General features: G+C 53.8%; 46 protein-coding genes and 2 pseudogenes (1 of these 48 running past the window's edge). 16 read left to right on the forward strand and 32 right to left on the reverse strand.

Going from position 1 to position 57671, the window contains the following annotated elements:
- Positions 1–499: 499 nt before the first annotated feature.
- Positions 500–793, forward strand: a complete 294-nt coding sequence (locus tag HDF08_RS17790) for an alkaline phosphatase family protein (RefSeq protein ID WP_179640042.1) — start codon at positions 500–502, stop codon at positions 791–793.
- Entirely contained in the window at positions 790–945 is a 156-nt protein-coding gene (locus tag HDF08_RS17795; protein WP_179640043.1) for a hypothetical protein, read from the forward strand. The genes HDF08_RS17790 and HDF08_RS17795 overlap by 4 nt, the downstream gene beginning before the upstream one ends.
- Before the next feature lie 303 nt (positions 946–1248).
- Here the strand turns inward: HDF08_RS17795 and HDF08_RS17800 are convergent, their stop codons facing one another.
- On the reverse strand, positions 1249–1650 hold the full coding sequence (locus tag HDF08_RS17800) for an FAD-dependent monooxygenase (RefSeq protein ID WP_179640044.1): 402 nt from the start codon (positions 1648–1650) through the stop codon (positions 1249–1251).
- 2275 nt (positions 1651–3925) lie between these two features.
- Between HDF08_RS17800 and HDF08_RS17805 the strand changes: the two genes are divergently transcribed.
- Complete coding sequence (locus HDF08_RS17805; protein ID WP_218884844.1) at positions 3926–5734, forward strand: DUF7380 domain-containing protein; 1809 nt, start codon at positions 3926–3928, stop codon at positions 5732–5734.
- Here the strand turns inward: HDF08_RS17805 and ku are convergent.
- On the reverse strand, positions 5731–6648 hold the full coding sequence (ku, locus tag HDF08_RS17810) for a non-homologous end joining protein Ku (protein ID WP_179640046.1): 918 nt from the start codon (positions 6646–6648) through the stop codon (positions 5731–5733). The genes HDF08_RS17805 and ku overlap by 4 nt on opposite strands.
- A gap of 58 nt (positions 6649–6706) precedes the next feature.
- On the opposite strand from ku, the gene HDF08_RS17815 reads away from it, so the two are divergent.
- The 5 genes and pseudogenes from HDF08_RS17815 to HDF08_RS22270 all read left to right on the forward strand — a co-directional run.
- Positions 6707–6988: a hypothetical protein gene (locus HDF08_RS17815; RefSeq protein ID WP_179640047.1), complete on the forward strand. Its 282-nt coding sequence runs from the start codon at positions 6707–6709 to the stop codon at positions 6986–6988.
- Position 6989: 1 nt separating this feature from the next.
- Positions 6990–7259, forward strand: a complete 270-nt coding sequence (locus HDF08_RS17820) for a hypothetical protein (RefSeq protein ID WP_179640048.1) — start codon at positions 6990–6992, stop codon at positions 7257–7259.
- 217 nt (positions 7260–7476) lie between these two features.
- Entirely contained in the window at positions 7477–7686 is a 210-nt protein-coding gene (locus tag HDF08_RS17825; RefSeq protein ID WP_179640049.1) for a hypothetical protein, read from the forward strand.
- Between the two features lie 437 nt (positions 7687–8123).
- Entirely contained in the window at positions 8124–8291 is a 168-nt protein-coding gene (locus HDF08_RS21485) for a hypothetical protein (RefSeq protein WP_218884846.1), read from the forward strand.
- 25 nt (positions 8292–8316) lie between these two features.
- Positions 8317–8502, forward strand: a pseudogene (locus tag HDF08_RS22270) (SOS response-associated peptidase family protein); the annotation flags it as partial.
- 200 nt (positions 8503–8702) lie between these two features.
- On the opposite strand, the gene HDF08_RS17835 reads toward HDF08_RS22270, so the two are convergent.
- From HDF08_RS17835 to HDF08_RS17860, 5 genes are all read right to left on the reverse strand, one after another.
- Positions 8703–9236, reverse strand: a complete 534-nt coding sequence (locus HDF08_RS17835) for a DinB family protein (protein WP_179640050.1) — start codon at positions 9234–9236, stop codon at positions 8703–8705.
- 467 nt (positions 9237–9703) lie between these two features.
- Entirely contained in the window at positions 9704–12976 is a 3273-nt protein-coding gene (locus HDF08_RS17840) for an Ig-like domain repeat protein (protein ID WP_179640051.1), read from the reverse strand.
- 757 nt (positions 12977–13733) lie between these two features.
- Positions 13734–15599: an AI-2E family transporter gene (locus HDF08_RS17850; protein ID WP_179640052.1), complete on the reverse strand. Its 1866-nt coding sequence runs from the start codon at positions 15597–15599 to the stop codon at positions 13734–13736.
- A 195-nt stretch (positions 15600–15794) separates the two neighbouring features.
- Positions 15795–16055, reverse strand: coding sequence for a GlsB/YeaQ/YmgE family stress response membrane protein (locus HDF08_RS17855; RefSeq protein WP_179640053.1), 261 nt, complete (start codon positions 16053–16055; stop codon positions 15795–15797).
- 78 nt (positions 16056–16133) lie between these two features.
- On the reverse strand, positions 16134–16328 hold the full coding sequence (locus HDF08_RS17860; protein ID WP_179640054.1) for a hypothetical protein: 195 nt from the start codon (positions 16326–16328) through the stop codon (positions 16134–16136).
- Positions 16329–16709: 381 nt separating this feature from the next.
- On the opposite strand from HDF08_RS17860, the gene HDF08_RS22275 reads away from it, so the two are divergent.
- Entirely contained in the window at positions 16710–17348 is a 639-nt protein-coding gene (locus HDF08_RS22275) for a Crp/Fnr family transcriptional regulator (protein ID WP_353070361.1), read from the forward strand.
- Between the two features lie 663 nt (positions 17349–18011).
- On the opposite strand, the gene HDF08_RS17870 is transcribed toward HDF08_RS22275, so the two are convergent.
- The 8 genes from HDF08_RS17870 to HDF08_RS17905 form a co-directional block, all read right to left on the reverse strand.
- Positions 18012–18671 carry a general stress protein gene (locus tag HDF08_RS17870; RefSeq protein ID WP_257031258.1) on the reverse strand — a complete coding sequence of 220 codons (660 nt, stop codon included), beginning with the start codon at positions 18669–18671 and terminating at the stop codon, positions 18012–18014.
- A gap of 55 nt (positions 18672–18726) precedes the next feature.
- Positions 18727–19128: a BON domain-containing protein gene (locus tag HDF08_RS17875; protein ID WP_218884847.1), complete on the reverse strand. Its 402-nt coding sequence runs from the start codon at positions 19126–19128 to the stop codon at positions 18727–18729.
- A 1937-nt stretch (positions 19129–21065) separates the two neighbouring features.
- Positions 21066–21497 (reverse strand): hypothetical protein, encoded by a 432-nt coding sequence (locus HDF08_RS17880; protein ID WP_179640056.1) that lies wholly within the window; start codon positions 21495–21497, stop codon positions 21066–21068.
- Between the two features lie 265 nt (positions 21498–21762).
- On the reverse strand, positions 21763–22236 hold the full coding sequence (locus HDF08_RS17885; RefSeq protein ID WP_179640057.1) for a hypothetical protein: 474 nt from the start codon (positions 22234–22236) through the stop codon (positions 21763–21765).
- Positions 22233–24140, reverse strand: coding sequence for a glycoside hydrolase family 15 protein (locus tag HDF08_RS17890; protein WP_179640058.1), 1908 nt, complete (start codon positions 24138–24140; stop codon positions 22233–22235). The genes HDF08_RS17885 and HDF08_RS17890 overlap by 4 nt, the downstream gene beginning before the upstream one ends.
- On the reverse strand, positions 24131–25708 hold the full coding sequence (locus tag HDF08_RS17895) for a GMC family oxidoreductase (protein ID WP_179640059.1): 1578 nt from the start codon (positions 25706–25708) through the stop codon (positions 24131–24133). The genes HDF08_RS17890 and HDF08_RS17895 overlap by 10 nt, the downstream gene beginning before the upstream one ends.
- A complete protein-coding gene (locus tag HDF08_RS17900; RefSeq protein ID WP_179640060.1) occupies positions 25698–26357 on the reverse strand; it encodes a gluconate 2-dehydrogenase subunit 3 family protein in 660 nt (219 codons plus the stop codon). Before HDF08_RS17900 ends, HDF08_RS17895 begins: the two co-directional genes overlap by 11 nt.
- Positions 26357–27199, reverse strand: a complete 843-nt coding sequence (locus tag HDF08_RS17905; protein WP_179640061.1) for an alpha/beta fold hydrolase — start codon at positions 27197–27199, stop codon at positions 26357–26359. Before HDF08_RS17905 ends, HDF08_RS17900 begins: the two co-directional genes overlap by 1 nt.
- A 382-nt stretch (positions 27200–27581) precedes the next feature.
- On the opposite strand from HDF08_RS17905, the gene HDF08_RS17910 reads away from it, so the two are divergent.
- From HDF08_RS17910 to HDF08_RS22280, 3 genes are all read left to right on the forward strand, one after another.
- Positions 27582–28067 (forward strand): DUF1440 domain-containing protein, encoded by a 486-nt coding sequence (locus tag HDF08_RS17910; RefSeq protein WP_179640062.1) that lies wholly within the window; start codon positions 27582–27584, stop codon positions 28065–28067.
- 213 nt (positions 28068–28280) lie between these two features.
- Positions 28281–29288, forward strand: coding sequence for an SDR family oxidoreductase (locus HDF08_RS17915; RefSeq protein WP_179640063.1), 1008 nt, complete (start codon positions 28281–28283; stop codon positions 29286–29288).
- Between the two features lie 92 nt (positions 29289–29380).
- Complete coding sequence (locus tag HDF08_RS22280) at positions 29381–29743, forward strand: vitamin K epoxide reductase family protein (RefSeq protein WP_353070362.1); 363 nt, start codon at positions 29381–29383, stop codon at positions 29741–29743.
- Positions 29744–29755: 12 nt separating this feature from the next.
- Here the strand turns inward: HDF08_RS22280 and HDF08_RS17925 are convergent, their stop codons facing one another.
- The 5 genes and pseudogenes from HDF08_RS17925 to HDF08_RS22335 all read right to left on the reverse strand — a co-directional run bounded on the left by HDF08_RS17925 (position 29756) and on the right by HDF08_RS22335 (position 34060).
- On the reverse strand, positions 29756–30199 hold the full coding sequence (locus HDF08_RS17925; protein ID WP_179640065.1) for a hypothetical protein: 444 nt from the start codon (positions 30197–30199) through the stop codon (positions 29756–29758).
- Positions 30200–30447: 248 nt separating this feature from the next.
- Entirely contained in the window at positions 30448–30906 is a 459-nt protein-coding gene (locus HDF08_RS17930; RefSeq protein WP_179640066.1) for a recombinase family protein, read from the reverse strand.
- Between the two features lie 1513 nt (positions 30907–32419).
- Positions 32420–33316, reverse strand: coding sequence for a DUF5700 domain-containing putative Zn-dependent protease (locus HDF08_RS17935; protein ID WP_179640067.1), 897 nt, complete (start codon positions 33314–33316; stop codon positions 32420–32422).
- A 92-nt stretch (positions 33317–33408) separates the two neighbouring features.
- Positions 33409–33543: pseudogene (locus HDF08_RS21490) on the reverse strand (helix-turn-helix domain-containing protein); the annotation flags it as partial.
- Positions 33544–33610: 67 nt separating this feature from the next.
- Positions 33611–34060: a recombinase family protein gene (locus HDF08_RS22335; RefSeq protein ID WP_306459727.1), complete on the reverse strand. Its 450-nt coding sequence runs from the start codon at positions 34058–34060 to the stop codon at positions 33611–33613.
- A gap of 547 nt (positions 34061–34607) precedes the next feature.
- On the opposite strand from HDF08_RS22335, the gene HDF08_RS17945 reads away from it, so the two are divergent.
- Entirely contained in the window at positions 34608–34910 is a 303-nt protein-coding gene (locus tag HDF08_RS17945) for a hypothetical protein (RefSeq protein WP_179640068.1), read from the forward strand.
- Between the two features lie 109 nt (positions 34911–35019).
- On the opposite strand, the gene HDF08_RS17950 is transcribed toward HDF08_RS17945, so the two are convergent.
- A complete protein-coding gene (locus HDF08_RS17950; RefSeq protein ID WP_179640069.1) occupies positions 35020–35442 on the reverse strand; it encodes a hypothetical protein in 423 nt (140 codons plus the stop codon).
- A gap of 102 nt (positions 35443–35544) precedes the next feature.
- On the opposite strand from HDF08_RS17950, the gene HDF08_RS17955 reads away from it, so the two are divergent.
- Entirely contained in the window at positions 35545–36306 is a 762-nt protein-coding gene (locus tag HDF08_RS17955) for a GNAT family N-acetyltransferase (RefSeq protein WP_179640070.1), read from the forward strand.
- 735 nt (positions 36307–37041) lie between these two features.
- Here the strand turns inward: HDF08_RS17955 and HDF08_RS17960 are convergent.
- From HDF08_RS17960 to HDF08_RS18000, 9 genes are all read right to left on the reverse strand, one after another.
- Positions 37042–38217 (reverse strand): tetratricopeptide repeat protein, encoded by a 1176-nt coding sequence (locus HDF08_RS17960; RefSeq protein ID WP_179640071.1) that lies wholly within the window; start codon positions 38215–38217, stop codon positions 37042–37044.
- 160 nt (positions 38218–38377) lie between these two features.
- Positions 38378–40429 carry a beta-N-acetylhexosaminidase gene (locus HDF08_RS17965; RefSeq protein ID WP_179640072.1) on the reverse strand — a complete coding sequence of 684 codons (2052 nt, stop codon included), beginning with the start codon at positions 40427–40429 and terminating at the stop codon, positions 38378–38380.
- Positions 40430–40537: 108 nt separating this feature from the next.
- A complete protein-coding gene (locus HDF08_RS17970; RefSeq protein ID WP_257031259.1) occupies positions 40538–41419 on the reverse strand; it encodes a GntR family transcriptional regulator in 882 nt (293 codons plus the stop codon).
- A 9-nt stretch (positions 41420–41428) separates the two neighbouring features.
- Positions 41429–44959 (reverse strand): outer membrane beta-barrel protein, encoded by a 3531-nt coding sequence (locus tag HDF08_RS17975; protein ID WP_179640074.1) that lies wholly within the window; start codon positions 44957–44959, stop codon positions 41429–41431.
- Positions 44960–45105: 146 nt separating this feature from the next.
- On the reverse strand, positions 45106–47625 hold the full coding sequence (locus HDF08_RS17980; RefSeq protein ID WP_179640075.1) for a glycosyl hydrolase family 18 protein: 2520 nt from the start codon (positions 47623–47625) through the stop codon (positions 45106–45108).
- 509 nt (positions 47626–48134) lie between these two features.
- Positions 48135–49397: an ROK family transcriptional regulator gene (locus HDF08_RS17985; RefSeq protein WP_179640076.1), complete on the reverse strand. Its 1263-nt coding sequence runs from the start codon at positions 49395–49397 to the stop codon at positions 48135–48137.
- 248 nt (positions 49398–49645) lie between these two features.
- Positions 49646–50599: an alpha/beta hydrolase gene (locus HDF08_RS17990; RefSeq protein WP_179640077.1), complete on the reverse strand. Its 954-nt coding sequence runs from the start codon at positions 50597–50599 to the stop codon at positions 49646–49648.
- Positions 50600–50613: 14 nt separating this feature from the next.
- Complete coding sequence (locus HDF08_RS17995) at positions 50614–51546, reverse strand: carbohydrate kinase family protein (RefSeq protein WP_179640078.1); 933 nt, start codon at positions 51544–51546, stop codon at positions 50614–50616.
- Positions 51543–52904 (reverse strand): APC family permease, encoded by a 1362-nt coding sequence (locus tag HDF08_RS18000; protein WP_179640079.1) that lies wholly within the window; start codon positions 52902–52904, stop codon positions 51543–51545. The genes HDF08_RS17995 and HDF08_RS18000 overlap by 4 nt, the downstream gene beginning before the upstream one ends.
- A 133-nt stretch (positions 52905–53037) precedes the next feature.
- Between HDF08_RS18000 and HDF08_RS18005 the strand changes: the two genes are divergently transcribed.
- Both HDF08_RS18005 and HDF08_RS18010 read left to right on the forward strand, forming a co-directional pair.
- Positions 53038–53250: a hypothetical protein gene (locus HDF08_RS18005; RefSeq protein WP_179640080.1), complete on the forward strand. Its 213-nt coding sequence runs from the start codon at positions 53038–53040 to the stop codon at positions 53248–53250.
- Between the two features lie 117 nt (positions 53251–53367).
- Entirely contained in the window at positions 53368–53610 is a 243-nt protein-coding gene (locus HDF08_RS18010) for a hypothetical protein (RefSeq protein WP_179640081.1), read from the forward strand.
- Between the two features lie 19 nt (positions 53611–53629).
- On the opposite strand, the gene HDF08_RS18015 is transcribed toward HDF08_RS18010, so the two are convergent.
- Both HDF08_RS18015 and HDF08_RS18020 read right to left on the reverse strand, forming a co-directional pair.
- Entirely contained in the window at positions 53630–56311 is a 2682-nt protein-coding gene (locus HDF08_RS18015; RefSeq protein ID WP_257031260.1) for a glycoside hydrolase family 2 protein, read from the reverse strand.
- Between the two features lie 113 nt (positions 56312–56424).
- Positions 56425–57671, reverse strand: the 3' portion of a protein-coding gene (locus HDF08_RS18020; RefSeq protein ID WP_179640082.1) for an efflux transporter outer membrane subunit. Its footprint extends 265 nt past the window's final position; 1247 of the gene's 1512 nt are visible here — the last part of the coding sequence; its start codon lies off the right edge, out of view; its stop codon occupies positions 56425–56427.

The following is a 57671-nucleotide window of genomic DNA, read 5'->3' on the forward strand; positions in this document are numbered from 1 at the left end:
CTTCTCCAGGTTCGAGAAACTCGACGTGCTCTTCATCGGCTTCCTCAACTTCGCCCTCATCGTCGAAGCCCTCAGATAGCGTGAACACGCCCTAGGAAACCGCTTTTACGGGAATTATCGGCACCATCGCTGGTGATTGACTAGGTACTTTTTCGCGGGATGGAGGTCCGGCGACAAGCGCTCCGCTCGTCGGTCCTGTGTCGATCATTCTGAATCCAAGCGGTGATCCGCTTATCTTTGATATTGATAGCTATCGCGTACGAGTTGTTTCCGGAGTCGCTCCGAACAGCCTGTCACCACTGGCTGGCGCGGTGGCATTCAACGAAAACCCGTTTCTGTTGCCGAAACTGTCCAGATAACTGTAAAGGGTGCTTGCGGGTTGGTCGATTTCCGGGTCGCCGGAAACGAATGGGGAACAGTGCCCCTAGTCGTCAACGGAACCTTCGGCGCAAAGGCGAGCTTCCACACAAACGGAGGATATACGTAAGGCTCTCAGGTTTTGACGATCGGACGTCTAGGGAAAGAAGTCAACGCACCAACGGACGTCGAGCGAACCGGCGAGCTGATTGGGCAGATGATGGCTGCCCTTCCGCAGGACTACGATCTGGTTGTGACCGCCGACCACGGCTTCGAGCGTGTCGATCAAGTAGCCAACCTCAACGTCCTGCTCGATGAAAATGGGATCGAAGGCCAGGACCGCTCTCTGGGCGGCATCGCCACGACCGATGACCCACCGTCGCCGCCTTTCTGCGTAGCGAATCCGCTGCTGGCGAAAACGGGATTGGCCCAATGATTCCGCCTTCCGAACTAAGGCGATACGCGCCAGGGCTCGCCAGCTCTCTGCTGGCCGTCGAACCGGCCGAAGACTACATGTTCGGTTCTGGGGCTCCCGGCAACGATCGCCCTGCGGAGTCGCCGCGCCCGCCACGCCTCCGCCGTACCTGACTCTGCCTGCGGAGAAGGGCAATCATGGATTCTGGCCGACTCGCCGCGACTACAGCAGCGTATTCATCCTGTATGGCCTGGGCGTTGCACCCCGGAACCTCGGGCGCATCGAGATGATCTCAATCAAGGATCGTCTTGCTAATGTGCTCGGATTGGACTGCAAGTAAAGCGGGTTCGAGGTCCTGCTTGTGAACTGGCTTGACCGCCGGCTTCCGCTGTCGGGCCAACGCACTCATCCAGCAAGGAAGTGAGCCGACATAAAAACAATGGTCTCGTGAACACGTTTTTCTCCGGGACCGAGCGTCAGCCGATCGTGGCGAGATATTCCGAGACCGCCGAGATATCACCAGCATCGGAGATCAGTGCCATATAGCCGCCTGGACGGACCAGCACGAGGGTACGGTCGGCGGCGCAATAAGCGCTGGCAAGATGGCCTTCGGAGTCGACGATATCGTCAGAGCCGATCGGTTGTCCGACGACATGGAAATTTTTGAGGTCAAACGGAGAGGACTCGACCGCACCGGATGCGCCGAAGTGTAGTAAGGTGAATTGTCCGCCGCTCTTTAGATCGAACAGGCGGCGTTCGCCTTCCACCGTCATCAGCTTGGTCGCATCAGGGGCGCGATCGCCGGCACGGAGCGGCGCAGTATCTTGGTGGTCATCGCACGCCAAGGCAGGGCCGCGACGGATTATGCTGAGTTGCATCGTAGATTGTGCGCGCCCTGGATGCCAGTGTTCATCCCCTGTCCTTCTAGATTTTCTAGAAGCGCGAAGAACGCAAGGACCATCCATGTCCCCGTTTGAATCTGTTTTAGGCTGACCCCAAACGGATCATCCTAATGGCCCGCTGCGAGAAATTTTTGTAGCGGCCAGAAGTTTGTCGCATCTTTGTCGCAAATACCGCCGATTATGCCGGTTTTGCCGACTCAGCCGACTCAACCGACTCAGCCGACTCATAAGTGCTTTGCCGTCTATTATTTATCCGTGCTCTCATACCATGGCATGGAAGAGATCACCAAGATTGGATCCAGCAGACAAGTGGCTTGTGAAAGAACTTATCTATCGCGAGGGAGCGCAAGGGTGCTGAATCTTCTTGGCTTAATGGTGGCAAACCTGCGGATGGGGAAGTTCGGGATGTAATCAGTTCTAAGAGTTGATGCCTCGCGAGTGAATCGGACGCCATTACTTCCACAGCGACAGTGGGTCAGATACACGAATGCTACGAAAGACTGGGCCACGAAGCAGCGTCCGCGGTGAGAAGCAGTTGAAAGAAGCGCATCAAGCTTGGATAAATGGATGGACCATGGAGATGGAAAGCAAGGACAAACTAGACATCTAAAAAACGATCACTAAGCGTCTTGATTTGGTCATCTCAGGGAGCGATCCGATGCTGTGGTCTCGCGTTTCGGCCCAAATTTTTTTGATAAGTGGCCGTGTTCGATGGAGGTGCGCAGCGTAGACTTACCACGCACTCATCATATATTGAGGGAAACGAGCTAATGACGAACATGATTTCACTACATCAAGCCGGCGTTCGGTCAGCGCTGAAAATTACTGCAATCTTTATTTACTGCATGTCGCTCACAGGGTGCCTCGTTGCAGGAGTTTCCAGCAATGGCGGAGCGTTTATATGGCCCGGTGGGTTGGGATTGGTCGTAATAATCCTGGTTATAGTCTTTCTTCTCCGGCGTCGCTAGCAATAGGCTTCAGGAACTCGGATCGGCTGAACTGACCTTTCTTAGCTCTATCGAGGTTATCAAGTTCGATCTTAATTAACGCTGAAGTGCCCCGAAGAATCTTCCTGACTCTATCGATCGCAACTACCTTAGTAATCGTGGGCGCGCCATCGTCTTCTAACGTTTTTGATGATCTAAAGCACTCAGTCCGGACTGGATTCCGTCAAGGATTTCATCAAAAAGCTGTGACGCAGTTCTCAGCACAATAACGACCTACCTTTCTTTACAGGCAGCCCATCCGATTTCATCGGAGGCTCTTGTCGCACGGTATACGGATGACCCATGTTGCACACATGGACTTACTCATCATTTGGAAGTTCGCCTTCGGTCTCACGATTTTCGATAGTTTGATAGCACGTGCGGCAAATTGAATCGAAAGAAGAATCCAGATTAGATCGGTGAGTAAATCCCATCCGCTCGTTCATATCGATGACTTTGGGTATTTGCGTGGGCTACAAAATCTAGGCGATTCTGTCTTGTAAATTCTTCCCTCATGACGACCCGGGTAAGACTAGGACAGATATAACTATTCATTCTACATTTTAAATGCAGCTCATATACAGTGACACAGACTCAGTTTACCCACCTGTCCCCTCCTATTAGTCGCTCAACCATCGCTATTGAACGAACTTTTCGGCGTCCGGGGTTTGCCCCCATGCTTTTGTAATGATTGGCAACTACCGACGACCATACGCCTTCCGCTTAGGATTGATGGTCTGATTATAGAACGAAGCCAATCGTGATGGAAATATTGCTCCGGTTAGCTGTCGCGCGCGGAGTCTTCCCTATCAATGGACGCGCACTTTCGTGGTCGTCCAGACCACCTGCTTCAATTGATGTGGCTAGCGCGGCGGCCTGGCGAAACGTGATTGCGAGACCCTCGCCCGTGATCGCGTCGGCCGATCCAGAGGCGTTTCCGCACTAAAAACATCGAGCCATAACCCACCCGCTTCAAATGTCTTGTAGTAGAGACACCAGCTCGCCCCTTTTGATCGAAGTCACCGAGATCAAAACAATCGCAGAGATCGTATCCGGACAAATTTGGATCTGCGGTGTTACCGATAGGCAAGGCCACAGGGAATCACAGCACGAGCGGCAAGTTGTGCACCCTCTAGCAAAAAACGTTCCACCATTCGCCGCGTTAGTACTCTCTACCCGGTGGCATTTTGTACAATTTCATTGTGTCCAATGGATGCTCAACTGATGTATACCCTACTTGACATAGCCGTCGCGCAAGCGAAAGCTTGAGTGAATGGCATTTCGTGAGACCATCATCGCAAATGAAAATGCCGGGTTGGTTAGAGCTTATTTTGAGCACTTACGCAGCAAAGACTTCCCCCTTCATGGAGGTGCAACTCGGTGAAGCGATAAACAAAGGGTTTCTCGAAGCTACCTCCCATAGCGACGATGACCGTAAGGCCACGCTTGCCGAACACTCCGCTTTTATGTTCATGGAGCGGCTAGATGAAGATAGCCCATGGGGTACATACCTCGCGCCAATGATGGAAGGGACGAAGCAAGATGGAACACTAGTCCGAGTGCCAGATATTTCTAACCTAGATGCGGAGAGCGTCGAACATTGGGCACAAAGAGCGAGAGCGACCCAAAATCCACTGATGTGTGCTAGGTACGCGGACTGCGTATGGGATTTACAGAACGCGATTTCTGGGCAGAAAAGTCGTCACGAGTTTGCCCGCCTAGCATCATCTTCCTACATAGATGCCGTTGAGGCGAGGCTCTATTTTAGCGAGATCAACGGAGTTGAGTGGCTTGCGCGTGCTCTTGCTCTAGCAAAAAGCGTTCACGATGACGCGCTGCTGGGTCGGGCGGCCGCGGCTATGCTGACGTTTCGTGACGCGACCTTAAATCCAGCACACATTGGAGTATGGATCGCCCCGTTCGACTTTCTTTACGGAGAGAAATTCCTTAGCCCAGAGCAGGAAGCAAAGATTGTCGCAGATCTAGAGACGATGCTTGCTTCGGTGTCCTCAACAGTAAGTGGCCACTTCGATCCATTCGGAGCGCAAGCAGCAGCCGAGCGTCTTAGTAAGCATTACAAAACCGTTGAGGAGAAGCAACGTCTCGCTAAGGTCTTTGGATCGGCCTTTGAGGAACTGTCTAGAAATGCAGCCCCAATGTTAGCGATGGCGTGGCTCCAGCCCGTGATAGAGCGATACGAGCAGCTTGGTATGAAAGATGAAGCCGAAAAGCTATCTCTCTTCGCATCCCATAAGGGTGCAAACATTGCTGACGATATGAAGACCTACACAGTCGAGGCTCCATTCGATAAGAGCCAATTCGATGCAATGGTTGGACAACTGTTGGAAGGCGATCTCGAAGCAATGCTCCATCAAGCGGCCAGTCTGTTTCTTCCGGACGTGAACGGCGCAAAGGCGGCTTTGGAGAACCTGCGCGTGACAGCCCCTTTTCAAGCATTGATACAGGTCGTTATCTCGCGGCCCGATGGTCAACCTGTGGCTAGGATCGGTTCCGTCGATGAAGACTCCGAAGGACGGCTTCAGAAACAAATCGCCGATAACGTTATGTTTCTGCAACCATTGCTTACGCATACGTTGAAAGAAGTTTTGAACAAAGCTAATCCTACCGCAAATGAAGTAATGGATGTTTTATATGGGTCGCCGCTGTTTTCGGATCGGAGAAGGTTCTTGATCGCCGAAGGAGTTTCAGCCTACTTGGCTGGCGACCATATCAAGACGATTCATGTGCTTGTGCCACAAGTCGAGGACACGCTGCGAACCCTACTCGGCAAGCTCGAAGTACCAATATATAAATCCATAAAAGAGCAACCGGGAGTCGTAGACGTGAAGAGTATGGGCGAAGTTTTGAGAGACACGAGAATACGGGCTGCTCTTTCGGAAAACCTCTGGCGATATCTAGCGGTGCTCTACACAGATCGAAGGGGAATCAACCTAAGGAATAATGTTGCCCATGGCCTCGTTAGCCCGGAGGCGCTGAATCAGGCTACAGCCGATCTGGTGATTCACAGCTTACTCTCGCTGTCCTTGCTCCGAATCGGCGATAAAGATATCTAAGCAGTCTTTCGCTTCGTTGGAGCCTTCACCAGCCCGATTCCCTTCTTCGTCTCGGGCTTCGCACTTGCAACGGGTTTCTTCGTAGCTTTCCTAGAATGGGCTTCGTCACCGCCGATGCTCTTACGCAGCGCATCCATCAGATTTACGACGTTGCCACCAACAGGCTGCGCTCCTTCATCCTGCGGTACTGGCAAATGCTTCAATTTGGCTTCGACCAACTCCTTCACCGCGACCTCGTACCCATCCTCAAACTTAGAGATGTCGAGCTTCGAGGACCGCTTCGCAATCAGGCTCTCAGCGAGTTCCAGCGACTCTCCGTTTATCTCGGATGGCTTGATGTCACGGAAGTATTCCAGTGACGACCGAAGCTCGTTCGCAGAACGCAACGTGTAGGCCATCATGCCGCCCGTCTCACCCTCGCCGTCGGAACGCACCGCGACTATATTCTCTCGACCAGCGAATGACACCTTTCCAATCGCAACGCGCCCAGTCTTCTGGAGAGCCTTCCTGATGACCGTGAACGCTTCAACGCTGTCCTTCTCTGGCACAACGAAATACGGTTTCTCGATGAACTCAGGAAGCAACTCGTTGGCTTCCACGAACTGCGTAACCTCGATGGTGTGCTTCGATGGAACCTTCAAGTTCTCAAGTTCGCTCGGCTCGATGATGACGTACTGTCCTTTCTGGTACTCATAGCCCTTCACTATCTCATCTTTCTCGACGGGGACCGCTGGGCCATCGCTGTACTTCTCGACGGACGATTCGAGCACCTTCTGATGGCGCACACGCTCTCCGGTGCTCCGACTGATCTGGTGGAACGAGATGGCACTCTTCGATTCCGTTGCAGTGAAGAGTTGAACGCCGAATGAAACGAGGGAAACCTGTATACGACCGGACCAATATGGACGGGGCATGAGCACTCCTGTTTAACAATGGGATTCTCATTACACCGTACAAACTGCCTCAACTCCAGTGCTATTACCAAAGATTCTCGGCATCCACAGTGACTTTCGCCGTGTCTTCGCCTCCTCTATCTTCATGTTTGATCCCGATGCCCACACCCCTCGCCCGAATCGAAACCTGATTTATTACGGAGCCTGCATAATTGCCGGACTGCGACTGGCGCGGCAGAACCAAGTAAATGTGCGGGTGATTCCGATCGGCGTTGCAGTTGGGGAGTCGATCGAACTTGCTCACGATATTTATAGTCGGGTCTTCCGCCTCATGCCGAAGGCGATGGAGAAGGTGCATTGATATGCCCTACGTCTACATGCGCTTCACCTTCGATAAGCGGTGGACCGTTGACTTCACGAATCAGTTCACCCAGCAGCGAGTTCGCACGCTTCACTTCACTGACCCCGAGAAGGTCCGCGATATCGCCCAACGCGGGAAAGCACTTACAGATTTATCTAGCACGAATAACTTCGAACACGGCATCCGCAATGGTGTCGGTGCCGTCATCTTAGAATTGAGCGAGTTTCAATACGACAAGCTGATTGGGAAGGACTATGGGCGAACTTCGTAGCATCCGCACGACTGTAGACTTCATAGCCTGCCCAATCGGCCTCGCGCTGTGGGAGGAGTATCGACGGCGCAATGCCCACGGCGTTGCCGTGCCGCCCGAATGCCCCGAGGATCACCCAGACCAAGAGCTTGCGCCGTACTTCGATCATGTAAGCACTTGCGAAAACTGTAACGAGATATAAATCTTCGAGGTTCTTTCTGGGTGATAGCCTGCGCCCATGGCATACACGGAAGAAATCTCAGAGCTGCGTCATTCGGTAGTCGAGATCGAATCTCAAATCGAAAAAGCCGAGACAGACCTCGCCCAGAGTCGGGATAGCCAAGCCGACGGCACAAAGCACGATGACGAGATGACGAGTCTGGTGGACGGGCTGAAGGCCAAACGAGAAGAACTGGCCCACCACTTAGACAAGGTTCGTGGTGCGTAGTAACCCAGTCGTGAAGCGGTCTCTGCCTGCCTTGGATGATAGGCTGTTCGGTATGAGAGAGACTCTTTGCCCCGGTTACTTCAATCGGGACGTGCAGGAGATCATCGACAAAAATGGCGTCGAATTCTGCGCTTATTATTGTGCTCTCTGTGGCCATCAAGTGAAACCCGTTTTCAAAGACGGCGGGTGGATTCCGAGACGCCATGATATTTTGAGCGATCAGCTGGCCATCCGGGTGAATCAGCCACTGAACCGAAATTTCAGGTAGACAATCAATCCAACGAAGCGGTTACACAGACTGCCGACGATTAGCCTACAATTTCCTTTGACACGAGTCGAAGACTTTCCAACGAGGAAACCTGAATGGCTAAGAAAAAGGCGAAGAAGATGGCAGTGAAGGCGGTTGAAATGGCAGTCAGAAAAGCGGTTCATAAAGGGTGACGGGCAAGATCGTTGAACTCGCGGTGGAGAACGCTATCGTGCGCGTAGCCAGAGACCACAAAGCCGCCGCGAAGAAAGATCGCAAGAAAAAGGAGTCGAGTAAGTCGTCAAAGAAAGACGATTCCGCGAAACGATCCAAGCGTCAAGATATCACCGAAGACTGACTTGACCCTATGATGTGGCCGCTCCGGACTCAGACCGGACAAGCAATCAATTGCGGACGACTTCTACGCGAAGAGGGTGAACCCGAAGGTTGTCCTGGCCCCTGGGTACAACGTCGCGCCGAGCACCTTTCTCCCTGTAGTCAGACTCGATGAAGAAGGCGACCGCGAACTGACGCTCATGCGATGGGGTCTGATTCCCTTCTTCTCATAGGAATGATACGACAGGGTTCAAGTCGAAGAGCGCCAGAGCCGTGATCCGCCTAACGCCAACACTCCTTCTACACTTAGGATCTGAATGCTTATAAGGTGCTGTCGAGGGTGCTGAAAACTTGGCATACGCGGTTTGAATGCTCATTACCATCTTCGATCGCCATCGATGCTCATTTACCGGAAGCCTGGTTGGGTGCAGGCTTATTGAGAGAACGGTGAGACGTCGAGCGGCTGCAGGTGCACTGATGCGGCGCGGAGGCGCTGTAACTGAAAACGGTGATGCACTAGGTGAACGGATAAGAAGTTAAGCACTGCTTGCATACTCATCCACCCACCTACCGGATGATGGAAGAGCGCCATGCCATGAGGGCCGGCGAGGAGCCGATCGACATTTTGGGCAAGTTTGGCACGGACCTCTAGCCATTCCGCCGTGAGGATCGGCAGTTGGACATCTATGCCGGGGAGGACAACGCTGGCGGTGGAGGGAACCTTAACTTTGCGGTCGGAGCGGAAAAGGCCCTCGAGGAACCGGGTGCGCAGGTGGTCTATCAGGCCGATACGGTGCAGCTGATGCTCGTTGCTGTAGGTCACGAGGAGGATTTCGCGTTCGGTGCGGATGAGGTGGTCCACCATCTGGAGGGCTGACCATTCGTTGGAAGTGGGGCGGAAGGCGAGCCGCTCGGATGCCCAATGGCTGAGCTCGTCGATGAGCTCGCGCTTCTGCTGTTCGATCATAGCGAAGTTAGCCATGGGAAGTTGGGAACAGCATACCTCAGGAGATATGGCTCACGTGGTACGCTTTTGACCCGACGAAAACGGGGGAGAGGTATGTGGCGGCGGCTCCGAAGGAGAACTTTGGCCTAAAGATCGGTAGGCTTCAATTTGATCCCCTTTGCTGAAATCGCTCCGGGCCATGAAAAGGTAAAGGTCTCACTATGTTCAGTGACATCCTCCCCACCGGGTTCCACTGAGCAATCACTGCAGGCGTCCGTGTCGGTTCAATCGATGCGAGCCGCAGATTACTGGCAAGGGGATCGCGTAAATGAGATGTGCAATCTGTGACGTTGGACGAAATGCGAGAAGAATTGCTTGAACGCTTCCTATGCGGGTGAAGAGGAGACCGAGATGCGCTCTCCTTCGTCGGAAGTGAAGAGAATAGGGCACAATCTGATGGAAGTTCGGTTAAGCCGCACTCGTCCTGTCTATTGCACTGTCAATATCATTGGTTGCATGTGGACTAATCCTGTTGTGGTCGCGGCGGTCACCTGAACCGTGTAGTTGCCAGCCGTCGGTCCTGCGTTGGTGGCCGTCCCAATCGTCTGGTTGACTCCTGCTCCACATCCTGCGATAAGAAGCGTGAAGGCTGCCATGACAAAGGCTGCGCCAAACCTGCCCAATCTCCTGCGGAAAAATAGAAGGATGCCGGTGATTGGAAGGAGGAGATATGCAGTTGCAGTCGTGGAGGAGACTACTGTAATTGTCATGCTGCCGGTAGATGCGGCGGTGGGGTTCAGCGTGGCAGGCGAAAAGCTGCAGGCAGCACTGGCAGGAAGACCGGAGCAACTGAGTTTCAGCTGCTGGTTGAATCCGTTTTGCGGGGCGATGGTAAAGCCAATCTGTCCGGACGCTCCCGGTGCCAAAGTCATTGCAGTTTGACTCAGCTGCAGCGAAAAGTCCTGGGGGGCCGGTGGCGGAGGCGCGGAGGCAGTCACGCTGATAGTTAGCGGGGTGGAGACAGATGCGGCGTCGTTGGTATCTCCGCCGTAGGTGGCGACAATGGTTTGAGGGCCTGCGTTGAGGGTAGTGGTAATGCTGGCAATTCCATGAGAGAGAGAGACGGTACCGAGTGTGTCAGTGGAGTCGCTGAATGTGACGGTTCCAGTCGCGGGCGGGGCGGAGGTGTTTACTGTCGCAGTGAGGATGAGAGTTTGACCTGCAATGAGTTGAGTTGAGGACGCGTTGAGGGTCGTGGTGGTGCTGGAGGCGGCTGGTGGTTGAGGCACAACGGGCGGAGTAACGGGAGGCTCTGTCACGGCTACGGTCAGGATGGAAGAGGTTGAGGCTGCGTAAGTCGCTTCGCCGTTGTAAACAGCTACGATGCTATGAACTCCGACGGCAAGATTAGAGTAAGTGAAAGTAGCGGCTCCATTTGCAAGGGGTACGGAGGCCAGGGTGGTCGCGCCGTCACTTAGGATCACCGTGCCGGCAGGCGTGCCGGTTGCGGAACTGACGGATAGGGAAAGGGCAAGATTTTGTTGTGTCGTGATCTGAGTGCTCGAGGCTGTAAGCGTCGTCATCGTGGCGGCTGGTGCGGCTTGGGCTACGGTCACAATCACTGTGTTTGAACTGGAGGTCGCGTCATTCGAATCGCCGTTGTAATCCGCGATGATGGTGTGAGAGCCGGCGCTGAGAGCTGAGGTGCTGAATACGGCTTTGCCGCTGGAAAGAACTGCGCTCCCGATGGTGCTGCTTCCATCTTTGAAGGACACGATTCCTGTCGGTGTACCTGAGCCTGAGACGATTGCGCTGAGAACAACGCTTTGGCCGGCTGTGGGCTGCGAAGGTCTTGCAGAGAGCACGGTTGTAGTGCTCAGAGGCGCAGGCTGCGTCAGCGTGACAGTCACAGGGCTCGACGTGGAGACAGCGTCGCCGGGGTCTCCGCCATAGACCGCAGTGATAATGTGAGAGCCAACGCTAAGAGCTGACGTGCTAAAGATGGCTCTGCTGCCGGAGAGCGTCGCGCTACCGATTGTGCTGCCTCCATCTTTGAAGGCCACGATTCCCGTCGGCGAACCTGAGCCTGAGACGACAGCCGTAAGAGTTACCGTCTGTCCAGTGGTTAGCGTCGTTGTGGATGCCGTAAGCGTGGTCGTTGTAACTGCTGGAGGCGCTGCAGCGGGAGTAAAAGCAAAAAGCGTGGCCGAGTAGCCTGCGAAGCTGTAGGTGATCGTCTCATTGTTGATAGGTGCATTAGTTTCCGAGACAATCTGTTGTAAATTTGCGCTAGAGTAGCTGTAGACAGAGGCAGTAGCCGGTAAAGGAATACCGGTCAAGGCGACGGTTGTGCTTATCGTGGTACCCGTTTTGTTCAAGACGAGAATGGTTACGACGCTATCTGAGGTTCGTTGCGCCGCGTAGACCGAAAGCTGGCTCTGATCGGAGCTGGCCGCATCGACCCAGGTGTCTCCGTACTGTTCCCCGTTGCCGTCATAGTTGCGATACATCCTGAAGGCGTAGGCGATTGGATCAGCCGGAGCCGGAGCGCTCCACATATTCGCAAAGCCGAGCTGTTCGCGTCCAAAGATTCCCAGAACATCCATCTCGGCTATCGCATCGACGATCGACTTCCTTCCACTGTCGATGGAGTACTCCGATAAGGCGATCTTGGTGCCGGGGTAGTACTGGCTGACCCATCCCTTAAACCGCGGCAGCAACTGCATGGGGCCGTTGAAGACATACTGTTCTACCCACGTGCCTCCGTTGAAGGTTGGATCCCAAAGAGTCCGTGTGGAAGCAAGCTGTGCGGTGGCGGACGACACGTCGAAATAATAATGCTCGTCAAAATAGTCGAGGATGCGGCTACCGTTCGTCGCCTGATACGCGGCCATCTGCTGAAGATAGTATTGGCCCGCCAGAAGGCCACCCTGTTTGGTGGTATCGCCAACCCAGCCGCCTAAGGTGAAGTCAGAAGGCCCGAGAACCATGGCCGATGGGTCGACCTGTTTGATCGCCGCGGCATACTGCTCGCCTAGTTGTGTAATGGTGGGATAGTCCGCCCCATTGGGCAGAACATCCCGATGGGTGTTGCCCCATCCTAAAGGTTCATTATCCAGTTGATAGAAGGCGACTCCGCCTTGAGCTGCAGGTCCGAAGGTTCCCACCAGGTGTTGTAGCCAGCCTTTCTGCAGGCCGGTTGAGTTGTCGATATGGTTGGCGTAGATATTGTTATCAATTAGCTGAGTTCCATTGGATGCGATGCTGTTGCCGCAGTTATCGCCATTTGGATGAACATAGGGATTGGTTAATTGTTGCGCGCCGTAGACAGAGACCGGGAAGCTGCAGCTCCACGCTGCGGATTTATTGACGAACGGAATAATAGGTATCGTGATCAGCGCATTCGCCGGCTCATACGTCCGAATCATTTGATCGGCGGAGCGCCCTGGCGTAGGATTGGCGGTCCCACTGCCGCCCATAAAGTACCAATCGAAGCCCGCATTACTCGAGTCAACCTGCCAGTTGTAACGTGTAGTGCCGTCTCCGCCCCAACGAATATTTGGAACTGATATCTCTTTCGCATACGTTGCATCGAGACCGTAGTTTGCGATGCCGTAAACTTGCGCGCTGATCGGATGTCTTCCGCTGGCAATGTTGATCGATACTGTGGGAGCAGGCCCAGCTTGTCCTAGCGCTGTTGCGGACGCGGCAACGCATGCGACCAGTAGTTGAATGCATCGGGTGTCGACGTCGAATCGCATGGGGAGGCGTCTCACAATCGAGCGAAGATGGTCTGCTTTGTCAGCCTAGACGGCCCAGCACACCCCATGTATACAACCTAAGTTGTAGAAAATTTATGTGGTGACCTTGCCTTTCAAGCGGCTCGTCTAATAATGCTTCGGCTTGGCACCAGTCTCTCGATCAGGAAATGGGATTTCGCCGGTCCAATAAGGAGAGTTTATGTGTAATCGGTGGCATAGAGAGGGGTCTGTATCATTTGCTCTAATGAGTTGCATGACGCTGCTAAATAACGCGGATGAGTCATCATTCGGTCGTGGTCAGTCCGCCGGTCGCGCCAACAACTTACAAATTTTGCAGTGTGTTGTTGAATTTTGAACGCTTACGATCGGGAAATCGTTTCTGGGAGTCTATCTAGGTAAAGCAATCCCAGGCGCCGCCTATGGAGCCGCAGGATCACTATTGGTTATGGTCATTTGGGTCTATTACTCTGAGCAAATCTTCCTCTTTGGAGCGGAAATTACCCGCGCCCCTGCCTTGTGGAAGCGAGGGATATCGACTCAAATGAACCAAAATTCCGCGAAAACGGTAGTATTGCACACCAACTCAATAGCTAGAGCAGGACTTCTGCTACCGGCTTAGGTTCTCGAAAGAAAAGCGCCGTCCGTCTGTCTGTATCCTCGGAAGAACCGGATTCAATCGCAATGCCAAGCGGTAAGACGGAAGGTTGGCCTTATCCGAATCGCTTTGAGCCAAGCAATGAGTTATAAACATCACTAATCAGACCGAGTCTGAAATTCTCTCTTCATCTGCAAGTAGTACTGCACCGTCTAGTTCAACGGTGCTTGTTGAACCGGCCTTAGGTTGGAGCAGCTTATCTTTCACGTGCTCAAGCACTTCAGGTAGCGTGAAGAATACTGGGTGCCCGTTCGACGTCTTTAATCGACGCTGTGTCTTCTCAAGATCGCCCGCAAATTGCCATAGACAAATGATGATGTTGATCTCCGGAAATTTGGCCCGAAGTTTGTGATACAAGGTTCGGGTGTGTTCGATGGCAAAGGGCGGTAGAGCCGAGATACAGACGACCACAGGATCAAGATCGGCCACTGCGGAGAGCATCTCAGCGACAGGCCCGGTGGGGATGCTCTGACTGACGAGCCCTGCTCGATCCAGCGACTGACAGAGGAGCATTCCCACGACCTCATCCGCCTCATCCCGTGCCGGGATGCACGCGATGCGGCTCTCGGCATCCGATCCTAATAGCTGTCGGTTAGTCCCTTCAACGGGTGCGGATTCCCCAAGCTCTTCAATGAGCTCTCGGGTGCTCTGCATGATGAATGCTAAAGTTGCATCGTCTAGCTCGTTGCGATGGCGGTCCTGTTCGACCAGGCTAAGAGCAGGTATCAGGACTTCAGTGTACAGATCGTCGAGGTGCTTAGTTTCAAGGTATTGCTCCAAGACCTGTCTAGCCTCGGCCTGATCAGAGGCGAGTAACCGCTGATAGTAAAGTCCGCTTTTTGAGATTTCGGGTTCATCTCCCAGAAGAGTGTCTAGGAAGCTGAGACTGGGAACATATCGCCCCATAACGACCAGCGAAACAGTCAAGGGTGTCGCCAGGATTAGGCCGGGAAAGCCCCATATTAGCGTCCAAAAGACGGCTGCAACAAGGATAGCTAGACTAGACAGACCGACCTGGGCGCCATAGAGCAGAGGTTCCACGAAGTTGGCAACAACCAGTTCTAAAGCTAAAAAAAATGCGGTGGTACCGAAGCAATGTTTCCACCCCGGGAAGACCGCAAGTGACAACAAAATCGGCACCGCTGCAGAAGCGGGAGCTCCAATGTAGGGCAAAAAGCGAAGGATTGCTGCTAAGAGGCCCCAGAGCCAAGCTTCAGGAATTCCGATGAAGTAAAGGCCAATTCCCACCACCAGTCCAAAGATTGCATTCACCATCGATTGCAGAAGCAGATAACGCTGAATACGTCTGGTGGCTTCATCCAGTGCCTGTGTCATTACATGGAGTCGGCCTCCACTCGAAAGGTGAATGAACCTGTTACGCAGATCCTCACGCCCGATCAATACGAAGATTGTGAAGATGACAACCAGGCCCGCTGAACCCATGGATTCTACGGCGCTTTCAAGGAAAGCAAAGGTATGAGATTCGGGCACGACTTCAACCGCTAGGGGCCTCTGAAGGGAAGCGCCAGGGAGCGGCTTCTTGCCGCGATCTTGCTGCGTCGACTCGTTTTGCGGCTTACTAAGATCCTTTTCCAGATCTCCAAGAGCGTCGGAAACCTTGTCGAAATTCGAACCTCGGAGAGCCCCCACAGCATGGATCTTCTGCTCGAGCGTTGCCTTATACGTCGGCAGCTGAAGTGTCAGATCGGTAACTTCCATGGATAGTTTCCACGCAAATGCAAAAGCTAATAGACACAAACCGGTAGCGATGATGAGAACCGCGCCTATCCTCGGGATGCGGAGTTTTCCCAGAAGTGTCATCAAGGGGGCTAAGAGCAAAGAAAGAAGGAAGGCCAGCGCGAGCGGGATGAATACGCTCTTACCAAAGTAAAGGGCAGCAACAATAACGACAAGGGTAACGATCCGAAGCAGCTGCGCCGTCTCGGTCAGATTCGATTTTCGGTTCATTTGTTCATCTCACGGACCATCGAAGCGAGATTCACTGTTCCTTCGCTGAACAGGTAGACGGGAAGGGCGATGTTTTCGGGTCGGTGCCTTTTGCAACGGAACCGAATAGCAAACGTGACTGAGTCTCCAATCGGATAGGGGTACTTGAACGCATGGGGGCCTGGTTGCCAAATCCATGGCCCCCGCGGTAGGCGTCTACAGATTTCGGGCTCTTCCGCCAGTGACAAGTCTCACCAGCAAAGTAAGAATCACAGCTCCAACGATGGCAACAATGATCGTATAAATCAGTCCACCTTGATCAGCAAAACCAAGCGTGCGCATGATAAAACCGCCGACAATTGCTCCAACGATGCCGACGACGATATCCATTAGGGGACCAAAACCGCTCCCCTTCATAAGCTTCCCCGTGAGAAAGCCTGCAATCAGACCGACAATAATCCACCAGATAATAAACATTAGGTAACCTTTCTATTCTTCGGAGGAGATGAGTACGAAGGGACGGCTGAGTCTACCAAGCCCCCCCGGAACGCTATATTACTTTTTGGTTATCGTTGATTTGTCATGCGCCGTTTTCGAGGCTTCGTGCGCTTTGCGGGAATGGTCATGTGCCTGGTTCGAGTGCTCCGCCGCAGTCGGGTCATTCTTTGCGTGCTTGTCCGCAGCCGTGTGATGCGCCTTTGCTGCGTTCTCGTGGTGTTCTGCTGCTTTCTTATGTGCTTCGTGTGCCATGATCGATTTCCTTATCTGAGCCGAACTCAGGTTACTGGTGCGCTTAGGTTGACCTGATGGTTTCGTTTCAGACGGCAAAAGTTCGCCTTCAGTCAGTCCTTGGTTGGTCCAAACGGCTTGGTACAAAGTGTATGATGCCGAACACTTATCGGCAAATGAAGAATTAGAATTAATTTTTTAGGGAGTATCCTGACAGCGTGACAGTGCGAGATACTGTCCAGAACATTCGTAGGCGGTGTTCTTGATGAAGAGCGTCCACCTGCTAACAATCAGGCTAGTGAAATGGCCTGAGATAGCGAAAGTCAAACCTCTTCTAAGGAACTCATGGCAAGGGAAGTAACGAATAGGCTCCTAGAATCTCTGAACCGCAAAACTCGCCAAATGGTTATTGCCAGGTCCAGCCTTGTCGATTTGTCCGTTCGGCAAACCCTTTCAGACGCAGGCGGGCCTCCAAAACTAGCCTATTTTCTTCTCTCCGGCTTTGCGTCGGAAGTGGTCCAACTTGCCGACGGGGAGTTCGTAGAAATAGGGCTGGTGGGAAACGAGGGGCTGACCGGCAGTTACTATCTTTTGGGACCATCGTCATCGCTCCATCGCTGTTTCATCCAAACCACGGGGACAGCGTATGAGATTCCGTTCTCTGAGTTAGAAAATCTCTTCGCAGCTTCTCCGGATCTGAGAAGTGGTGTCCTGAAATACGTACAACATCAGATTGCGCACTTGGCGCAAACAGCAGCTTGCAATCGAGTGCATGACGCGGCTCCGCGCTTTGCCCGTTGGCTCCTAACTATCCAAGACCGGAGTCGAGCGGCGGAGTTCTCTCTTACTCAGGACTTTCTCGCACAGATGCTAGGGATTGGAAGGCCAACCTTGAATATCGTCGCCAGGTCTTTTGAAAAGGCCGGATTGGTAGGCCATCGCCGCGGAACGGTTCAGATCCTTAACCGAACTGGTCTCCGAGCTATCGCTTGTCTGTGCTACGAAACCACGCGGCAGGTGTTGGTCAAGCTTTACGCATAAAGACGCCGTAGTAGTAGCCACGGCTGAGTAGTATGCGATGTTGATTTGAATGTGACCGGGGCAGACGGGGCTTGAGCTGAATTCAATGTCTCCATTGTGGCTCACCAAGCTATTGGCAACCCGGATCGCCAGAATTGTTCTGCTTTGGCGCAAATTCCGTCGAAGCGATAAAGGGTCTTTGCCGGCCAGGCGCCATACATAGAATCGCTAATTGATCTGCGCTTAGTTCTAATTGGTCGCAGCAAACATCGACTCCTGGGGACTCATAGGCATTCCTTGCAAACGACAAAATCGAATCACAATCCGTAGGCCTGATCTTAGCGAGGCCCAACGCAGTTTGAAGGGCCGAGATGTTGGGTTGTATGGCTACCACTGGATCGCCTTTAGCCCGCTCCGCTATGGGCAAGCTCGCCATGCGAAGGTGTCCTTCGTCCGTAGTCCTGAATGTGAGGGCATAGAGCATGCAAAATGTTAGCATCAGAGGCATCCACCGCCAGTTTTCTCGGAAGCCTCAAATTCATGAGGAATCCGGTACTGTTTGTCTATACAGATTTATGGGGTCGCACGTCAATTGCTAGCAGAAAAAGCGAAGGCTTGCACACCAAGTAGCGCATGCAAGCCTTCGATAGCCGATAGCAGAGAAAACGTCATTGTGGCAAAAGTTTAATAAGTTGCTTTCGTCTTTTCCCGGTCGATCAGAACGTCATCCGCAGTTCGCGTGGCGCCGGGCCGATCCGTTCCTAAGTGATGTAAAGCGGCCTGCTCTGGGCTTTCATTTGCAGACGCAACGGTGTGGCTGCTGACGCTCTTTTCCCCTGACGATGCGACGTCTTCACCGCCGGCAGCCTTGAGAATATCCTTGGCACGGGATACTTCATCAGAGCTGTCACAGTGAACCGATAGCAAAATGCCACCGTCATTGACACGCCCTTCGTAGCGTTTGGCCTCGTATTCCGGGATGCCCATGCCAACGAGTGCACCGACTAAACCCCCTACTGCCCCGCCGATGCCAAGCCCCGCCAGTGAGGCCATGATCGGACCTGCGGCAATAAGAGGACCGACTCCAGGAATTGCCAACGCTCCGATGCCTGCCAGCAAACCGAGCGTGCCTCCAACCACGCCACCGACTCCGACGCCAGTCGCAGTTCCTTCAGGGGCCTTCGTGTTCTTCTCAGTCGCGAAGTCTTTGGATCCCTCTTTGTCAGACATCAAGACTGAAACATCATCGTTAGAAAAACCGGCGGTTGTTAGCTGATCGACTGCTAATTCCGCGGCCTTACGAGTAGAGAATATTGCGAATGCTGCTGTATTCTTTCCTGCCATGGTAGTTCTCCTTGAATCAGATAGAGAGTGATTGAAACCGTAGTTTCAATTTCTGTTATTGTTTGACCGTTAACTGATTTGTCACTTTGTCCTGACCAACGATAGCCGCTGTCTTGGAGGCGATATTCTGCCTCTCCTCTTCGGATTTGACAGGCCCCTTTAACGTTACGGCTCCATCCTGAGTGATGATCTTCACGTTGTGCGCATATGTCGAAAGCGATTTGTCCGCCATGATTGATTGACGGATTTTCTTGCTTGTAAGGCGGTCTGCTGTGTTTTCTTTTTGCTGGTCCGCGGTCGTTTGTCGCGCTTTGTTCCTCGCTGAGTTGTCTGCAGCAGGAGAAGCGGCAGGTTGTGCCTGGTCTTGAGCAGGTAGTGCAACAGGCAGAAAGCACAGCGCCATGAGCACACAACAGGTCATAGCCGATTTCCGTAGGTTTTGAAGCTTTGTTGACATATGTGTCTCCCTTAATAAGCACTGCGAATCGCCTGAGTTATGTCGCGCGAATTGCATTGGTGAACAGTCCGGGGGTATGCCTTCGGATCAATACCTGCAGCGTCACCGCCCCTTACAAAATGTATGATGCCGAACACTTCTTCGCGCGCGAGCGAATCTGAATTTATTTTTGGTACTCCAGGTACGTTTTCGTTTCCTGCGTAGGCACTGCTGATGCCGAAAGGCGCTAAAACACGAGTTTCCTACGCAGGGCCTTCCCGCAGAAGTCAGTCAGGACTGTACGAAATAATGCGGCAAGCACAGCAATTAGGACGCAAGAATCCGAGAGCAGGTCACTCGGTCTATCAAACTGCAAAAAAAGCCTGGCAGATATGGACCAGACTTCCCAGACGATTGCACACGGACGGAACGCCTACGGAATCGCCTTGTCACTTCTGCAGGCTTTTCATTCTGATGCAACAATCTGTTCTCGCCAGTCATTCGACGGAAACGAAGATCTGTTTAGATCGCTATCACGGTTCCAATGACCGTCCACATCATTTACGAAAGATGTTTGGTCCCCCAGGCACCTCTCGTGGGTCGAATGGAGGCATGGCCGAGGAGCAGCTGAATTTGCTTTGGTGCCCCTTCTGCTTCCGGCAGAGTTTCGCGCGAGTCTGTCGCAGGTCGTACGGCGCGAGTTTGCTCAGTTCTGGGCCCTTGCGTAGCGCATCACCAGGCGCTAGACCGCCATGGCTTCCGTGATCTTTATTCAGACCACATCGCCCTTGTTGATGAGCCTGAAGCTCAGACCGGTCCAGAACCCTGCCGCAGCCAAACATAGTCGATCCGACGCTTGACCCCCTGCTAAACCACGGTCCGTATCCGATTTCCCTTGTCAGTCGGGTCGGGAAACTTCCGAGATGATCAGCCTCTGAAATGCAACACTCTCGACGCTAAAGTCACCATCAGAAAAGAGCGTCTGCTTCACTCTTTCAGTCATCAGAATAGGGTGCAAGAAAAGAACAAAGAGGTAAAGGAATATGCCATTAGAAAGCGATACCCAACCATCCGTTTCAAAAATTGAGAAGATGCCAGCGTGTCATGAACGACTGGAGCTTGCGCTAAGGTTTTTGGCGGCAGCTGGAGAGTGTGTGAACTCAGTAGGCCCTGGCAGAACGAGCTCGAGCCGTTCAGACCTTCTTTGGACGTACAACGCCATGGTGAATCATAGTGATCGGTGCCATAAGTGCACAGAAGTCTGAGCTGATTGATATAAATCATTGCATTGACTTATGGACTCGCATTCAGACGAACCAAAGATAAATACCTTAAGGTAGTCGGACCTGTAAATGAGACACCCTCGTCGCCTGCTATCCATCTAAGTTCGGGCGTACTGGCGGAGGCCGCCCATAGCAGGTGCCTTAGAGCAGTGTTTTGAGAATCTGATCAGGACGGCAGAAGCAGCTTAGGCAGGGGATGTGTCTCGATGTGTAGAACTGAACTCAGACCGAAGCAAAAAGCTTGGCTTGAGTAAGGATTGGCCCAGGCTACCCGAACAAGCTCAGTAAAGAAGCGATCCCTGATGTTTTTGACTGGCGGTATTTGGGGTGCTAAATAGGGTGCCGAAAACTTCAGGTTATGTGATTTCCAGTGCTTTTGAGTCGTTACGATCGCCATCGATGCTCATGAATTCAATAAGTTACAAACGTTGAGTTATATGGCATGGAAGAGTCATCGATTCGATCCCAATCAAGTCCACAGATAAACGATATAGATTGGTAAGTTTATCGACATCGTTCCTCATCACCCCGGAACACTGGGAGGCATGAACGGTGCGTGCGGCACTCAGCCACTGCTCGAAAGTATCGGAGTTGATGGGATTTCCATGACAAACCCCTCCTGGTTTGAATTGCAAGCTGTTTAGGGCTAAGTTCGCGATTCTCGCTTTCACATTTTCACAACTGTTGTCTGACTCCCGCTTCATTTGCCAAGGGCTTCAACTGGTGCGATAAGTCGCCTTGGAGAGCGGCCTTAGCTTCCTTTCGGCGAAAGGTCATTGCGAGCGGCCTTTGTTTGACATCTTCCATGAGGAAGCCCAAGCCGCTGTAGAACGCAAACGCGGCGAGCAAAAAGCCTGTCCATGCTGCGAAGAGAACCGCGCCGCCACCAAATCCAAATTGCACCAAGCCGCTGCCGCTGGATCGTAGGATTGCGATGGTCAAGAGAACTCCAAGCAATGGCTTTCCTGGGAATGTCACTACCGTAAGGACGATCAGTATGAGGGCCAGGAGGAGTAGAAAAACTCCCATCGCGATACTGGTGCTGCCTGGTACGCCAGTGTAAAATTCAACCCCTTGCACCACCCATGCTGCGGCAAAGATGCCCATAGCTGTGGCTCCTCCGGAGTCTCGCGAAAGGAAAGCCATGATGCACGGGATTAGCTCAAGGGGAGCGACGAAGGCCAATAGCATCACCGCGAGGAGCTTTGTGTCCGCCAATGGAATCCAGTGAAGCGCATAAGCGCTGAGCAATGCATTTCCCACTCCGAAGCCGAAGCATCCGAGGGGGAGGGCAGTGCCATAAGGACGCACGACAATCCTTGTGATTGACTGGACATCCGCTGGTTTTGTGTTCTCATCGCTCATATCTGCTTCATGCATTGCAAAAACTGCCGAGAACGGTTCCAAAGATTACGTGCGAAAGCAAAACCGCAATGGGTGTCTTGGCGCCATAGTTGAGTGCAAGAAAACCAGGTGGTTCCAGCCTGCGTGTTGCTGATGGCCCAGCCCATTCGGTCGCCATCCGCGGGTGCAGGTTGGGCATCAGAGACATACCCAGTGTCAGGACGATAGTGCCTTGAACAGCCCCAAAGAGGGCGCCTCGCCACCAGGAAGGGCCGCCAAGAAAATGGAAAGCCACGATGTACGGCAGGGCGAAGATTAAACCGCTTACGATGTGCAGTCCAAAGCCCCACAAGCGAGCTTTTGATCGTGCCGAAGTAACCATTGTGCCGAGCATAAAGGGCAAGCTCATCCGAGTGAGGTGAAGGGCTTGAGTAATCGACTCGAATGTAGCTTGTGCGAGCGTCGCCATGACGCCCCAGAACAACCAGCTTTGCCAGTTCATTGCTTCGCCTCGATCCATTGACGTGCGCTATTTCTCACGTCCTCTGCAACTTCTTTTCGTCGTTTTTCAATGGCAAGTGCAGCGCTGATCAGACCAATATGTGTAAAAGCCTGTGGGAAGTTTCCCAGCGCGGCACCGCTCTTCGGGTCGATCTCTTCGGCGAACAAGCCGACATCATTCGCGTACCGGAGAAGTTCTTCAAAGGTTTCCTCTGCTTGTTTCAGGCTACCTCCGCCCATGGCCAGATGCTCAACTGCCCAAAAACCGCAGATGCCGAAAGCTCCTTCCTCAGGGAATGTACCTCTACCGTCCGGTCGATTTCGGTAGAGGAGGGACCCGCCCGCACCTAGCTCATTCTTGATGCGGTTATAGGTGCCTTGAAGCCGCTCTGAAGAAGCTTCGTGGAAGTTGTGGAATGACATGAGCAGAAGACTAGAGTCCATCTTCTCCGACCCCGGCTCACTAGCGTAACTACGGATGCGGTTGTTCCAGGATTGGGTTTCGATAAAAGTGCGGATTTCATTCCGAGTCTTTTTGAACGCTTCGATCTGCTTTACGTCGATCGTCCCGGTCTCTGCAAATTTAACAAGCTCGTCGAGCGCCACCCAACATAACAGAAGAGAATGTGTATGCAAGACCGGCTCACCCCTTGGCTCCCAGATTCCCGCGTCCGGTTCGCGCCAGTGTTTGCATACATAATTGCCGAAATTGACGATTGTTTTTGCGGTGTCCCGGTCGAGCTTGCCTTTGCCCTTGTACAGCTTCGCCGAGGCGCAGATGACCTCCCCATAGAGGTCCATCTGCACTTGCGAGCGGGCCGAGTTTCCCATCATAACCGGGACCGAACTCCTGTAGCCGGACAGGCGCGGCAGCTCTTTCTCTTCGCCCACGATATTTCCGTAGACGTCATACACTACCATTAACTTAGGTTGCGTCAGACGCGTCGCATGAAGCATCCATTCGACAAAGGCTTCAGCCTCAAGCTCGTGACCCGTGCCGCACAACACATGGACAGCCACAGAAGCGTCGCGCAGCCAGCAATATCTGTAGTCGTAGTTCTTGTCGCCGCCGATCTGTTCCGGCAGCGAAGTTGTCGCAGCGGCAACGAACGCTCCAGAGGGAGCAAAATGGAGCATCTTAAGCGCCAGCACACTTCGCAAGACGGCTTCACGATATTCCCCGGAGTAAGAACACTTCGCAGACCACATCTGCCACCAGTCGATGGTTCGAGTGAGCGCAGCGAGTGACCCTTCAGGAAATGCGAGTGCCGCGGGCGCATCAGTCGCGAAAGTCAGCGAGAAAGATAGTCGATCTCCCGCTTGGATATTGGTCATACCGGTCGCACCGGAGGGATTGAGCTTAAACTCCATCTGGCTTTGTAAGCGAACAACCGCGCCCGGGATGTCAACGCGAAGACCGAGCTTCCCGTTATCTTGGATATCGGGCTTCTTTGTTCCATACTGGGGTCGCGGATTGAATTGCACATTGATCTCTACTTCTCCGGTCACTCCTTCGAGGATACGGATCAGTTCCCGCTGAGGAACGAGACGGCCGGATGTGAATTCTTCTCCGGCAACCGGCATGAAATCGGTCAATCGAACGGTTCCCGTCTGAGTCTCGAATGTTGTTTGGAGCACGTTTGTGTCGTGCACGTATTTTCGGCTTGTGGTGAAGGTAGTCGCGGGGCAGATCTGCCAGCTGCCTCCGTTCTCTGGCCCTGTGAGATAAGCAAACATAGAAGGGCTGTCAAAGCACGGCCAGCAAAGCCAATCAATCGACCCCTCGGTCGAAACCAGCGCGGCCGAGCGGCAATCCCCAATGACTGCGTAATCCTCAATTCCAAGCTGGAGGCGAGAAAAGGTGGCCGGAAGCTCCTGAATCGGCATGGATTGACTCATCGCCATTCCCCATCCTGAAGAAATATATCTGCTGTCCGCAGGGACAGCGCCATGATCGTGAGTGCGGGGTTTGCGGGTAGTGCAGACGGGAAGACAGAGTTGTCGCAAATCCATAGATTTGGCACATCGAAGCTCCGTCCGTTCGGATCGACCACATTCGTATTTGGATTGTCGCCCATACGGCACGTGCCGATTGTGTGTGCCGATCGTTGGTAGGTCCAGATGTCGGTTGCCCCGGCGGCCTTCCAGGCAGCCGTCATGAGATCCTGGGCATGTCGACTCATACGCAGTTCGTTCTCGCCATAACTGAAGTGAACACGTGCCTTCTTCATACCCAGGGCATCGCTCTCCTCGGATAGTTCGAGGAAATTGTTTTCAGATGGAAGGCAATCGCCGTTAATCCCAATACCGGCGACGTGGTTGTACTGTTGCAAGTAATCGACGAGCGGTTTACCCCAAAGGCCGCGCCCTCGCGCCACTTGCATCGACCATGTGACCGGAACGATGCCCAGGCTTTGAGTGAGGTAACCGCCGGCGAAGCCTGCCTGTGCAGGCCGAATCGTGTCTTCGCTGATCAGAGACGCGGGAAAGCCTTTGTTCGGCCGGGTTTCATCGGCGAACGTCCCCCATACCTGCGTAGCCACATGTGCCATGAAGTTGCGACCGACCTGTCCGCTGGAGTTGCCGAGTCCTTCCCCATGCCCTCCATTGCAATGCAAGAGGAGCCGCGGTGTCTCGACCGCTCCAGCGCACAGGAACACAACCTTGCAGCGCTGTCGAATATTCTCATCGCCATGCCGATAGATTACGGCACTCACTCTTCCTTGATTGTTGAGTTCGAAGTTGTGCACAAAGCATTCAGGCCGGATCTCTGCGCCAGCTTTAACGGCTGCGGGGAGATAGGTCACATCCATGCTGGCTTTCGCGCCGTTGCGACAGCCTTGATGGCAGTATCCGCGATTCACGCAGGCGTGTCGGGCCTCATACCCTTCCTGCTGGTAATCGCTAGAGACAGCAGCCACCGGCGCCTCGCTGGTGCGGAGGCCAAGTTCGCGAAAGCCTCGCTGCATCAGTTCTGCGGGTGCATTCAAAGGTACAGGGAGCAGCGGATACCTTCGCTCCGGGTCCCAGGGATATAGTGCCGGACCTGAGACTCCGAAGAACCTTTCGAGCTTTTCGTAATAGGGCCTCAGATCGTCCACCCTCATCGGCCAGTCAACACCTATGCCGAATTCAGAATGAATCCTAAAATCACGCGGGTCAGCCCGTGGTACAAACGCTCCCCAGTGAAGCATTGAGCCGCCAACGCCTGTGCCGCTATTGTTACCACCGAACGCCGTCGGAGTGTTTCCTGCACTAAGCCGTTCGCCAAGCCAATAAAGCTCCGAGGCTGCAACTTCGTCAGTCGCAAAATCACGTCCCGGATCCCAGTTGCGTCCAGCTTCGAAAGCAACTACTCGCAATCCAGCACGAGCCAGCTTCGCCAACAATGGCGCTCCACCCGCGCCCGTGCCGATCACTACTGCATCTACTACTTCGTCCGTTCCATATCGCCGCATCGAATCAAGATTCATTCTCCCGCACCTTTGCCTTCGGCTCCCACCCCTCAACCTTGCCGAGACCCAATTGAACGAAACCGGATAATGCCGCCGAGTCTGCTCCATCCGCGATCCCGCTATACCCTAACTGTGCCAGGGTCTCAGGGTGTGACATATAAATCCCCGTAACGTCCCCCCGCAGATCCTCGAACCACCGTTGCATCTGAGTTGCGCTGAGACTCGCGACGTCAACACCAGAATCAGGCTCGCCCGCCTCCATCTCTCCGCTTTCGATCACCCTCAGGACCTGGTTCTTCTTCTCTGAGAGCAATTCAGCAAAACACGCCCGAAACTCTCTGCGCGCATACCGATCGATCGCCGCTAAGGCTCCGCGATAAGCCGTCAGATCTGGTGGTAGCTCCGAATAACGCCATCCCTTTCCTTGTCCCACCGCCAACCGCGCATCAATGCACGTTGCGAAATCGATAGAACGATCGGGCATCGGCGTTACGCATTCCGCGAGCGCCTGGAGTATCTTTTTTTCGCCCGTCGATAGGGCCGTCTTTCTGCCTGGCTCATCTGAAGATCGGAGCCGCTTCAACAGGACCTCACGCGTCGGAGTGCTTACGCGGTCGGAGTCAATGAGAGCTAAATAAGAAGGATCGATTTTCTCTTTTGTGATCATCACCCTCGCCTCTCGAAATCCGGTACGATGCGATCTGCGAAGTCGGCGATAAGCTTCGCCAGTTCCTGCGGCCGTTCCATAGGAAGGAGATGAGCTGCACCGGCCAACACCTTCAGTTGTGCATGGGGAAGATGAGGCATTACCAGCTTTGCCTGCGCATCAAAACCCAGCGCTTTGTCTTTGTCTCCCGCCACGACAAGTGCCGGTAAATTCAGTTCTCCCACGCGCTCCGCCCAATCCTCTTTGCTCCCGGAGTCAAGCCATGCATTCCACGCCGCACAGTTCATGCGCAACACATCGGAGACTGCACGTGTGAAGACGTGGGACGGGAGTGTCTGGGCTGAGTTTTCTTGAATGAATTTCTCGGCATGCTTTCGATAACTGTTTCCCGGCCTCCCGAGTCTGGCCTGCATCTCAGTCCGCTTGTCGTCGCTCATAGGCTCGGGAGACGCCGGCGACGATGCTACCAATACCAAGCCTGCCAACCCCGCGAGTTCCGGGTCATTCTTCGCACGAAGTGCAACGACCATGGAAACCTTGCCAGCCATGCTATGTCCCGCCAGCACGAAGCGCTTGAGCTTCAGGGTTTTCAGTCGCGCGATAATGTAATCGGCCATGAGCGCAACCGAGTATCCGTTGACCTCTGCGGCATCACCAAATCCGGGCAGATCGATGCCGACACACTGCAATCGGGGGGAAAGCAGTTCGATCACCTCCGCCCATTCCTTCCAACTGCCGCCGAGAAACGGCATTACTACCAAAGAAAGACCAGCGTTGTCTTTGCCAGGAGATTGTTTCAGGAGCACTTTCGTATCAGATTCATAGGCTGTTTGTCTTTCCATACATTTCACACTTCCTTCAGAAACAGCTTGTCGATCTTGAAAGTCCCAACATTCGACATGTATGACGTCAATTTGGTTACAAACCTATTGACATTCGATGCACTTTTGCGAACCAACGGGTGTAGTTTTGAGTCTGCGTTCGCTCACGCGACAGCTGTAATGTTATGAATCTTGTTAAGCCGGCACACGAAAGCAAAGCACGAGATCCTACGAATAAAGACTTAAGTGATTTTCGGTCTAAATTGTAACCGCACGCATGGTTTGAGCGTCAGACTGCTAGCAGAACGAAACTGCTTTTTCACACGCACCCACTAAGCGATGACTCCTCTTTGAAAGTGCTGGAAGAAAGAGGAGTGTTGCTTTGTTAAGGAATCAACACATCATGAACATTCAGCGCCCGTCCCGACATTTCATCGCTCAAGGCCTTCTGGCTGGATTAATTGGCGGCGTGGGAGGTTCAGCAGCTAAGTTGATCGGTGAGGCTGTTTATCCTCCGAGAACGCAAGGGCAAGAACCCCCTCCTGCTGTCTTGGCGGAGAAAGTCGTCGGTCATCCGCTTAGTGAGACTCATAAAGAAATTGCAACCCAATTCTTTCACTGGACACTTGGAACGAGTATCGCTGGAGCGTACGGAGTGGCGGCGGAGTTTTCGCCTATCGTAACGGTTGGCTACGGCGTGGCGTTTGGGATCGCGGTCATGCTGGGTACCCATGAATCGACACTTCCTCTCCTGGGTCTCGACAAACCGCCGACGCAGCAGCCGTTGCGAGAGCACACAAGCGAACTTGCGACCCATTCTCTCTACGGTTTTGTCGTGGAGTTTATTAGAAGGCGCCTCATTAAGCGGTGGAGGGCTGTTGCATCCTAATGACTGAGGCTTGATATCAGTCGATTTACAAAAGACATTCTTCCAGCAACTTGCTGCCATTGAGCATCAAAGTCGTAGGTTGCATGATGCAAAGTTTCATCAATGGGAAGAACCTACGAGTTTAGGTTGAGAAGACGGCTGGCAAATTCAATTCACTGGACGACATAAGATCGTATCGATAAAAGCATTTGCAGTAGAGGTCGCAAGTCAATCATGAGCTCACCACCTGTTGTTGTGATTACGGGAGCGTCTGCTGGTCTGGGCCGCGCAATTGCGCATGCTTATGCCAAACGCGGCGCAAAACTAGGCCTTCTAGCCAGAAGTTCAGAGGCACTCGCTGCGGCTCAGCGCGAATGCCATGAGTTTGGCGGCCAAGCAATCTTCATTTCCGTCGATGTCTCGGACGCTGAGGCGGTGGAACGGGCAGCTAGCCAGATTGAGCAGGAGTTGGGTCCAATCGATATATGGATCAACAACGCCATGGTCAGTGTGTTCTCTCCAGTCAAAGACATGGAGGCATCTGACTACAAGCGTGTTACAGACGTGTTGTATCTCGGGTTCGTTTATGGAACATTATCCGCTTTGCGCCGGATGCTGCCGCGCAATAGGGGAACAATCGTTCAAATTGGCTCCGCGCTTTCGTATCGTTCGATTCCTTTGCAATCGGCCTACTGCGCGTCCAAACACGCCATCAATGGCTTTACTGACTCACTTCGTTGTGAACTGTTTCATGATCACAGCAACGTTCGACTCACCGCCGTACACATGCCCGCGATGAATACGACTCAGTTTGGCTGGGTAAAGAATCGGATGCCGCACAATACCCAACCGGTCCCTCCAATCTTCGAACCGGAGATCGCCGCGGAAGTAGTAGTGGCTGCGGGATTAGCGAAACATCCTCGTCGTGAATATTGGGTGGGCGCACCAACGATCGCCGCGATCCTCGCCCAGAAGGTGGTTCCAGGCTTGCTTGATCGATATCTCGGCAGGACAGGATACAAAGCGCAACAGCTGATGGATGAGCCTAGCGATCCGAATGCTCCCAACAACCTGTACGAACCAGTCGCAGGAGCGCACAATACGCGTGGCAAGTTCGACGACCGATCCAAGCATACCAGTGCAGAGGTCTTCCTCTCCATGCACCGTACGTGGCTTGTTCTTGGGGCTGCGGCTCTGGTCGGCGCAGGCGTTGCTGCGTTTGGCGGAAGGAGACGTTCGTGAGGGTAGACAAGAAAGGTCACTCGGAGAATATAGCCCTTGTCACCGCAACTTCGGCTGCAATCCTGACTTTGTTACCAGTGGCGGCTCACCAGGTGGGCCTACTCTCGCACTTACCGGATCCGCCCTTTGCCATCTTTACCTCCGATGACATTACCGAATCGAAAGCAGCGCACCCATTAGGAATTCCAGACGGTCTTCTTGGGCTCGGAAGTTATGGGGGCACTCTCGCACTTATCCTACTTTCGCGACGACACCCGATAGCACGGAAGATGCTTGTCGTGAAATTGGTAGCCGATGGATCGGCTGCAAGTTTCAATGCAGTTAGGCAATTGGTGTCGTTCGGAAAATTATGTTCGTGGTGCACCGGTACGGTTCTTTGTACTGCAGCTATGGTCTTCGCGGGACGAAAACTCATCGCACAAGAAACCGTTGTCGTGAGTCGGCGCCTCAGTTAACTCTAACTTTAATTAAAAGTAGAAGCCGTGGATCCTGTGGTGAGCGAACAGTTCAGCAAAAACAAGAAGTACAGTTATAACGCTCACCCAAAACGTGAACTGCTCCATACGCTTCTTGTGTGCTGATATTGGAGTCAGACGCCACTGAGCTGACGGTCTTCGGCGAAGTCGCCTCACTTGCCAAAGAACGGCGAAATTGAGAGCCGCGCCAGCGAGAGCAAAGATCAGCATCGGCAGCCTAATCCGATCCCTATGAAAATCCTGCGAAGGAGCAGACGTGGCAATCGAGGTAACGAATGCCGCTAAGCCAATCGCGAAACGCATGCCGCTGGCTGCGATCACCGCAGTACAAACGCTTTGAAGAAAGGCGAATGCCAGCGCCGACCACGCGAGAGCCCCGCTACGGGTCTCGATTCGCTCCATTCTCTGAAGTTCATCTACTGTCTGTTGCGCCATCTATCCATTCTCACACCATTTGTCAGGCTCGTCTTAGAATTTAGCCGAGGCTTTTAAGGTCTGATTCGACGGTGTAAAGACATCATTGCGTAACTACACATCGATCAATGAGTTCCACACGATTCAACCGCGATTTCCAGACGCGGATTCAGCACAATCCCGGTTGTCGGAACCCGCAAAGGCGTGTGTAGCAATGAACAAAGGTGTCTTGCGCGTTGAACCGCCGCACGCTGCAATGCAATCTGAAACTACAGATACTTAGCGACCGAACAATTGGTCAAATCCTCGGCGGTTCGATTCGGGACTGATCTGATCGGCTGTTGAAGCTTTCCACTTGCACGAAGAGTCGGCTTTGGACGGCGCCCTCCGATACGACCTTGGTCACGGGCGGACTCCAGGCCCGCTCGCGTTCGCTCACGCAGCATGGCTCGCTCAAATTCCGCAAACGATCCGATCATCTGCATCATCATTCGGCCGGCGGGTGTCGTGGTGTCGATCGCCTCTGTGAGGCTGCGGAAACCCGCCTTCGCTTCCTGTATCCGCTCCATGATCGTGAGGACATCCCTCAATGATCGCGAAAGCCGGTCCAGCTTCCAGACGACCAGGACATCTCCTTTACGAAGATGGTCGAGCAGTCGTTGCAGCTCAGGACGATTCCAGCGCCCCCGGGTGGCCTTCTCCCGGAAGCAATCCAGATGGGATACCATTCGTTACCACTTTGTAGACTGTCACAATCCACACACCTCCCGTGAGGACGATGAATAGCCCATCAATCCATCCCAGCCGCTTCTTTTCTCGCGAGTTTGCCATGGGTATTTCGATGTTAGCCGACGCGGTCGCAGCTGCAAACTGGGTTCCCAGCAACGCCTCCCCAACAACCGGAGTTGTCGTCGGTAGCGGAGAGCTGACGTTTAGCGGATTAAGTCAAAGTGCTAAATGAGGTCATCTTAGATATTGTGGACGGAAATGCTCAGAAGCTGTGTATGCCTCTTCTTGATCTTTTGCAGCATGGGGTCGAGCTTTCTTTCCGGTCAGGAGTTGCAGAGGAGACTTGACACGGAGAAGGGTGAGACACGCGATGCCCTATCGGCACACCCTCTCTCTTGGTGGACCAAGGACCTGTTGCGACTGGATTCGAGCGGAGATCTCATGCTTGGCTTTAAAGCACCCGACGGCCAACCTCTCACAGCGAAAGACTACCGGACAAAACAAACGATAACCAAAGTGGGTGTCCTCGCAGGACACGCTATCCTTCAAGTACAAACCTCCATTCACCCGGGTCCGCGAGTGATCGCAGCAGGTTTGCCTCTGATGACGGGAGCGCAGGAGAGTGGAAAGATTTGCTTGTATCTACGGGGAGCGAAGGCTTATACGTCGAAATCTACGCGCTGCACTATGACGGAGGTGGGCTGATCCATGAGACAACAGCGCAGCTGTTTGGATCGGGAGCGAATGCCTTTTTAGGTAGCTATGATCCAGATACTGGAAACGGCGGCGGTTGTCTTGACGGCTACTGGTGGATCGACAACAAGGGTCCTCACGAAGTCAATTTTTCTCCCCTGCTCGAAGCAATCAAGCGTGAGATTCCGGCGAATTCCAGGTTCACTCCGAACTGCTGGGCTCTGCACCCTGAGACTTCTGAATTGAAGAGCTGGGTGCAACGTAGGGACGCCGAGTGTCGCGCTTGTGGCGGTCTCGGGGAGATACATGCTGTCTATAGGATCGAGCAAGGCGTCGCTAAACCCGTATCCGTTAGCTTCAAAGCTACCAAACCGTAGTTCGGACCGATTGGCTTTCTTGTCTTCTCTGAAACGAACGTTTCAGAGCAGTACGCTGCCCCAACCCTTTGGTTTATGAACCCAAAGGGCGTGACAACTCCTTACGACCTGATAGGCCAGGGCCGCTCCTCCAATGAGTGACTCGGTCTGGTAGCAAGAATCGAGAGCGATCTCCAATATTGAACAGGCTCATTCATTGCTTAAACCCAACATTGCTGTTACCAGGGGCAATCTGCCAGTTTCAGCGACCTGCTCAAAGGGACATGCCCCAGGGCCGTGGCGCGACAGCACGTTAGTTTTGGCTGTTCAGTTTGGCGATGAGTTGCGGTGTCCAAGTTGCTAACGTCGCACCGTTGGCATCCGCCTGCTCAGCAATCTGGTTGTAGAAAACGAGCAGCTTTCTGGGATCAAGCAGGCACTCATTGAGTGCGGATCGACCATACTATTTTTCAACCAGGAATGCCATCTCGTAGCCGACGGTATACCAGCCGCCCTGAATTTCGCCCCAGAATGGAGCCGCTCGCTTTCGGATCTCTGTATCGGGGGTCAATTTCCCATCGAGAATATCCATCAAAAGCTGCTGTATCGATTGAAGATCGACATTGAAGTGCATCATGTCGGCGTCCCACCGAGCTCGTGCTACCCCGTCATCTTCCCAATGCGGGTGTCGGTCCGCCGATCCCGCCGCGGCGAGCATCGCTTCCCCCTCGCCAAACCCACCGATCCATTCCATCGCTTTTTTCACATTGAGTGGCAGCCCGGCTTGTATCGCGTCCTGCTGTTTTTCGAGGCTTGCTAGCCCAATATGATGACATTCGTGGGCGACGGTATTCTCGAATTTGTCTTGAGACTGCTTTTCAAGGTAGAGGAAGATTGCGGGGCTCTCGCCCTGTTTAGCCCAGACAAAGCTATTGTGTACCGGCTTGATCTCAGGAAAGACGCGGGCGTGGATAGTTGCGCCGGGCGGCAACCACGTCAGCACGTTGGCTCCCAACGCAGCCATGTTTGCCTTTTCAAGATTGGTGAGCGTGTCGTGCCACTCTGCTCTCTTGCTGAGCGTTTCTGGCTGGAGAAGAAAGTGCTTGAATGTTTCGTCCGTAAATTCTCGCCCCATGGCGGCTTCGCGGTCTTTTAGCCACTGGTACGGAGTGGTTGCAAAGAGCCTTTGCCAGTCTTCAGGATTTACCGCTTGATGGGCGGCTTCCTTATCAAGGATTTGCAAAGCCTGTTCAGCTTCGGAAGTGTCCAAGGTGAGCTGGACTGAGGGCGTTGTTTGCGCGGTGGCCAACCGTACTCCACATAAAACTGTAACCAGAAAGACGATCGCTCCTTTGTGCAAGGGCCGCTCCTAAGAAAGATTAGCTACATACATTAATAACGTGCTTCGGGTGGTACTTGTTGCGACGATAGCTTTTCGCTAGGCCTGCCCAACTAGGCTGAAGCGGCAGGTGTAAGGAGACGGTAGAGAGTGGCCGGATGAACGCTGAAGGTACGGGCGACCTCGCGGACGTGTTTGCCTTCCTTGAGCAGTCTTTTGGCGAGCTCGCGCTGATTTTCATTCATCTTCTTGGGGCGACCGAAGCGGACGCCGCGCTTGTGCGCGTCCGCCCGTCCGGTCCGGTGCGTTCGCGGATCAGATCACGTTCAGATCGGCGATACCAGCAAAGATGGTCATGATCATCTTGCCGGCGTGGGTGGTGGTGTCGGCCCAGGGTTCCGAAATAGATTGAAAGCGGGCGCCGACCTGATTGATCGTCTCGACGATTTCCAGCAGATTGCGGGTGGAGCGAGGCTTCCAGACAGTGACGATGTCGCCCTCGCGGAGCTGATCGAGCATTCGGTTCAACTCCGGGCGGTCTCGGTACGCCCCGGAGACTTTTTCCCGGAAGACAGCCGTTGATCTTCGGTCGAGACCCTCGCATACCCTATCTTCATTGAACCTGCCTCCCAATCCTTTTGCAAAATATATCGCACTCAGGATTCCTAATGCGAGACTCGCCCCTGTTCTCTCCAGGACCGTCAACCCGTATGGCAGCGTACACGCCAGCGGGCACAATGGATCTGTCCTGGGACCTCGCCGCAAGACGATCCGCCTCAGACCCTTCAGCAGAGGAAGGCAGACTTTGAGCGGTCGCTTCTGGCGACCCGCTTACCAAAGAAGAAATTCTAGCGACGCAGTGAGATCGGGCGAAGTTTGCAGACTGGCGAGATGGCCCTGTTCAACGATGGATGGCAAAACTGTGGCATGTAGCGAATGAGGACATTCTTTGTTTTGGTCCTGGGGCGCGGAGTTCGATTCTCATGAAGCACGATGGTCGAGGAAAACTCTTCCATCCCAGTAAACCCCGTTCTGAGCAGTCAGCCGGAACGAGGAGCGCGCCCGGCACCATATTCGCTGTCTCAAGAGGCTCGGCTACAACACCTTCGCGGCTGAGTAGAGCGCCCTATTCTCAGAACAATGTCCTGTGTCATGCGTTGAGATCCACCACGGTGACTTTGCACTCTAGAAGCGTCAGTTCAGGGCAGGACATTTTTCAGGTCTAAACAGCTCTGTCTGGTATATGACATAAGCGTATACTCTCGTCACGACAAGGCGGATCGCACCTTTAGCCCGCCGAGGGAGAACTCTCATGGCGAACGCGAAGGTGCTCCTGGTCGATGACGACAACACCATTCGATACAGTCTTAGCATGATTCTGGAGCAGCATGGCTTCAAAGTGAGCAGCGCGGCGAAGCAGATAGCAGATACAGGAGGCGGCCTGACGCTCGATGCGTCAACCCTGACCTTCAATCAACTTCGAGACATTACAACAGCTGCGAGTTCCGGGAAGGCCAAGATCACAGTGAAAAACCTCACCAGTCTTACCTCATTGCAACTCGGCGAACTAAGTGCGCTCGCCCCAGGCTTGATAGTCTTTGATTTAACGAGCTGAAACGAAGCCGTACCGAATCCTGTCTGATGTGTTCGGCTTGATACTGAGGCCCGGACCCTAACGTAACGGAGCGGCCTTAGCCGGGTCTTCATCAATAAAGCCGAACGATCTAACTGCGGGTTCCTGAAAGAGCATCTGGCTTTCCTGCAATTTCGGGCAGCGTTGAAGGCCCTACTCGATTCAGGCACAGACCCGGACTTAGGCAATTTGGCGGGATTGACTCCATTGATGTCTGCTGAGGGCTTTCGAGCCCTTGATCACTGACATTAGCGATGCCGATTGGCACATAGGTGACCGGAGAAAAGATGAGTCCCAAGGAACGCGTTTTTGTCAGCTTTGCATCGGCAGCTCCGCCATAGCCTGCAATGGAAAGACTCAAAAATCTTGGTAGTGCCCTCAATTGCTCCGCGAAGGGAGGCTGGTAGAGGTCATGCCGAAATGGCATTTCCGGACGCTCGACCTTTGGCTTGTCCATCTTGGCAACAGGTACATCCCGCGTCAAGTGCGTGTCTTCAAAGAGTTCGCGAGTCAAATGGTGCCCTCGCTTTTCCCAACTCTCCCGAAATGATCTGCGACATGAAACGAGCTCTCGTTGTCGATACAACACCCCATCAACCCTATCAACAAAACGACCATGAGCGATTCAGCCTTACACCCCTTTGGCGACGCGCTGCTCGATAATCCGATTTGGAATTCGCTCACCACGAGTCACGCCCATCTCGCTGTAGGGTCCCATATTGGACAGGGCCTCGCCCGCCGTTATCCTGCCGAGGTAGGCCCACTCTCGGCTTTCCAGGAACCAACACCGGCTGCATATGCGGACCTGGCCGCTATTGTCCCGGAGGGAGACGTTGCCGTTCTCTTTCTCGAAGACCAACCCGAAATTCCTGCAGGCTGGCAGCTTCTCCGCGGTGGAACACTCGTTCAGATGGTCTGCCCGTCGATTCCGGAACAACCTCCTCTCGACGACACAATTGTCTTGATGGAGGCGGCTGATATCCCCGAGATGGTTGCTCTAGCAGACCTCACTGAGCCGGGACCGTTTCGCCACGATACCGCCAAGCTCGGAGGATTCTTAGGAATTCGGGTCGACGGTCGTCTCGCTGCGATGGCTGGACAACGATTATCCCCAACCGGCTTCGCGGAAGTCAGCGCCGTCTGCACTCACTCTAGTTTCTGCGGCCGCGGATGTGCCCAAGCGCTTGTTGCCGCAGTCACGCGGAACATTCGCGCCGAAGGCCGCACTCCGTTTCTAACCTCCCTTGAGGCAAACACGGGAGCGGTTCGCATTTATCGGCAGGTGGGGTTTGTCGTTCGTCGCACTTTCCAGCTAGCAGTGATCAAGCCACCCTCGCCAGGCATCAAGCGGGTGTCGCGAATCTCGACTCTTCGCTAGACATGAAAATCGGCTCGAACGGAATCGTTCGAGCCGTCATCTGGAACGGCCAACGTTTCAAGCTAGACTTTCTCCCGGACAACACATCGTCTCCAGCAAAAGCCGCCATCAAGGAAGAAGTCAAAGATGCCTATTTGCCAATAATACCCACGATTAGAAATGCAAAAGCTATCGTGAGGAGCAGAACACGCTGCGGTGAGGCATGTCCCATCTGCTCCGGTAATCTAGTGTGCGTCTAAGCTAATGCATTTCAAAGCTCGACCATCGCGACGGGAAGACTCTGGATGACAACGTACCATTAGCGTACATCGACGAACCGAAAACATCCCAGATAGCCCTAAGTCATCCTAAATTGGTCTCAGTCTAAACTCTTTTGGTTTAGTTACTTACTCTCATTCTAAACCGCTTGGCATAATTGGAAGGTGGCCCTGAAAAGGCCGGCATCGGCGGTTCGATTGGTTCGGCTATTTTACCCATGAAGGGTAGAAGCCAAACGGGGGTCCAATAAGGGTCCAATAGCAGCGTTTTTCGGTGTAATCAGTGGCGTAGAGTGCGGTCTGTGCCAACTGGTTTCAATAAGTTGCGTTACATTGAGATCTTGACACGGTAGAGGTCAGCGGTTCGAATCCGCTCGTGCCTACCAAACTCCCCAAACAACTCCTTCATCAGAGACGCCCCTTCCAGTCTGAAAAGGGCACAAGAGCCCCATCTCTATTGCATACCGTTCTCTGTTTCTTATCTGGCAGGTGACTTCGCCGGAGCCTTGTTGTATTTTTCGGAAGCGCTGGACATCACCGTAATTAACGCGTCGTGGGCGGTTCTGTTCTGGTTACGAGCTTTGTCAAATTCGTTCTTCGCTTCACCGGCCTTCCCCATCGAGCGGTACAGCCGCCCCAACCGCATGTGGACATTCACATCGTCCGGTTTGAGTGCGGCAGCCGCTTTGAACTCTCGCAGCGCGTCCTCTTCGCGGTTGGCCTCGGCGTAGACAATGCCCAGATCGAGATGCCCCATAAAAATTGCGGGGTCGACCTTCACCACCTTTTCCAATAAGGACCGGGCGTCTTCATTCCGGTTCATCTGAATCTCTGCGTCTGCCAGGTAGACCATTGCCTGGGTGTAATCCGGTGTATTCTCGAGCTCGGCCTGAAACTCCCGGGAAGCTTCCTGGTACTGCCGTTGCGTCCACAACAAGTACCCCAGTCCGAAGTGCGCGTTAGGTTCCTTCGGATTGACCTGAACCGCAGCGCGAAACTCCCGCGTCGCTCCGGCTGTATCTTTCATCTCATCCAGCGCTTCTCCAACCAAAATGTCGGCCTCGGCGGACTCAGCATTCTGCGCAACCATCCGATGGTAGGTATCCAGAACGCATTGATACTGCTTCGATAACAGGCAGCTATGCGCTAAGGTCAAGAGCAAGGAAAGATTCTGCCCGTCGCGGTCCGCAACTTGTTTAAGGTATGGGACTGCAGCCTGATACTCGCCCAAGCCATAGTGCGACATTCCGACCAACACATTCAGACGCTGCATCTCGGATGTGGATTGCGACTGTAATCTGAGCAGTGGAGTGAAGGTTTGAATCGCCTGTTTGTATTGACCATCCTTGAAGAATGCCAGACCAAGGTTCAAACGCAGGCCGGGCATCGCGGGTTTCAACGCCATGGCCTTCCGATAGTAGACAATCGCCTGCGGGTAATGGCCCTGACGGGCTTCAAGAAGACCCAGTTGGGCAAGCGGCTCGGCATTCGTTGGGTGGGCCTTCGATAAGGCAATCAAGGTAGCTTCGGAATCAGTCGCGCTCTGTGGTTGATCGTGTGGGACCGCTGCCTGCGTCGAATCGCTCTGTGAGTATATGGGTGGATTCCAGGTAACCAGCACCAACGCCAACCAGATGGCTAACCTGTAACTCAATAGATATCTCTCCTCACATCCTCTCAGATTTTCTCTCGCTGAAGCCTGACACGCAACGGCATCGTTTCACTAGGCAGATGACCTCAATATTGGCGCCCTTTTTAGGCAAATCGATAACTAGGAAACGAGAGGATCAGGTGGTGGTCCTCAAAACACATATCTATTGAATCTTGGTTGCCTGTACCAACACTTCTACCCCGGGGACGATCCTGTTCAACAGGACGGCCTCTGGTTTCTCAAACTCCTTGAGTTCGGACAATTGCCTCTTCCGCGTTTCGGCATCTACCGGCGTGCTGTTTTGCAAGGCATCGAGGGCGATTAGACCGGTTGTGGCCGCCTTAGAGAGATTGTGGGACATCGGTACTAACTCGACGGTCAACGCAGATCTCACTAACGAGGGCTGGAGAGTTGCATCATTATCTCGCCACAACAGCAGCCATTGACGCGCCTTCTCCCAATCTCCAGGCGCCGCTTTTCCTGTTGCGATTCGCGCAGCAACCTCGTTGAACCTCCGTGCCGTGTCGCTTTCGGGGGGAACCGTATCGACGAGTCGATTCAGAGGAGAGAACACATCATAAGACTTCAGCTCCTCTCGAGCGTAATCCCTGGGTGGCTGAACCACGCTCGCAAGTACCTGCAGAGCCACTGGATCGGAGTAGCCACTCAGACGCCGTAACATCTGCTCACTGACGCTTTGGTATGGCAAACCGTAATACGAAAGCTTTTGTGAAAGCGTATCGAGACGTTGGTACATGGAGTCGACATCTTTCACACTCTGAGCCGACCAAAGCCGTTCCGCGACGGCGGCGGTCCGCGGCCAGATGCGGCCGTTTACGATCTCAGGTGTGGCATACTCCGTCCACATGGTCGCCTCACCACCGAGGATGTTGGCTGTCTGCGCTGGGGATAGTGCGGCCGTGCCGTTCACCAGAGGATCCACTGCATAATGATCGGCTGCCGATTGATTCAGGTCAACGTAGTAGCCTGCTGACAAAATCCCGCGATAGCCCCTCCGTGCAGCCTCTGCCAGCGAATCCTGGCCACGCCACGACTGAATAACGACATCATGGGGCGTGTCTGGCTGTAACACTTCGTCCCAACCCACCGTAATCTTGTCGCGTTTGGTGACGAGCTTCTGCACCCTGCCTGTGAAGTAGGCCTGTAAGGCAGCGTCATCTTTGAGATGATGCGTTTGCATGAACTGCTTGATGCGCGGGCTAGCGTCCCACTCCTTCCCGTTGCACTCATCCCCGCCGATGTGGAAGTAGGCATCAGGAAACAGAGCAGTCATCTCCCCGAGGAACTGGTCGAGAAACTGATAGGTGCTCTCACGGGTCGGATCCATGGCCGGATCAAAGACCCCCCAGTGACGTTCGATCTTGTACGGTCCGCTGCCACTCGCCAGATCGGGATACCCTACAAACCACGACATTGCGTGACCCGGCATGTCGAACTCCGGGACAACACGAATCCCTCGATCACGAGCGTAATCGAGAATGCCTCGAACCTGATCCTGTGTGTAGTACAGACCATCTGAGCCTTTTTCCTGCAGCAAAGGAAAGGTCTTGCTCTCAATCCGAAATCCCTGATCTTCGGAGAGATGCCAGTGGAAGACATTCATCTTCACCGCCTCCATACCATCGAGATTCTGTCGAATCACATCGAGCGGCATAAAGTGTCGGCCTGAATCGATCATCAGTCCACGCCAGGGAAAGCGTGGCCTATCATCGATTGTCATTGCTGCAACCGCAAATCCTTCAGGAGTGCTCTGCACAAGTTGAAGAAAAGTCTGAAGTCCATGCAGCACGCCGAGCGGATTGGGCGCTGTGAGGAGTGCCCCGGCTGCCGTAATCTCCAAGTGGTAAGACTCATCTTCACCAAGATGCTGCACGGGTGCGCTCGGGCCGGCAGTCTTAATGACTAATTGCGCTCTCTTGAAAGGAGAGGCAGGCAGTTCGGGAATCCCCATTTCACGGTATAGAGTTCCGAAGAAACGTATTCGGGCTCGCTCGAGGCGTGGCTCAGTATAGCCCTCGAATACAACCTGCAGGCCATGATCGACTGACAAACTCCCGGGCCTTTGGACTGCGGCCGCAGGAAGAGGAATGATGGAAAGCGGCGTCTGCGCCCGCACTGACTGCCCGCCAACAGGCAACACTATATAGAACACAAAAATTGCGCAACAGGCTCGCACTACACCAGGTTTAAACATTACACCCTTTTCATTGTTGAACCATCTCGGGCTAATTTGCAAAGAAAATCGTAACGAGCACGGTTGCTTTTTGCAAGACCTTGAGCGTTGCTAATTGCAATATATCCCCTACACAAAACATTTTTCTTCGTGAATTCTCTCACTTGTGGGGAGGGTCGCCGCCGGAATACGAATCAGGGCGCGATATCGATCTCCGCGATATCGTGAGACTGTCACTTCGATCGGCATCCGCTCCGCTGTAATCGTGTTTCTCGAGATTGACAACACACTCGTGTTTGCAGGAACGTCCAATAGCTCAGACTCTTCCCATGTTGCCGGCATAACTTCGATTGCTTCGGCCGCCCAGGCCACACGAACCCCAAACTGTTCACGAAGCGTATGGTAGAGCGACTGCTCAGCGAAGTTAGTCAGTTCGATACCCGGAAAGTGCCTGAGCGACACGTAGGTCTTCTCGACTGCCATGGGAGTTCCATCGGCTAGACGAAGGCGGCGAAGTATCATCACAGGCGCTCCGATTTGGACTTCCAGATCCTCAGCCAATTCGTTATCGGCATCAACGACTCTCTGCTCTAACACACGCGAGGATGGCACCCTGCCGCGCTGCATCGTCTCCTCCGTGAAACCTTGGAGCTGCGACAGTTGTTCCTCAACCTTGGACTTAGTAACAAAGGTGCCACGCCCTCTTTGGCTAAACGCATAGCCCCTAGCCTTCAGCCCTTGCAGAGCCTGCCGCGCCGTCACCCGACTTACCTGGTAGGCGCGCGCAAGCTCCCCCTCAGAAGCCAGAAGATCTCCCTTCCGTAACTCTCCTGAATGAATCTTCTCAATTAGTGCGCGCTGAATCTGGTAGTACAAGGGAACAAATCCGTTCTTGTCGAGCGACCGCACCGCTGAGGCTGTTTGAGACGGAGTTGTAGTCATATGCTCACAGTGTCTACTCGCAAAGGTGGACCAGACGTAAGCATCGCGCTGGTCCACCTTCACAACCATGTGTTCTTGTTAGAAGTACATCTTTCCGCTGAACTGCATGGTGCGCGGTATACGAGTGCTTGTGGCCTGTCCAAATTGGCTGTCTGCAATAGCGACATCTATGCCATTGAGTGTCGAACCCACACCTCCGCCGGTATTGCCGAAATTGGTGTGATTGAAGAGGTTGAATGCCTCAGCGCGCAACTGAAGATTGATAGTTTCAGTAAACCTAAAGTTCTTCAACAGACCCAAATCAATCCTTTCTGTACCTGGACTCAGGAAACTTCCAGGCGCAGCAGTACCGAAGTGGCCCTGGGCTGTAGCGAAGGAGCTGGTCGAGAACCATTGAGCCTGAGTTTTGATCATGTGAACTGGAGCCACCTGATCGGCACGAGGCACAATGTCAGCGTTCGGGCTGAAGATGCCCAGACCGCCCGGATAGGTTCCCGCGAATGGGTCAACTGCCTGAGTGACGGTAGTCGATACTCCGGTGTTGAAGGAGGTAATACCTGAGAGCTCCCAGCCGCCAAGCACATGTCCAGTAAGACCATGCTGCTGGCGGAAGAACGGCTCCTTGTAAACAAAGTTGGCAATGAAGATCTGCGGTTCATTCAGCCCAGAGGGACCGTAGTCCAGCTTCGGATCATAGGTATAGGTGTTTGCAGTGCCGCGGTCGTTGGTCTGGTCTGACAGATTCTTCGACCAGGTATAGGCGATGCCCAGTGTCAGGTCGCGCGTCGTCCGAAGATTCAGCGATACCTGTAGCGAGTTGTAGTTGGAGGTGAAGATGGGCAACCTTGTGTGAAAGTCCGAATAGCCCAAATAGGGGCGTATGTTGTTGAGAGGTGAGAGCGGATTGTCCACGCGGGTGGAGAGCGTCGGCTGGTTCAGATCCAGTTCGCCGAGTAGGTGTCTAGACTGCGAGCCAACATACGCGATCTCAAGGGTGGCTGTCGGGGCCAGCTGCTGTTGGACCGAGAGGTTGTAATCCGAATACGAGGGAACCTTGAAAGCGGGGCTTCCTGTTGTTGTCAGCGCGTTCGGTCCTAGTGCCGGAGGCGCAGCAGAACCAACTCCCGTCGGATTGTCAAACGACGCGTTGACCACTGTAGTCGTCTGCACCAGCGGCGGGTCTCCGAATGCATTCTGCTCCCAGATGCCGTTGAGCGTGCGATCGAAGAAGAGACCGAATCCGCCGCGCAAAACGGTCTTGCCGTCTCCAAAAGGAGAGTAGGCAAAGCCCACACGTGGTCCAAAGTTCCAGTTGTAGTTGGGGTTTACGTTGCTACCATAAGGAGAGCAGGTGACCTGCGCCGAGATGGCTTTGGCAGCTGCGCAGGCAGCGCCCTGGGGGAAGATCAACCCATTGGTGTAAGTCGCCGGCGTGAAGGCCTGCCCAGGCTTAAAGTTTCCGGTGTTGTCGAGAGCCGGGGCCAGAGTCGACTGGTACACCAGTGGATCGAAGTTGGTCAGAGTATTCTTCGCGTCGGAAGGCGAAGGGAATCGTGTCCAGCGAAGGCCCAGATTCATCGTTAGTCTGTGGCTCACCTTCCAGTCGTCCTGAACATAGGCTTCCGTATTCCAGAAGCGCAGGTCCGGCACGATGTCCCGATTGGCCTGCGTGTATTGATTCACGTTACCCAGCAGGAAGTCTCCCCAGCTATTGAAGGTGAAGCTGGGATTCCCCTCAGAGGCGTCCTCCGTCTTCAACAGTTGCTGAGCCGTTACGCCTGCGCGTAGGGTGTGATTCCCCAGAGTCACCGAGAAGTTGTCGAAGATATTGCGATCCAGGTTTCTTTCGAAATATGGAGCGCTGCCCTGCGAAACGCCTGTGACTGATCCGTCCAATATAGTCACGGTCGGAATGCGTCCGTAGGGGTCTGGGTTGGCCAGGTTGTTAGTCAGCGACGAGAGGATGGAAGATGAGTTTGCTGGACCGGAGAGCGCGCCTTTGATTGTTCCCTGCGAGTAGGCAAACTCTACCTCATTCACCATCTTCGGAGAGATCGTCCAGGTAAGATTGGCCACTACATTCTTGCCGGGAGCATTGATGCCCACATTCACCACTCCCGGGTAGTTGGTACCGCCCCAAAGCCCCAGAGGCTGATTGCTGGGAGCGTCATCCTGCATGCCGCGAGCGAAGAAATGCAGCTTGTCGTTAAAATAGTGGTCCACTCGAACCAGGTCTTGGCGGAAGTTGTTCAACGTAGAGAAAGACGAGATCTGGCTGCCACCGATAAAGCCGGTGTTGGTGTTGACTGCCGTGGCGTTGGCTTGGTTCTTACTGAAGATTTGCGAAAGATATACCTTGGTATTTGCGCTGAAGCAGGTGGGACTGATAGTGCCTGTGCCGCCCCCTACTACCGTATTCGGGTTAGGCGTCCAACCAGTTATGCAACCGGCGGGTGCGCTCGGCTCATTCGCAGCGTAAAACGAGCCGGCCAGTTGTGCCGCGGTAGGCGCCGCTACATTTTCCCCATTGGGACTCGTGATCTTACGCCATTCCTCCGACCAGAAAAAGAAGGTCTTCGTTTTGCCTGTGTTGTAGACGTGGGGAATATAGATTGGCCCACCCAGGGTAAAACCGAAGTTATTGTAGTGATCGGGTGCGCGTGGGAGGAGTGCTGCGGGGTTATTTTTGTTGAAGTAGGTGTTTGCATCGGTGTTCGCCGTGCGCACAAACTCGTAGGCCGAGCCATGGAACGAGCTAGTACCGGACCGAGTAGCTACCAGGACCTGGCCGCCGCCGCTGCGCCCAAAGCTCGCATCGTAGGAGCTTCTCTCCAGCGTAAACTCCTGGATCGCATCGACGCTGGGAATGTTAAGCAGCGTGGCGTTTGAACCGCTGTCGTTAACATCGGCGCCGTCCACCGACCAGTTGTTGGCTGTACTGCGTGCGCCGTTGATCGAAACGGCAGAAGTACTGTTGATCCCACCAAAGCCAGGCTGATCGCCGAGCAGGTTCACGACCCCTGGCTGTAGCGTAACCAACTGTTGAAAATTCCGATTGACCAGCTCTAGCTCGCGCAACTGCGTTCCGGAGATGGTCCCGGCCTGGGAACTGCTCTCCGTTTCGACCGCCACCGGATTATCCTCCACAGTCACGGTCTGGCTCTGCGAGCCGGCTTTCAGTTGGACATTCACGGTTCGTTTCTGTGCCACATTCAAGATGACGTTACGATCCGAAAACTTCTCGAAGCTCGAAACCGAGACGCTGATCGTATAGGTTCCGGCAGGAAGGTTGGTAGCGGTATAGTTGCCGGAGTCATTCGACTGCACCACGCGAGAGTTGCCGTCCACTCCATTGAGTGTGATGGTCACGATGGCATGCGGAATTACGGCGCCCGTGGTATCGGTAACTGTACCTGTAAAGGTTCCAGCCAGTTCTTGTGCGCTTGCGGCAGAAGGGAACGCAAACAACGCCAGCATCAAAAGTACAAATGACGCACCCTTCGCAAGACTTAACGCTTTTGCAAGGACAACCGGGACGAAGTTAACTCTTGTGACAGCTTTTGCAGTTCTTATTTTTGTCTGACAGTCCGAAGAACTTATCTCTCTCATATGCCTCTCCTTAAGGTGTTGCGCGTTCAATTCCGGTATTTACATCTTTATCGCTAATTCAAGTCAAGCTTCTGAGAAGAAGCCGGATGTTAGGAGGCGTCCTACCTTTAGCTTGGTAAGGACGCCCCAGTCATTCGTGACGATCTCTACGGATTGAGACCTGCAGCAAGCGATTTTACGATGGTTCCATTGGCATCGTCGTCTTTCACCGCCCACACATACCCGCCACCAAGACCATGTGCCTTGATGTAAGTTGCCTTCGCGGCTATTGAAGTAGCGTCGTCATAACTGAAGACTGTCTGTGTAGTTGGGTTGAACGCCGAAGTGGCTATTCTTGTGGAGTCGTAGCAAGCGGTGTACCCGTTGCTTAGAAGATTCTTGATCGTCCCATAAGTGGCTAGTCCGTTCGTCAGCAATGTGTCACATCCTGCTGCCGGCGAACTTTGGTTATTACCTGTTGAACAAACCCCGGCCCCATTGGCGTTAGGAACTGGAGAAACCGCAGTCGCGTTCTGATACTCGCCACAGTTTGTACTATTCAATCCCCCAGTCCACCCGGCACCATACGCCGGGAAGCCCATGGTGTATTTGTACGCCGGTACACCTTTTGCGAGGTAATAGTTTACCGTCGCATCAATCGTATTGCCGGTTCCATTCAAGGGATCGGCAGCATCGTCGTATATAGGGGATGCGTCGTTGGTTGCTAACTCCCAATCTCCGGCGTAGTTGTAGCCATCGATGGTGACGAAGTCCGATTGAGCGAATGTCCCTGGGATATCGATCGTATCGAAGCCGCCCGGGTTGTTCGCGTCTGAGGGACCGGCGGGCGCATCGAAGGTCAATTGATATGTCTTACCGGTGGTTGCCGATAGGGCGGTCAGTTGCCTGCGGAACTCTGTCAATAATGCAGTAAAGTTAGTCGTGTCCGTCGGCGTCGGGAACTCCCAATCGATATTAATGCCATCGAACAGGCCCGGAGCGGTGATCCCTGAGGCGATATTGCCTTGAATGAAGATATTGATGCACGAGCTGGCTAGCGCTGTGCGTCCCGCTGCAGTGCTGGCGGCAGTCGTGAAGGCAGTCACCGCGGCAGCGTTTGCACCGCCTATGGAGATGATCGTCTTTAGGTTGGGATGGGCCGCTTTAAGTTGTTGGATTGCGCCAAAGTTTCCATAGACACCTCCGGCTCCGCTGTATGGTCCAGTGACCTGAGGCACACCCAACTTCTGATAGTCGGCATAGGAATCAGCGATGACGCATGCCGCGGTCGCAGAGGTTGGTGCTGTCAAACCGCTGAAAGCGTAAAAAAGATGCGTCAGTTTGTCGGCCACACCATTGGTCTGCATGTTCGCAATGTTGTAGCCGGCGTAATAGATGCTCCACTCTTCAAACCACCCGCCAACGATCAACGTGCTTGGTGCGGTCGTTGTAACGTTTACCGAAGTTCCGGGCGACGTACCGGCATAGTCAGTAGCGGCTACTGTGAAGGTATAAGTGGTGGATGGAGCCAACCCGCTCTCAACATCGGATGCAGTCGTTGAAGTTAGAGTGGACGGTCCTCCCGATATCGAGTAGCTGACAGTGCAGCCGGATGGAGCAGATACTGCTGTCCAACTAATATTTGCAGTTGAGGAAGTTGCACCTGAAGCCGTCAACCCTGTTGGCGCGCTGGGTTTAGTCGTGCAGGAGCTTGCAGATGTCTTCACATTGAGAGCGGAGCTCGCTGCTGAAGTGCCAGCAGAGTCGGTCGCCTCCACCGTGAAGCTGTAAGTCGTCGAAGGAGTTAGGCCACTAACTGCATCGGATGGCGTGGTCGGGGTTGCGATGGAGGTTCCACCCTGCAGTACCTTATAGCTAACAGTGCACCCTGTGGGAGTGGTGTCCGCTGTCCAACTTAGGTTCGTGCCGGAGCTGGTTGTCCCTGAAGCCGCCAATCCAGTTGGGACACTGGGCACAGTTGTGCAACTCGAACAGGCTCCTGTTGCAGTCCAGGGCAGCCCACTGCCGGCGCCACCGCTGTTGGTCGCCGGACTCTGGTTCTGTGTCCAATAGTTAGCGACATAGTTTTGCCCTCCCAGGCTCGCTGTCATTCCCGCAGTGTAGACAGCAGTGGCGCTCCACGCTGTACCGCACGTGCCTCCGCCACCGCCGGACCCTGCCAGAGTCGTTACGTTCACTGCAGGGCTGGCGGCTGATGTGCCGGCGGCATCTGTCGCTTCGATGGCGAAGCTGTATGTGGTTGAAGCGGAAAGGCCAGTTACAGCATCGGATGTTGTCGTCGGCGCCGCAATAGAGGTTGCCCCCTGCAATACTTTGTAACTAACGCTGCAGCCGGTGGGGGAGGTGACTGCAGACCAACTAAGATTCGTGCTGGAACTAGTGGTTCCAGAAGCTGTTAGACCTGTAGGAGTGCTGGGTATCGTTGTACAGGAGCTACCGCTGCCGACCTTTTGCCAAAGGGCTGGAGCGTCGATGGGATCCCAACCTGCTTCGGAGACATTAGCTTGGAGCGCTTGGTATTCGACACCTTGATACATCACCAGCGAACCAACAGAGTAAGACACACCGACCGCCCAATTGGGAATGCTCTGGGCGGAGGCCCTGGTGGGCAACAAGGGCATGATCAGGCTGAGGAGCAGGAATAAGGGGAGAACAGCGCGTTTCATGGAATCTCCTTGAACTCGATGGGCAGGTTGCAGCCGCCCGCGGTTGAAAGTTGGGAACTCGGATAGAGTCGCATCAGATCACTCTCGGCAAGACCTGGTAAGCGGCACCGTGATAAAGCATCGAGCGAACAGGATAGGAGAGAGGATCCATGATGCGATCCAAGTGCACATGACGCAGCCAATCAGGATTACGGGGAGTAAGCGCTTCGACGTTCGTTGACATTCGAAACCTCCATCGATGCGTCGATAGACAGAATGGGCCAACCAGAAAGTGTTACCCACAAAAGAGATCTGCTTATGACGACGCGTCGACTCGAAATGCGACTTTAATTCTTAGGCTCAAAAAGATACTTACGAACCTATCATTACAATGTTGGAATGGTCAACAAGGATTTCAAACTTAAAACCTGCTCTTTTTCTCTACGAGGAGATCAGCCGGGGGATGGAAACAACCAGAAGAGGAATATCCAGCAATCTAACTAGTTTTCTGCATCTCATCCCCGTTCGATTCAGTAGCGATATAGATTCTGTTCTGCATCTCTCATTGCGACAGCGATGGCACCCCATACGACCGCCGAACTTCCCAGGCTGCTCGGGAGCACCCTGGCGACCGCCACTTCACTCTTGCGGAGCATCTCCACTGTCGGTTCGAGCAGCGCCGGATGGGCGCCAAGATCGCCTCCGAATACAAAAAGGCTGGGATTCAGAGTTAAAGAGAGATTCAGAACCACGTCCTTAAGAAGGCGGGCGCGCTGGTGAACGATCTTCTGTGCAACTGAGTTTCCTTCTAACGCAAGGTCAAGCACGCTACTTGCCTTACGTACCTTCGACGGCACTCCAGCCTTATGACTTACTGCATTCCAGCTTCTCAGAATGCCAGGAGCGCCCAGTACCTGCTCGAGGCGGCCGAATTCGTACAACGAAGGCTGCATGCTGGCAATATTGGGGATACGAAGATAACCTATCTCACCAGCCGACCAACTTGATCCGTGCACAATCCTGCCATTTACAAATATCCCCGCGCCTACGCCCGCACCAACGGTCACGAAAATAAAGCTCTCTTCGGATTGGGCAATCCCGCGAAAGTGTTCGCCAATTGCAGCAAGGTTCGTATCGTTCTCAACAAACAGAGCACAGGAAAACTGCTCTTTCAGCAGCTCCAGAAGAGGAACATCTCTCCAGGTGTCTGAGCCGCTGACAGAGATGACAATCCCGTCTCTAACATTGGTGATTCCCGCCACACCAACTGTCATCGCTAGTAATTTTTTCCATGGCAGACCACGTCTCTGCATTAATTCCTTCAGAGAGACGCGCAACACCTCAATCACAGCGCTTGGGTTGCGGGCTTCCTTCGCAAGAGGTTCATATTGCTCCTCGAGAAGAGTTCCGTTCAGGTCAGTCAGTAGTACGCGAAACGAATCAGCCGCGATATCCACGCCTGCGAGATACCCATAGTCAGCTTTGAAGCGAAGGTTGTCTGGTCGGCGCCCTCCACTCGAAGCACCTTCCCCGATCCACTCAATAAGCCCCATGTCGTTGAGATCAGAGACGACGTTCGCAACCGTTGGTGCACTCATGCCGGTTTCACGTGCAATATCTGCACGTGAGGAGTGGCCTAGCTTCTTCAACAGCATCAAAATTGTGCGCGCATTCGTCTGACGCATTAATGCTGGATTACCTATCAGCAACCGGCTCTTACTCATTACACCGCCTTGTTCGATCTTGGAAGAGACTTCCGTCCTTCCGACATAAGGTAATAACAACTGGTCCACCAATCAGCCCTATCAGCAACAAGACTTCGTGCGGTTTGGCCAGGCTCCAGTTCAACGTCATATTTTCTCATCGAGCTTATGATCCAGATAACCTATACGATGCTTCCAAATCGATCTCTTGACGTTTCCTAATAGTTCGCGAGAACCACATGCGATTCAGAGTCTTTCTTTGACCATCAGGGATAAAGATAAGGACGATCCAGCCACCCCCGCCTGAGCGCATTTCTGAAAGCTCCCCCTAAATAGACTCAAAACTGCTCCGATTTGCGTGAAAACACACCACGCAGCACCTCGACCTGCTCTTTCAGCAACCGTTTTGAGATCGCAGCGGACGGAATACTCGCGAAGCCATGAGGAATCGATGGCACCAGATGAAGTTCAACGGCCACTCCGGCTTCTGTGAGACGACGTGCATAGTCAAGACCTTCATCGCGCAACGGATCAAGGCCCGCGCAGAGAACGTATGAAGTGGGCAGATCCGATAAATCCTTCGCTCGTGCCGGAGCTGCATAGGGCGAAATATTATGTGCGTGTTCACCCAGGTACCAGCGCCACATAACTTCTGCCTCAGATCTGCCAAAGTCAGGAACGTCCGTAAACTGGCGTGCTGACAGAGTCTCAAGACGGTCATCCAGTGCCGGAATCAATAGCATCTGAAAGCAGATCTTCGGCCCGGTGCGATCGCGGGCAAGAAGTGAGACCGCGGCGGCAAGATTCGCGCCCGCACTCGAACCTCCAACAGCGAGAAAGTCTCGATCGAGATTCAGATCGCGACTTTTGCTCCAAAGAAACTCAAGCACCCGATAACAGTCGGTAAGGGCAGCAGGAAACGGCTCCTCGGGTGCGAGTCTGTAGGCAACACATACAACAGCGCACCCTGCGTTCAGAGCGTAATGGGCACATTGTGACTCTTCAGAAAAAAGGTCACCGCAAAAAAACCCACCACCATGAAAGTAAAGCAGGACAGGTAACGCACTTATCACATTTTTTCTGCGATAGATCCGCACGGGTATCTGCGCCTTCTCTTCCTCAGAAAGACGAACATCGTAGTCTGTAATTTCAAGATCATAATCTGATGGCAACGGCCGCGTTTCCAGCCGCGCAGCAGAGAGCGCTTCACGCGCGACGTTAGCATTACGAAGAACCGCTCTCGGTTCCTTGGCAAGTGGCGCGAACGCAGGATCCATCAGCAGGTTCGACATTCGTTCTCCACGGATCAAAAGATAGATTTTTCCAGCACGTCATCCAGTATCTCTTCGCGGAAAGGCAAAGCGGTGAGTGCGCCGCGGGCACGGGTAGAAAGAGACCCGCAAACACACGCCCTCCGTAGTTGCTCCTCCAGATCGGCCTCGGATAACCATGCATCGATGAACCCCGCATCAAAAGCATCACCCGCGCCGGTAGTATCTACAACTTGAACATTGGGCGGCTCCATCGCGTACAGGCGATCATTCTGAAGAGCGACTGCCCCCCGGGACCCTAACTTGATAACCGTGTGCTCCAACCCTAACTCAGCACATGCACGCAACATCTGCTCCGGCGTCGTGCGCCCCGTCAGCAACTGCGCTTCGCTTTCATTCGGCAAAAATATGTCTACCATGCGTAATACATCAAGATTGTCAGAGTTCAGAAACCAATCCTTACGCCACCCAGGATCAATAGAAAGAGTGCAACCGGCGTTTCGTAGAGAAGGCAGCAATACTCTTGCAAACCCCACTTCAAGCGGCATCGCAAAGTGAATATGCTGAGCCATGGAAAGAGCGGCAATGGTCTCAGGCAAAACTACAAACTCTTCCAGAACTCTATTTGCCCCTGCATAGCTTAAAAAGCTGCGATCCACTGTTGTCGACATACTTATAGTAAGCGCATTGGGCAATTCGGAGGAGCGAGCATGTTCGGCGTGTACTCCAAACGAACTAAGCCTCGACCGAAGCCACGCCTCTTCATCTTCTCCAAACACTCCAAAGATGGAAGTGTGATGTCCCAGACGAGCCAGAGCACATGCCGTGTTGACAGTCCCGCCTCCAGCCTCACGGTGATACTGCTCCGCGAATACCTCTTCTCCCGGCAACGGAACGTGATCGAAATCAGTGAAGATATGGTCTACAAACACTTCACCTGCAACGGCAATATTCCTGCTCTTAGTCATATGATTTCAAAAGGCCATCTTTGTTCATGGCGTGATTTATAGAGAAAAACTGTTACTCCTACCAACGTCATCGCAAAAGCGGTGAGTATATTTCTCGCCCCGCTGGAGATAAGAATAAAAAGCCATCCCACAAAAGCGATCACTGCCGGCAAAGGATAGAGCGGCATAAGAAACGTGGCGTTGTTTTCTTTAGTATGGCGGCGACGTAGTAGAACTACGGCGACACACTGAGCAAGAAACTGGACCATCGTCTGGATGACAATTACAAGGCTGATGAGCGTACTGAGGCTGAGCATACAAGCGCAAGCAGAGAGAATGCCTAAGATAACCAGCGAGAAATGTGGAAAGTCTTTCGTCGGATGCAGCTTTGCAAAGACACTGAAAAACTCCCCTTGTTTTGCGGCAGCAAATGGAATGCGCGAGTAACCAAGCAGAATCGCAAATACTGATGCAAATGAAGCAACCAGGATAAGCACATCGGCCACTCTAGCAGCCTTGACACTGTAGACCGTCTGCATGAAGTCCGCTACGATCGCACTTGAATGCATGCTTTGCTGAACTGGTAATACACCTAGAATGGCCAGGCTCATTGCAATGTAAAGAATAGCTACCAGGAGGATGGAGACGATAATTGAGTAGGGAATCGTGCGTTCGGGGCGCTTCAGTTCACCGCCGATCAGGCAGACGTTATAGTAACCGGCATAATCGTAGACAGCTATCAAAGTCGCGGCACCCACGCCCTTCCAAAAGGCGCCATCTAAGACCGGATACCCACCACTGATCTGCGCTCTGAGAGCAGACGGAATGTGCTCCGCTCCACCAATGATTATCCAGACGATCGTTCCGACAACTAATATCCAGAGACCAATCGAGATTGCGCTGATCGTAGTAATTCTGCGATAAAGCAATATCACGTTGATAAGACAGACAGCCATTGCCAACGCGCAAAGGCCCGCATCGTGAACGGAAGGCCAGAGGTAATGAAAATACTGTGAGAACCCTACCGCGCCCGAGGCGATAAGAAGCGGCGCAGTAAGTACAGAGGACCAAAGAACAAGAAAGCTTGCCGCCCTGCCATAAGACTCGGCTCCAAATGCATGTCGCAAGTAGAAGTAAGGACCGCCAGAGTAAGGCATCGCAGCTCCTAACTCTGCCCACACAAGACCATCGCACAATGAGATTGCCGCACCCAGAATCCACGCCAGCAAAACCTTTGAGCCATGCACTGCGACCAGGATAAGAGGAATACTCAGAAACGGGCCCACGCCTATCATGTTGAGCATGTTAGAGGTGCAGGCTCCGAGGATCCCCATCCCGCGACTTGAATCCTCCTCTACACCTGCTAGATTGACCTGCATCAGAGGCTCCGAGTCACCATAAATGATATTGACGAGTATCGGGCAGTGGAGATTCTTTGTCAATAGTCGTTAATAAGTTCCTTAGTATAGGCGTCTTCCTGAAGCTTATGCCACCGGCATCCGTTCGGTAGGCATGAGCATCGCTCTCGTCATCATCGACACCTGCTGTCCTCTTCCTGCCTGTCGTCCTCGGTACGGCTACTCCACAATGTTCTTTGTCTTTGCTGCCTTCACCGTTATCTACTTCCTCACGGCAATCTTCCTCCTGCCGAACCAAAGGCAAAACTCTGGAAGAGATCGAGCAGCACTTGAAGGAATAACAAAATATAGCCGCAACATTGCGTAGCGACTCCGGCGCAATCAAGGCGACCTTCGCAATCATTATTCAGCCGATTGTCTCTCCAAACCCGGCTTCGGCCTTTGTCGTATTCTCGTAGTCAGAACACATGGTCAAGGAGGACACATGTCTGAAGAGGATTTGAGAGCAGAGCTCGAACGCTTGCGAGCAGAGAACGATCAACTGAAGAACAAGAGTGTGCGTGGACTGAGTCTCAAGGTCAGCGAAAAGGGTGGGTTGTCCCTCTATGGAGTCGGTAGATTTCCCGTCACTCTGTACAAGGAGCAGTGGCGCAAGATCCTCGCAATGGCATCCGAGATCGAGGACTTCATCGTAAAGAACGACAGCCTGCTCAAGACCAAAGAGTAGGCGCGTCTTCAGCCGCGGCTCACCGGGCCCCTTCCGTGGGCAACCCGGTGAGCCGCCAGTGATCCACCAAAGCTCCCACGTTAGCTTCAACACCAGCCCCCGCTGAAGTAGCGGAGGTCACTCCAACATTCCATCCATCCAAAACGACCAGGGCGTCCTCTCCCTTTAGATCCGCGGTCGCAGCTTCAATCGTGATCGTCCTCGTCTCGTTCGGCAACAGAGACACGTAGTTGTCGCTGTAATAAACGGGCAGCACTCGTTCTCCCGAGCGCTTGCGCCGCAGTTGCAGGTGAGTCATCAGCGCAATGTCTTTCCCTGTATTTTGCAGCGTCACAGTAACGAAGACCTTGTCCTCCGCATCGCGGCGAATCACCGACGCTCCAAGCGTCACCACAGGCAAGCTGCCCAACGCTTTAAGATCATCCTGATGCTCCGGCAGCGCACGCCAGTAAAAGTTCTCCGAGATCAGCTTCCCTGTTGCATCACGCAGCTCAAGCTTCACGAAGTGAACCGCCGAAAGCGTTGAAGGCCACTCCACGCTTCCGAGCGTCGTTGCCAGGCTCGGTGCAGCCGACACGTCAAAGTCGTGTTGATACTGCACTACCCCATCCAGGTTGTAGATCGCCAGGTGAGCATGCGCACTCTCCAGCGGAGTATCCAGATTGTTGATCACCTGGACCTCGCCATTCGCCTCATTCAGTTGAATATGAACCGGCTCGGCCGCCTTCTTCACCGCGAACAGCGCTGAGTTCGGCTCCAGATCATGGTGGTAAAGCTGCCACACAAAGCTGGGTTGAGCAGGATTACTCATCCATGTAATCACGCCCGTTGTCGGATGGAACAGCTTCGCATTGCGGCCTTCATACATCGCGCGAAACGCCTCATAGTTCGCCAGCTGCGACTTCCGCACAAAGTCCGCAAGATTCGCCACCTTGCCGTACCTGTCCGCAATCATCGCCGGATATTTGTCGCCATCCGCCGCGCCCTTGGCAAAGTCATGCTGCGCCCAGTCGTCGTTGATCGTCTCCCAATCCTTCTCCGGCATCATGCCATGAATCGACTCCAGCGTCGGCACCGACATGCTTCCAATCTCTGTCTTGAACGCCTCGTCATACACATAGAACTCACGCGGCGTCCTCCAGTGATACGGCCCATGCGAGTTGACCCCGCGCCCATCAGCCGAGTTCGCCTGGTACAACCTCGTCGGCTCCAGCTCAGTCATCAAAACGCGCAGCGCATCATCAATCTTCTTCGGCGGATATCCTTCATTCCGTGCACACCACAAAACAATCGCGGCATGATTGCGAAACCGAAGAATCTTGTCGCGCACATTCGCCATGTACGTATCAAAATCATCTGGATCAGGCCCATCCGAAGGATTCGGCTGAAAAAACTCATCCCACACCAGAATCCCATATTTGTCGCACAGCTCATAAAAATCTTCGCTCGTACTCTGTCCCACCCAATTGCGAATCAGGTTGAGATTCGCAATCTGGTGCATCCGAATCTGCGCCTCCAGCCGCTCCCGCGGATTGCGCTTCATCGCTTCATCCAGCCCCCAGTTCCCTCCGCGAATAAACACCCGAACCCCATTTACCGAGATCGTCAGGTTCTCCGAATCAGGCACAGCATACGTAAACTTGCGAACGCCGAAGCTCACATCTTTGTCGTCCGAAGTCTTCCCATCCACCTCAAAACTCAAGTGCAGCGTGTACATATTCTGCGGCCCATACCCATTCGGCCACCACAGCTTCGGATGATCCACATGCATCGCCGGCGTATTCTTCGGATCGACTGTAACCGTCTGTGAACTATGCGCCGCCACCTCCACGCTCTGTTCGAACGTTACATCCCCAAAGCTTCCCTTCAGCACGCCCTTCTGCGGCGCATCCGTTACATTCTCCACTCGCGCCTGCACTGAAACATTAGCCGTATCCGTCTTAGGCAAAGGAAGATCCGTCGTCACCAGCGGATCTTTAATCACCACCGGCCCACTCGCCGAGAGAAAAACCTTCTGCCAGATTCCCGTATCCCGATCCCTTATCGCCGGAATCCAGTCCCACCCAATCGTCGAAAGAAACGTCGGCCCATCAATCGCGGTGATGCCGCCATTCTTGCCCACACCATCCCGAATCGTATGTTCATGCGGCACGCCCGGATGAGGCTGCGGCGACACCAGCACCGCCAGAACCGCCCTCTTACCCGGCTTCACCACGGTCGAGATATCGAAGATCCCCCGCTTGAACGCGCCCTTCATCGTGCCAGCCTGCGTCCCATTCACCCACACCTGTGCTGAAAAATTGATTCCTTCCAGGTTCAGCCACACATGCCTCCCCGCGTACGTCTTCGGCACCTCAAAGACCGTGCGATACCAGTACTGCGTGCGCGCAAGGCTGTCGGGAATCTTGTCGGGACGGCTATTCTCCCCATACAAAGGCTCCGGGTAGGCGCCTGCATTCACCAGGCTCGTCAGCACCGTCCCAGGCACCGTCGCGGAGTACCACCCCTGCGGTTTAAACTTTGCCGAAGCGATCGCATTCCCGGCCTGCGTCACCTTCGCCGCATCCTGCAGCTGCCAGCCAGCCGACAGAGTCACACTCTCAGGAACTGATGAGCTAGCTGCCAAAGCCACCGAACCCAACCCCACCGAACCTGCAACAAACGACAGCACCAACGCCGATCCCCAGACTCTCATTCGCATTCAACCCGCACCTTTGATCGTGACGATCGGAATTTTCGAACGCGAAGACCGCCCCGCGCCTGACATAGAAAACCCTACACGATCATCAAGCAAAGGTCACACCTGCGGCCTCACTATTGAGTTGTCGTCTCTGCCTTCGTCAGCTTCTTCGAGACCTGCGCCGGGGTAGGCAACTGCGATCGATCCCACCCTCCGCCCAGCGCCTCAATCAACTGCACCGAGGCCGTCATCTCCTGCACTCGTAGAGACGCGACCGACTGCCTATCCGTCAGTAGCGTCGTCTGCGCTGTCACCACGTTCACGTAAGGATCGATGCCCGTCTGATACCGCGCCGTCTGGAGCGTCACAAACTCCTCCGCCGACTTCACCGCCTCTTGCTGCTGTAACTGCTGCTGCGAAAGAATACGCACGGAAGCAAGCGCATCCTCCACCTGCTGAAATCCCGTAAGAACAGTCTGCCGATAGCTCGCAACATCGGCGTTATAGACCTCCACAAACTGATTCACCGTTGCCCTTCGCAGCCCGGCGTCGAAGACCGTCTCGCTCACCGTCGGCCCTATCGACCAGAACCGGCTCGGCCAATCAAGAAGATGCTTGAAGGTCGAGCTCTCAAATCCACCCGAAGCGCTCAACGTTAGATTCGGATAGTACGCCGCCGTCGCAATACCAATCTGCGCATTCGCCGACGCCATATTTCGCTCCGAAGCAGCAATATCAGGCCGCCTCTCCAGCAGCGCCGACGGCAACCCAATCGGTATCGGTGGAGGAGTCACACTCGAAGCCCTCACCGGAATAGAAAAGTCGGACGCATTGGCGCCCACCAGCAGCGCAATCGCATGCTCATACTGCGCGCGCGCCACCCCAAGATTGATCGCCTGCGACTGCACATTCTGCAGTGTATTCTGCGCCTCCACCACCGAAATCCGGTCGCCAACGCCGGTCTCGTACTGCGCCTGCGTCAACTCCAGTGCCTTCTTATCCGCTTCCACCGTGTCGTTCAGAATTGCCTGCAGCGCATCCTGACCTCGTATCTCAAAGAAAAACGTGGCAAGGCTCGCCTGTTCGGTCAGCTTCTCATTCTCAAGATCGGCAGCGCTCAACTGTGCGTTGTACTGCTGCTCGTGAATCGTGCTGCGAACTCTGCCCCAAACATCCGGCTCCCACGAAACTGAAAGCGGCAGAGAGCCAACAGAGTTCGTTGAGCCCGTGTTGGCTTGCGACGAACGCCCAAGATTCGCTGAAGATTTGGAGCGGGTATACGAAGGTCCTACGGACGCAGTCGGATAAAGCTGCGAGCGTGCCTGTGCAACCAGCGTGCGCGCCTCCATAAAGTTCGCAAAGAACTGCTTGATGTTCTGGT

The organism is Tunturiibacter empetritectus (assembly GCF_013410875.1).
Lineage (GTDB): Bacteria > Acidobacteriota > Terriglobia > Terriglobales > Acidobacteriaceae > Edaphobacter > Edaphobacter empetritectus.

What these genes read in the sequence shown, in the direction of transcription:
- HDF08_RS17795 (WP_179640043.1), top strand. Translation starts at nt 790, where the DNA reads ATGATTCCGCCTTCCGAACTAAGGCGATACGCGCCAGGGCTCGCCAGC.
- HDF08_RS17800 (WP_179640044.1), bottom strand. Translation starts at nt 1,650, where the DNA reads ATGCAACTCAGCATAATCCGTCGCGGCCCTGCCTTGGCGTGCGATGAC.
- ku (WP_179640046.1), bottom strand. Translation starts at nt 6,648, where the DNA reads ATGCCCCGTCCATATTGGTCCGGTCGTATACAGGTTTCCCTCGTTTCA.
- HDF08_RS17820 (WP_179640048.1), top strand. Translation starts at nt 6,990, where the DNA reads ATGCCCTACGTCTACATGCGCTTCACCTTCGATAAGCGGTGGACCGTT.
- HDF08_RS17825 (WP_179640049.1), top strand. Translation starts at nt 7,477, where the DNA reads ATGGCATACACGGAAGAAATCTCAGAGCTGCGTCATTCGGTAGTCGAG.
- HDF08_RS17835 (WP_179640050.1), bottom strand. Translation starts at nt 9,236, where the DNA reads ATGATCGAACAGCAGAAGCGCGAGCTCATCGACGAGCTCAGCCATTGG.
- HDF08_RS17840 (WP_179640051.1), bottom strand. Translation starts at nt 12,976, where the DNA reads ATGCGATTCGACGTCGACACCCGATGCATTCAACTACTGGTCGCATGC.
- HDF08_RS17850 (WP_179640052.1), bottom strand. Translation starts at nt 15,599, where the DNA reads ATGAACCGAAAATCGAATCTGACCGAGACGGCGCAGCTGCTTCGGATC.
- HDF08_RS17855 (WP_179640053.1), bottom strand. Translation starts at nt 16,055, where the DNA reads ATGTTTATTATCTGGTGGATTATTGTCGGTCTGATTGCAGGCTTTCTC.
- HDF08_RS17860 (WP_179640054.1), bottom strand. Translation starts at nt 16,328, where the DNA reads ATGGCACACGAAGCACATAAGAAAGCAGCAGAACACCACGAGAACGCA.
- HDF08_RS22275 (WP_353070361.1), top strand. Translation starts at nt 16,710, where the DNA reads ATGGTTATTGCCAGGTCCAGCCTTGTCGATTTGTCCGTTCGGCAAACC.
- HDF08_RS17870 (WP_257031258.1), bottom strand. Translation starts at nt 18,671, where the DNA reads ATGGCAGGAAAGAATACAGCAGCATTCGCAATATTCTCTACTCGTAAG.
- HDF08_RS17875 (WP_218884847.1), bottom strand. Translation starts at nt 19,128, where the DNA reads ATGTCAACAAAGCTTCAAAACCTACGGAAATCGGCTATGACCTGTTGT.
- HDF08_RS17880 (WP_179640056.1), bottom strand. Translation starts at nt 21,497, where the DNA reads ATGGGCATCTTTGCCGCAGCATGGGTGGTGCAAGGGGTTGAATTTTAC.
- HDF08_RS17885 (WP_179640057.1), bottom strand. Translation starts at nt 22,236, where the DNA reads ATGAACTGGCAAAGCTGGTTGTTCTGGGGCGTCATGGCGACGCTCGCA.
- HDF08_RS17890 (WP_179640058.1), bottom strand. Translation starts at nt 24,140, where the DNA reads ATGGCGATGAGTCAATCCATGCCGATTCAGGAGCTTCCGGCCACCTTT.
- HDF08_RS17895 (WP_179640059.1), bottom strand. Translation starts at nt 25,708, where the DNA reads ATGAATCTTGATTCGATGCGGCGATATGGAACGGACGAAGTAGTAGAT.
- HDF08_RS17900 (WP_179640060.1), bottom strand. Translation starts at nt 26,357, where the DNA reads ATGATCACAAAAGAGAAAATCGATCCTTCTTATTTAGCTCTCATTGAC.
- HDF08_RS17905 (WP_179640061.1), bottom strand. Translation starts at nt 27,199, where the DNA reads ATGGAAAGACAAACAGCCTATGAATCTGATACGAAAGTGCTCCTGAAA.
- HDF08_RS17910 (WP_179640062.1), top strand. Translation starts at nt 27,582, where the DNA reads ATGAACATTCAGCGCCCGTCCCGACATTTCATCGCTCAAGGCCTTCTG.
- HDF08_RS17915 (WP_179640063.1), top strand. Translation starts at nt 28,281, where the DNA reads ATGAGCTCACCACCTGTTGTTGTGATTACGGGAGCGTCTGCTGGTCTG.
- HDF08_RS17925 (WP_179640065.1), bottom strand. Translation starts at nt 30,199, where the DNA reads ATGGCGCAACAGACAGTAGATGAACTTCAGAGAATGGAGCGAATCGAG.
- HDF08_RS17930 (WP_179640066.1), bottom strand. Translation starts at nt 30,906, where the DNA reads ATGGTATCCCATCTGGATTGCTTCCGGGAGAAGGCCACCCGGGGGCGC.
- HDF08_RS17945 (WP_179640068.1), top strand. Translation starts at nt 34,608, where the DNA reads ATGGCGAACGCGAAGGTGCTCCTGGTCGATGACGACAACACCATTCGA.
- HDF08_RS17955 (WP_179640070.1), top strand. Translation starts at nt 35,545, where the DNA reads ATGAGCGATTCAGCCTTACACCCCTTTGGCGACGCGCTGCTCGATAAT.
- HDF08_RS17965 (WP_179640072.1), bottom strand. Translation starts at nt 40,429, where the DNA reads ATGTTTAAACCTGGTGTAGTGCGAGCCTGTTGCGCAATTTTTGTGTTC.
- HDF08_RS17970 (WP_257031259.1), bottom strand. Translation starts at nt 41,419, where the DNA reads ATGGTTGTGAAGGTGGACCAGCGCGATGCTTACGTCTGGTCCACCTTT.
- HDF08_RS17975 (WP_179640074.1), bottom strand. Translation starts at nt 44,959, where the DNA reads ATGAGAGAGATAAGTTCTTCGGACTGTCAGACAAAAATAAGAACTGCA.
- HDF08_RS17980 (WP_179640075.1), bottom strand. Translation starts at nt 47,625, where the DNA reads ATGAAACGCGCTGTTCTCCCCTTATTCCTGCTCCTCAGCCTGATCATG.
- HDF08_RS17990 (WP_179640077.1), bottom strand. Translation starts at nt 50,599, where the DNA reads ATGTCGAACCTGCTGATGGATCCTGCGTTCGCGCCACTTGCCAAGGAA.
- HDF08_RS17995 (WP_179640078.1), bottom strand. Translation starts at nt 51,546, where the DNA reads ATGACTAAGAGCAGGAATATTGCCGTTGCAGGTGAAGTGTTTGTAGAC.
- HDF08_RS18000 (WP_179640079.1), bottom strand. Translation starts at nt 52,904, where the DNA reads ATGCAGGTCAATCTAGCAGGTGTAGAGGAGGATTCAAGTCGCGGGATG.
- HDF08_RS18005 (WP_179640080.1), top strand. Translation starts at nt 53,038, where the DNA reads ATGAGCATCGCTCTCGTCATCATCGACACCTGCTGTCCTCTTCCTGCC.
- HDF08_RS18010 (WP_179640081.1), top strand. Translation starts at nt 53,368, where the DNA reads ATGTCTGAAGAGGATTTGAGAGCAGAGCTCGAACGCTTGCGAGCAGAG.
- HDF08_RS18015 (WP_257031260.1), bottom strand. Translation starts at nt 56,311, where the DNA reads ATGCGAATGAGAGTCTGGGGATCGGCGTTGGTGCTGTCGTTTGTTGCA.